The organism is Agromyces sp. H17E-10 (genome assembly GCF_022919715.1).
Lineage (GTDB): Bacteria > Actinomycetota > Actinomycetes > Actinomycetales > Microbacteriaceae > Agromyces.
This window is the reverse complement of sequence record NZ_CP095042.1, coordinates 1,315,175-1,372,233: the sequence shown is the minus strand read 5'-3', so window position 1 is coordinate 1,372,233 and position 57,059 is coordinate 1,315,175. Positions and strand designations below refer to the sequence as shown.

The 57,059-nt window shown below is 72.3% G+C and carries 49 protein-coding genes (2 of these 49 running past the window's edge); 18 read left to right on the top strand and 31 right to left on the bottom strand.

Going from position 1 to position 57,059, the window contains the following annotated elements:
- Positions 1-693, top strand: partial view of a DmpA family aminopeptidase gene (locus MUN74_RS06215; RefSeq protein ID WP_244855555.1) — the 3' portion only. Its footprint begins 468 nt before the window's first position; 693 of the gene's 1,161 nt are visible here — the last part of the coding sequence; its start codon lies beyond the left edge, outside the window; the stop codon is at positions 691-693.
- Between the two features lie 55 nt (positions 694-748).
- Here the strand turns inward: MUN74_RS06215 and MUN74_RS06210 are convergent, their stop codons facing one another.
- The 9 genes from MUN74_RS06210 to MUN74_RS06170 all read right to left on the bottom strand — a co-directional run bounded on the left by MUN74_RS06210 (position 749) and on the right by MUN74_RS06170 (position 13,353).
- Complete coding sequence (locus MUN74_RS06210) at positions 749-3,160, bottom strand: M14 family metallopeptidase (RefSeq protein ID WP_244855554.1); 2,412 nt, start codon at positions 3,158-3,160, stop codon at positions 749-751.
- Positions 3,161-3,385: 225 nt separating this feature from the next.
- On the bottom strand, positions 3,386-4,816 hold the full coding sequence (locus MUN74_RS06205) for a rhamnulokinase (protein ID WP_244855553.1): 1,431 nt from the start codon (positions 4,814-4,816) through the stop codon (positions 3,386-3,388).
- Between the two features lie 103 nt (positions 4,817-4,919).
- Positions 4,920-6,956, bottom strand: a complete 2,037-nt coding sequence (locus tag MUN74_RS06200; RefSeq protein ID WP_244856365.1) for a bifunctional aldolase/short-chain dehydrogenase — start codon at positions 6,954-6,956, stop codon at positions 4,920-4,922.
- 2 nt (positions 6,957-6,958) lie between these two features.
- Entirely contained in the window at positions 6,959-8,125 is a 1,167-nt protein-coding gene (gene rhaI / locus MUN74_RS06195) for an L-rhamnose isomerase (protein ID WP_244855552.1), read from the bottom strand.
- A gap of 51 nt (positions 8,126-8,176) precedes the next feature.
- Positions 8,177-8,566, bottom strand: coding sequence for an L-rhamnose mutarotase (locus MUN74_RS06190; protein WP_244855551.1), 390 nt, complete (start codon positions 8,564-8,566; stop codon positions 8,177-8,179).
- 119 nt (positions 8,567-8,685) lie between these two features.
- Positions 8,686-9,726, bottom strand: a complete 1,041-nt coding sequence (gene rhaS / locus MUN74_RS06185; RefSeq protein WP_244855550.1) for a rhamnose ABC transporter substrate-binding protein — start codon at positions 9,724-9,726, stop codon at positions 8,686-8,688.
- A gap of 65 nt (positions 9,727-9,791) precedes the next feature.
- Complete coding sequence (locus MUN74_RS06180) at positions 9,792-10,850, bottom strand: ABC transporter permease (RefSeq protein ID WP_244855549.1); 1,059 nt, start codon at positions 10,848-10,850, stop codon at positions 9,792-9,794.
- Positions 10,847-11,869 (bottom strand): ABC transporter permease, encoded by a 1,023-nt coding sequence (locus MUN74_RS06175; RefSeq protein WP_244855548.1) that lies wholly within the window; start codon positions 11,867-11,869, stop codon positions 10,847-10,849. Before MUN74_RS06175 ends, MUN74_RS06180 begins: the two co-directional genes overlap by 4 nt.
- A complete protein-coding gene (locus MUN74_RS06170) occupies positions 11,866-13,353 on the bottom strand; it encodes a sugar ABC transporter ATP-binding protein (RefSeq protein WP_244856364.1) in 1,488 nt (495 codons plus the stop codon). Before MUN74_RS06170 ends, MUN74_RS06175 begins: the two co-directional genes overlap by 4 nt.
- A gap of 281 nt (positions 13,354-13,634) precedes the next feature.
- Here MUN74_RS06170 and MUN74_RS06165 point away from each other — a divergent pair, with 281 nt between their 5' ends.
- Complete coding sequence (locus MUN74_RS06165) at positions 13,635-14,642, top strand: LacI family DNA-binding transcriptional regulator (RefSeq protein ID WP_244855547.1); 1,008 nt, start codon at positions 13,635-13,637, stop codon at positions 14,640-14,642.
- A gap of 36 nt (positions 14,643-14,678) precedes the next feature.
- Here the strand turns inward: MUN74_RS06165 and MUN74_RS06160 are convergent, their stop codons facing one another.
- The 4 genes from MUN74_RS06160 to MUN74_RS06145 all read right to left on the bottom strand — a co-directional run bounded on the left by MUN74_RS06160 (position 14,679) and on the right by MUN74_RS06145 (position 20,184).
- On the bottom strand, positions 14,679-15,746 hold the full coding sequence (locus MUN74_RS06160) for a LacI family DNA-binding transcriptional regulator (protein ID WP_244855546.1): 1,068 nt from the start codon (positions 15,744-15,746) through the stop codon (positions 14,679-14,681).
- The gene (locus MUN74_RS06155) at positions 15,743-16,807 is read right to left on the bottom strand and encodes a DUF2804 domain-containing protein (protein WP_244855545.1); all 1,065 of its coding nucleotides are present in this window, start codon (positions 16,805-16,807) and stop codon (positions 15,743-15,745) included. The genes MUN74_RS06160 and MUN74_RS06155 overlap by 4 nt, the downstream gene beginning before the upstream one ends.
- Positions 16,808-16,885: 78 nt before the next feature.
- Positions 16,886-18,850, bottom strand: a complete 1,965-nt coding sequence (locus MUN74_RS06150) for a glycoside hydrolase family 2 protein (RefSeq protein ID WP_244855544.1) — start codon at positions 18,848-18,850, stop codon at positions 16,886-16,888.
- On the bottom strand, positions 18,847-20,184 hold the full coding sequence (locus MUN74_RS06145) for an MFS transporter (protein WP_244855543.1): 1,338 nt from the start codon (positions 20,182-20,184) through the stop codon (positions 18,847-18,849). The genes MUN74_RS06150 and MUN74_RS06145 overlap by 4 nt, the downstream gene beginning before the upstream one ends.
- Positions 20,185-20,289: 105 nt before the next feature.
- Here MUN74_RS06145 and MUN74_RS06140 point away from each other — a divergent pair, with 105 nt between their 5' ends.
- The 3 genes from MUN74_RS06140 (at position 20,290) to MUN74_RS06130 (ending at position 23,635) form a co-directional block, all read left to right on the top strand.
- Positions 20,290-20,721 carry a hypothetical protein gene (locus tag MUN74_RS06140; protein ID WP_244855542.1) on the top strand — a complete coding sequence of 144 codons (432 nt, stop codon included), beginning with the start codon at positions 20,290-20,292 and terminating at the stop codon, positions 20,719-20,721.
- 82 nt (positions 20,722-20,803) lie between these two features.
- Positions 20,804-21,466, top strand: coding sequence for a hypothetical protein (locus MUN74_RS06135; protein WP_244855541.1), 663 nt, complete (start codon positions 20,804-20,806; stop codon positions 21,464-21,466).
- 123 nt (positions 21,467-21,589) lie between these two features.
- Entirely contained in the window at positions 21,590-23,635 is a 2,046-nt protein-coding gene (locus tag MUN74_RS06130; RefSeq protein ID WP_244855540.1) for a DEAD/DEAH box helicase, read from the top strand.
- Positions 23,636-23,818: 183 nt separating this feature from the next.
- On the opposite strand, the gene MUN74_RS06125 is transcribed toward MUN74_RS06130, so the two are convergent.
- Positions 23,819-24,895 carry an alpha/beta hydrolase gene (locus MUN74_RS06125; RefSeq protein WP_244855539.1) on the bottom strand — a complete coding sequence of 359 codons (1,077 nt, stop codon included), beginning with the start codon at positions 24,893-24,895 and terminating at the stop codon, positions 23,819-23,821.
- A gap of 212 nt (positions 24,896-25,107) precedes the next feature.
- On the opposite strand from MUN74_RS06125, the gene MUN74_RS06120 reads away from it, so the two are divergent.
- From MUN74_RS06120 to MUN74_RS06100, 5 genes are all read left to right on the top strand, one after another.
- Positions 25,108-26,151, top strand: a complete 1,044-nt coding sequence (locus MUN74_RS06120) for a putative FMN-dependent luciferase-like monooxygenase (RefSeq protein ID WP_244855538.1) — start codon at positions 25,108-25,110, stop codon at positions 26,149-26,151.
- Between the two features lie 454 nt (positions 26,152-26,605).
- On the top strand, positions 26,606-26,947 hold the full coding sequence (locus MUN74_RS19295) for a GNAT family N-acetyltransferase (RefSeq protein ID WP_370647349.1): 342 nt from the start codon (positions 26,606-26,608) through the stop codon (positions 26,945-26,947).
- Positions 26,944-28,086, top strand: coding sequence for an amino acid ABC transporter permease (locus MUN74_RS06110; RefSeq protein ID WP_244855537.1), 1,143 nt, complete (start codon positions 26,944-26,946; stop codon positions 28,084-28,086). Before MUN74_RS19295 ends, MUN74_RS06110 begins: the two co-directional genes overlap by 4 nt.
- Positions 28,083-29,000, top strand: a complete 918-nt coding sequence (locus MUN74_RS06105) for an amino acid ABC transporter ATP-binding protein (RefSeq protein WP_244855536.1) — start codon at positions 28,083-28,085, stop codon at positions 28,998-29,000. The genes MUN74_RS06110 and MUN74_RS06105 overlap by 4 nt, the downstream gene beginning before the upstream one ends.
- Before the next feature lie 111 nt (positions 29,001-29,111).
- On the top strand, positions 29,112-30,125 hold the full coding sequence (locus MUN74_RS06100; RefSeq protein ID WP_244855535.1) for an ABC transporter substrate-binding protein: 1,014 nt from the start codon (positions 29,112-29,114) through the stop codon (positions 30,123-30,125).
- Between the two features lie 85 nt (positions 30,126-30,210).
- Here the strand turns inward: MUN74_RS06100 and MUN74_RS06095 are convergent, their stop codons facing one another.
- Genes MUN74_RS06095 through MUN74_RS06075 form a run of 5 tightly spaced genes read right to left on the bottom strand, consistent with a single transcriptional unit; the run spans position 30,211 to position 36,162 of the window.
- A complete protein-coding gene (locus tag MUN74_RS06095) occupies positions 30,211-31,431 on the bottom strand; it encodes an LLM class flavin-dependent oxidoreductase (RefSeq protein ID WP_244855534.1) in 1,221 nt (406 codons plus the stop codon).
- A gap of 3 nt (positions 31,432-31,434) precedes the next feature.
- Positions 31,435-32,283, bottom strand: coding sequence for a DUF1684 domain-containing protein (locus MUN74_RS06090; protein WP_244855533.1), 849 nt, complete (start codon positions 32,281-32,283; stop codon positions 31,435-31,437).
- A 9-nt stretch (positions 32,284-32,292) separates the two neighbouring features.
- On the bottom strand, positions 32,293-33,570 hold the full coding sequence (locus MUN74_RS06085; protein ID WP_244855532.1) for an LLM class flavin-dependent oxidoreductase: 1,278 nt from the start codon (positions 33,568-33,570) through the stop codon (positions 32,293-32,295).
- Positions 33,560-34,954, bottom strand: a complete 1,395-nt coding sequence (locus MUN74_RS06080) for an NtaA/DmoA family FMN-dependent monooxygenase (RefSeq protein ID WP_244855531.1) — start codon at positions 34,952-34,954, stop codon at positions 33,560-33,562. Before MUN74_RS06080 ends, MUN74_RS06085 begins: the two co-directional genes overlap by 11 nt.
- Positions 34,954-36,162, bottom strand: a complete 1,209-nt coding sequence (locus MUN74_RS06075) for an LLM class flavin-dependent oxidoreductase (RefSeq protein WP_244855530.1) — start codon at positions 36,160-36,162, stop codon at positions 34,954-34,956. Before MUN74_RS06075 ends, MUN74_RS06080 begins: the two co-directional genes overlap by 1 nt.
- A 223-nt stretch (positions 36,163-36,385) precedes the next feature.
- Here MUN74_RS06075 and MUN74_RS06070 point away from each other — a divergent pair, with 223 nt between their 5' ends.
- From MUN74_RS06070 to MUN74_RS06045, 6 genes are all read left to right on the top strand, one after another.
- Complete coding sequence (locus MUN74_RS06070; RefSeq protein WP_244855529.1) at positions 36,386-37,804, top strand: M20/M25/M40 family metallo-hydrolase; 1,419 nt, start codon at positions 36,386-36,388, stop codon at positions 37,802-37,804.
- A gap of 119 nt (positions 37,805-37,923) precedes the next feature.
- The gene (gene msuE, locus MUN74_RS06065; protein WP_244855528.1) at positions 37,924-38,517 is read left to right on the top strand and encodes an FMN reductase; all 594 of its coding nucleotides are present in this window, start codon (positions 37,924-37,926) and stop codon (positions 38,515-38,517) included.
- A gap of 116 nt (positions 38,518-38,633) precedes the next feature.
- Entirely contained in the window at positions 38,634-40,058 is a 1,425-nt protein-coding gene (locus MUN74_RS06060) for an NtaA/DmoA family FMN-dependent monooxygenase (protein ID WP_244855527.1), read from the top strand.
- Positions 40,059-40,167: 109 nt separating this feature from the next.
- On the top strand, positions 40,168-41,532 hold the full coding sequence (locus tag MUN74_RS06055) for an aminotransferase class V-fold PLP-dependent enzyme (RefSeq protein WP_244855526.1): 1,365 nt from the start codon (positions 40,168-40,170) through the stop codon (positions 41,530-41,532).
- 91 nt (positions 41,533-41,623) lie between these two features.
- Positions 41,624-42,484, top strand: a complete 861-nt coding sequence (locus tag MUN74_RS06050) for a hypothetical protein (RefSeq protein WP_244855525.1) — start codon at positions 41,624-41,626, stop codon at positions 42,482-42,484.
- 84 nt (positions 42,485-42,568) lie between these two features.
- The gene (locus MUN74_RS06045; RefSeq protein ID WP_244855524.1) at positions 42,569-43,063 is read left to right on the top strand and encodes an FBP domain-containing protein; all 495 of its coding nucleotides are present in this window, start codon (positions 42,569-42,571) and stop codon (positions 43,061-43,063) included.
- Between the two features lie 216 nt (positions 43,064-43,279).
- Here the strand turns inward: MUN74_RS06045 and MUN74_RS06040 are convergent, their stop codons facing one another.
- Together MUN74_RS06040 and MUN74_RS06035 are read right to left on the bottom strand one after the other, a co-directional pair.
- Positions 43,280-44,041, bottom strand: coding sequence for an SGNH/GDSL hydrolase family protein (locus MUN74_RS06040; RefSeq protein WP_244855523.1), 762 nt, complete (start codon positions 44,039-44,041; stop codon positions 43,280-43,282).
- A gap of 80 nt (positions 44,042-44,121) precedes the next feature.
- Positions 44,122-44,310, bottom strand: coding sequence for a DUF1918 domain-containing protein (locus MUN74_RS06035; RefSeq protein WP_244855522.1), 189 nt, complete (start codon positions 44,308-44,310; stop codon positions 44,122-44,124).
- A gap of 145 nt (positions 44,311-44,455) precedes the next feature.
- Here MUN74_RS06035 and MUN74_RS06030 point away from each other — a divergent pair, with 145 nt between their 5' ends.
- Positions 44,456-45,865 carry a GH1 family beta-glucosidase gene (locus MUN74_RS06030; protein ID WP_244855521.1) on the top strand — a complete coding sequence of 470 codons (1,410 nt, stop codon included), beginning with the start codon at positions 44,456-44,458 and terminating at the stop codon, positions 45,863-45,865.
- Between the two features lie 180 nt (positions 45,866-46,045).
- On the opposite strand, the gene MUN74_RS06025 is transcribed toward MUN74_RS06030, so the two are convergent.
- The 10 genes from MUN74_RS06025 to MUN74_RS05980 form a co-directional block, all read right to left on the bottom strand.
- Positions 46,046-47,605 carry a PucR family transcriptional regulator gene (locus MUN74_RS06025; protein WP_244855520.1) on the bottom strand — a complete coding sequence of 520 codons (1,560 nt, stop codon included), beginning with the start codon at positions 47,603-47,605 and terminating at the stop codon, positions 46,046-46,048.
- 326 nt (positions 47,606-47,931) lie between these two features.
- Positions 47,932-49,341, bottom strand: coding sequence for a kynureninase (gene kynU / locus MUN74_RS06020; protein ID WP_244855519.1), 1,410 nt, complete (start codon positions 49,339-49,341; stop codon positions 47,932-47,934).
- Between the two features lie 84 nt (positions 49,342-49,425).
- Positions 49,426-50,418 carry an amidohydrolase family protein gene (locus MUN74_RS06015; RefSeq protein WP_244855518.1) on the bottom strand — a complete coding sequence of 331 codons (993 nt, stop codon included), beginning with the start codon at positions 50,416-50,418 and terminating at the stop codon, positions 49,426-49,428.
- 5 nt (positions 50,419-50,423) lie between these two features.
- A complete protein-coding gene (locus tag MUN74_RS06010) occupies positions 50,424-50,948 on the bottom strand; it encodes a 3-hydroxyanthranilate 3,4-dioxygenase (RefSeq protein WP_244855517.1) in 525 nt (174 codons plus the stop codon).
- Entirely contained in the window at positions 50,945-51,457 is a 513-nt protein-coding gene (locus MUN74_RS06005) for a RidA family protein (protein ID WP_244855516.1), read from the bottom strand. Before MUN74_RS06005 ends, MUN74_RS06010 begins: the two co-directional genes overlap by 4 nt.
- A complete protein-coding gene (locus tag MUN74_RS06000; RefSeq protein ID WP_244855515.1) occupies positions 51,454-52,314 on the bottom strand; it encodes a 2-keto-4-pentenoate hydratase in 861 nt (286 codons plus the stop codon). The genes MUN74_RS06005 and MUN74_RS06000 overlap by 4 nt, the downstream gene beginning before the upstream one ends.
- Positions 52,311-53,423, bottom strand: coding sequence for a 4-hydroxy-2-oxovalerate aldolase (gene dmpG / locus MUN74_RS05995; protein ID WP_244855514.1), 1,113 nt, complete (start codon positions 53,421-53,423; stop codon positions 52,311-52,313). The genes MUN74_RS06000 and dmpG overlap by 4 nt, the downstream gene beginning before the upstream one ends.
- Entirely contained in the window at positions 53,420-54,391 is a 972-nt protein-coding gene (locus MUN74_RS05990) for an acetaldehyde dehydrogenase (acetylating) (RefSeq protein WP_244855513.1), read from the bottom strand. The genes dmpG and MUN74_RS05990 overlap by 4 nt, the downstream gene beginning before the upstream one ends.
- A complete protein-coding gene (locus MUN74_RS05985) occupies positions 54,388-55,341 on the bottom strand; it encodes a 2-keto-4-pentenoate hydratase (protein ID WP_305038267.1) in 954 nt (317 codons plus the stop codon). Before MUN74_RS05985 ends, MUN74_RS05990 begins: the two co-directional genes overlap by 4 nt.
- Positions 55,338-56,846 carry a 2-hydroxymuconic semialdehyde dehydrogenase gene (locus MUN74_RS05980; RefSeq protein WP_244855512.1) on the bottom strand — a complete coding sequence of 503 codons (1,509 nt, stop codon included), beginning with the start codon at positions 56,844-56,846 and terminating at the stop codon, positions 55,338-55,340. Before MUN74_RS05980 ends, MUN74_RS05985 begins: the two co-directional genes overlap by 4 nt.
- 83 nt (positions 56,847-56,929) lie before the next feature.
- On the opposite strand from MUN74_RS05980, the gene MUN74_RS05975 reads away from it, so the two are divergent.
- On the top strand, positions 56,930-57,059 hold the beginning of the coding sequence (locus MUN74_RS05975; protein WP_244855511.1) for a LysR substrate-binding domain-containing protein. The gene runs 824 nt beyond the window's last position; only the first 130 of its 954 coding nucleotides appear in the window; its start codon is at positions 56,930-56,932; its stop codon lies beyond the right edge, outside the window.

Genomic DNA, 57,059 nt, shown 5'->3' with positions numbered 1-57,059 from the left:
CTGGATGCCGCGGCCAGGGGCCCGATCGCGGAGGGGAACGTCGGCGGCGGCACCGGCATGAACTGCTACGGCTTCAAGGGCGGGACTGGCACGGCATCGCGAGTCGTGCGCTCGGGCGAACGCAGTTGGACGGTGGGCGTGCTCCTGCAGGCGAACTTCGGCTCGCGCAAGGAACTGCGCGTCGCCGGGCGCACGCTCGGTCGTGAATCGCACGCGCCGAACCCGATGGAGACGACCGACTGGTTCGAGCACGACCTCGCGGGCGCAGCCGGGGACGGCCGTGGTGACGCTGCGGCATCGCGCGCCGTGCCCGGGGCGGGCAGCGTCATCGTGATCGTCGCGACCGACGCCCCGCTCCTGCCCGACCAGTGCCGCGCGCTCGCGCGCCGAGTCCCGCTCGGGCTCGCCCGCACCGGCACCACCGGCAGCCATTTCTCCGGCGACATCTTCCTCGCCTTCTCGACCGCGAACGAGGGGGCGCTCGCGTCGCGCATGGGCCGCGGCGAGATCGCGGTCGAACAGCTCGAGCACGTCGCGTGGGGCAGCATCGACCCGTTCTACGAGGCCGTCGTCGAGGCGACGGAGGAGGCGGTGGTCAACGCACTCGTCGCCGCGCGCGACACGGTCGGGCGAGAGGGCCACGTCAGTTACGCATTGCCCCACGACGAGGTGCGCGCCGCCTTCGCCGATTGACGACGACGGCGGCCGCGGCATCCGGGATGCCGCGGCCGCCGTGTCGCCGAGGCGACTAGTTCACGGTCGTCCTGTTGTAGTTCGATCCGTTGTTGCCGTCGGGCTGGTAGTTCTTCTCGACGTTGCCCGCCGCGTCGACCGAGAACCAGTTGATGCGCGTGCCGCTGGGCACGGTCAGGGTCTCGGCGCCCTCGCGCACGCCGGCGCTCGCGTACATCGTCGACGAGAGCGTCGGCTTCGAGCCGTCGAGCGTGTAGAACACCGCTGCCGTCTCGTCGATCTCGAACACGACGTCGACCATGCCGGGCTGCGCGCTCGGCGAGGTCTTCACCGTGCTCGTGGGCCGCTGGTGGTCCTTGTCGTGGTCGACCGCGATCTGGAGGAGTTCGACGAGCCCGTTGGCGAACTCCTGCGACTCGGCGTGCGCCGACCCGCCGGTCGGGTCCTCGTTCTCGAACGGCGGCTGGAACGACGTGCCGACCTCGAAGTCCCACGCGTTGATGCCGTACTTGTACCAGAGCATGTCGCCCGAGTTGCCGGCCGCCGAGTAGAGCACGTCGGCGACGGGGCCGGTGCGCGCCGGGGTGACCGACATGCCGCGGTACTTCTTGATCTCGGTGAGGATGCGCGACGAGGCGCCCCAGAAGAACGTCTCCTGCGCGAGCGTCGGGCGCGGCGCGGTGAGGCGGTCGCTCGCCCGGTAGGCGCCGGGCGACCACATGAAATAGTTGCCCGAGCTGTGCAGGTTCATCGAGAACCCGATGTTGGGGTTGGTCGCCGCGATCCAGTCGATGTTGCGGCTCTCGGGCTCGGTCAGTTCGCCCGGTCCCGAGAAGGTGCCGCTCGTGCACGACGTGCTGCCGCCGCTGTAGCCGTCGAACTCGCTGTACTCGTCGTAGTTGCGGTTGACGTCGACGCCCCAGCTGTTTCGCCCGAGGACGTCGGCGTTGCCGGTGAGCGGGCAGTAGTTGGTCAGGTTCTTGCGCTGCGACGCGAAGTCGTAGAACGAGTACGTGCCGCCGTCGGGGTTCGTCGTCGGCACGATCCAGATGTCGAGGTTGTTCACGAGCTTCTTCGTGTCGGGGTCGGACGCGTAATTGCGCAGCAGCCGCTCCGCCGTCTCGATCGTGACGAGCGGGGGCACCCACTCGCGTGCGTGCTCCTGCGCGTAGGCGAGCACGCCCGGCTTCGAGCCGTCGCGGACCTTGCCGATGCGGATCGCGTAGACCGACTGCGGTCCGCGCGCCACGCTCTCGGGTGCGTTGAGCCCGTCGTCGAGCTGCGCCGTCGCGGGCGCGACCACGCCCGTGCCCGCGTTGCCGCGGTAGGTGTAGGCGACGACGAGGGCGGATGCCGCGGGGCTGGCGTTGATCGCGGCCACGACCTGGGCCGCGGTGCTCGTCGCGGTGCCGGCCGCGTCGGTGGCGAGCGCGACCGTGATGGCCGAGCCGGCGACGCTCACCGTGAGCGGTGCGTTCGCGACGCCGGGCGATGTCAGCGCGACGGTGATGTCGTTGCCGCCGTCCTGGCCCCAGGCCCTCGAGTCCACGCCGACGCGGTTCTGGTTGGCGTTGCCGAACAGAGCCTGGGCGTGACGCTGGTAACCCGCCGTCTTGTTCGGCAGCTCGACGAGCTCCGAGATCGCGGGGAACTCGGCGGCGAGGTCCGTGATGCGCTGGGTGAGCTCCTGCGGTGTCAGGTACGAGGTGATGAAGTCGCGCTGGTAGTCGGGCCGCGGCGTCTCCTCGCCGTCGATCGGCAGCCAGTCGGTCACCGTCGCCGTGGCGACGTCGCCGCTCGGGCTCGTGATCTGCACCGTGTCGGGCCGGGTCGTGACCTGCGCGGCTCCACGGTGGTAGAGGTACACGCCGGCGTCGACGAAGCGCGTGATGTTCTGCGAACCGCCCGAGCCCGGGGCGGTGCCGGGGCCGCTGTCGCGCAGTACCGTGAGCGCGGCGGGGTTCGTCTGCCCGTCGGCGAACTTCGCCTCGACCGACAGGTACCCCACGCCGAACGACGTGTAGTAGTCGGCGCGGATGATCTTGACGTCGGCGGCGTCGCCGGCGTCGGCCGCCTCGGCGAACGACGCGTTGGCGCGTTCGGCGGCGGCGATGGCGGCGTCGCGCTCGCCGAGCACGGCTTCGGTGTCGCCCTCGTCGTGCACCGTGGCGCCGACGTCGAAGCCCCGGGCGCGCAGCGCGTCGGCCTCGGCGTCGCTGATGATCGCCTGCGCGGTGAGCGTGCCGTCGTCGTTGCGCCGCACGCCGTGATCGAGGTCGACGCCCGTGTCGACGAGTCGATCGAGTTCGGTGCGGTCGGGCACGGTGACCTCGACGACCCCGACCGCGTCGTCGGCGTCGTGGGCGAGCTCGGGCAGGGCTTCGGTCCCGGCCGCCGCGCCGAGCGGTGCGAGCGTCGTGAGTGCGAGTCCCGCGAGTGCGGCGAACACCGTCGTTCCCCTGAGCACCCTGGTTCGTCTCGATGTAGACATCAGATGGTTCCCTCCTCGTTGCAGTGCGCTGTCGTGCAGTCGAGCCGAAGCGGTGCGAGGGGAGGGGGAACGGCGTTCGGAACGTCGTTGCTCCGGCGGCGCCCATCCGGCATTTGGGATGCGCCGGTCGAGCGTTACCGCCCTGTCTATCGGGAGATGCGTGCGCCGGTCAACACATCCGACGAATCAGCGGCGGTCGGCTCAGCGTCGCGGCTCGTATCGCACGGGCTCGAACGCGCGGGCGACGAGGTCGCGCAGCGCCTCGAGCTCGCCCGTCGCGAAGCCCTGCGCGCGTGCCTGCACGAGCACGTTGCCGATGGCGGTCGCCTCGACGGGGCCGGCCAGCACGGGGATGCCGGCCCGGTCGGCGGTGCGCCGGCAGAGCAGCTCGTTGAGGGCGCCGCCGCCGACGATGTGGATCGTCTCGACGTCGACGCCCGAGAGCACGGACGCGCTGCGCACGGCGTCGGCGAACGCCTGGGCGAGGCTCTCGATGATCGACCGGGCGAACTCGGCGCGGGTCTGCGGTGCGGCGACGCCGACCTCGGCGCACCACTCGACGATGCGGCCGGGCAGGTCGCCGGGTGCCATGAACCGGGGGTCGTTCGCGTCGAACAGCGCGACCGGTCGGTCGACGGCGGCAGCGGCATCCAGCAGCTCGGAGAGGACCACCCGCGAGCCGTCGCGTTCCCACCAGCGCACCGATTCGCTGAGCAGCCACAACCCCATGACGTTGTGCAGGAACCGCACGCGGCCGTCGACGCCGCCCTCGTTGGTGAAGTTGGCGGCGCGGGCCGCGTCGCTCGTGACGGGTGCCTCGAGCTCGACGCCCACGAGCCCCCACGTGCCGCACGAGATGTAGGCGGCCGACTCGGCCCGCATCGGCACGGCGACGACGGCCGAGGCGGTGTCGTGCGAACCGACGGCGATGACGTCGACCCCGTCGGGCGCACCGAGCTCGGCGGCGACGGCCGGACGCAGCGGCCCGATGAGGGCGCCGGGCGAGACCAGATCGGGCAGCAGGGATGCCTCGAGCCCGAGCCGTTCGACGAGCTCGGCGTCCCATTCGCCGGTGGTGACGCCGACGAGTCCCGTCGTCGAGGCGTTCGTGCGCTCGGCGACCTGCTCGCCCGTCAGCTGGAAGGCGACGAGGTCGGGAATGAGCAGCATGGCGTCGGCGAGATCGAGCCAACCCCGGTCGCGCTCGGCTGCGAGCTGGTACACGGTGTTGAACGGCAGGAACTGCAGGCCGTTGCGGCGGTACAGCTCGGCGAACGGCACTCGGGCGTGCACCCCGTCGACCGCGTCGGCGTTGCGTTCGTCGCGGTAGTGGAACGGCTCGCCGAGGAGGCGCCCGCCCCGCAGCAGGCCGTAGTCGACCGCCCACGAGTCGATGCCGATCGAGCTCACGTCGGGCTCGCGGCGGAAGGCCTCGGCGAGGCCCTGCGACAGGTCGCGGTAGAGGCCCGTGAAGTCCCAGTGCAGCCCCGAGGCGAGGCGCACGGGCCCGTTCGGGAAGCGGGCGACCTGCTCGAGGTCGAGGCGCCCGGACGACTGGTCGACGTGGCCGACGACGACGCGTCCGCTCGTCGCGCCGAGGTCGACCGCCGCGACGGCGCCCGCCCGGGTCATGGCCGGCCCCCGTCGGTCGAGTAGGCGCGCAGCGCCGTATCGAGGCCACGGAGGGTGGTCTCGATACGCTCCTTCGTCGCTACTCGACCGACGAGTGTCGACGTCATCGCAGGAACGCGGCGGCGACGCCGGAGTCGACCGGGATGTGGAGGCCCGTGGTGCGGCTGAGCTCGGGGCCCGTGAGCACGTACACCGCGTCGGCGACGTTCTCGGGCACGACCTCGCGCTTGAGGATCGTGCGGTTCGCGTAGAACTGGCCCAGGTCCTCCTCGTTCACGCCGTAGGTCGCGGCGCGGTTCGCGCCCCATCCCGACGCGAAGATGCCGGAGCCGCGCACGACGCCGTCGGGGTTGATGCCGTTGACGCGCACGCCGTGCTCGCCGAGCTCGACCGCGAGCAGGCGCACCTGGTGGGCCTGGTCGGCCTTCGTCGCCGAGTACGCGATGTTGTTGGGGCCGGCGAACACCGAGTTCTTCGAGGAGATGTAGATGACGTCGCCGCCCAGCTTCTGGTCGATGAGCACGCGCGCGGCGGCCTTCGACACGAGGAACGAGCCCTTCGCCATGACGTCGTGCTGCAGGTTCCAGTCGGCCTCGGTCGTCTCGAGCAGCGGCTTCGAGAGCGAGAGGCCGGCGTTGTTCACGACGAGGTCGACGCCGCCGAACGCGAGCACCGCCTCGTTCAGGGCGGCCTGCACGGCCGCGGCGTCGGCGACGTTCGCCGCGACCCCGATCGCGACGTCGGCCGAGCCGAGCTCGGCCGCGGCGGCCTGCGCCTTCTCGAGGTCGAGGTCGGCGACGACGACGCACGCGCCCTCGGCGGCGAGGCGGGTGGCGATCGCCTTGCCGATGCCCGACGCGGCGCCCGTGACGAAGGCGATGCGGCCCTGGTGGGTCTTGGGCTTCGGCATCCGCTGGAGCTTCGCCTCCTCGAGCGCCCAGTACTCGATGCGGAACTTCTCGGCGTCGGAGATCGGCGAGTACGTCGAGACCGACTCGGCCCCGCGCATGACGTTGATCGCGTTGACGTAGAACTCGCCCGCGACGCGCGCGGTCTGCTTGTTCGCGCCGTACGAGAACATGCCGACGCCCGGCACGAGCACGATGAGCGGGTCGGCGCCGCGGATCGCGGGGCTCTCGGGCGTGGCGTGGGCGCCGTAGTACGCCTGGTAGTCGGCCCGGTACGCCTCGTGCAGCTCGTGCAGGCGGGCGATCTGCTCCTCGGCCGTCGCCGTCGCCGGCAGGTCGAGGATGAGGGGCTTCACCTTCGTGCGCAGGAAGTGGTCGGGGCAGCTCGTGCCGAGCGCCGCGAGCGCGGGCGCCTTCTCGGAGGCGAGGAAGTCGAGCACGACGTCGGCATCGGTGAAGTGGCCGACCATCGGCTTGTCGTGCGACGCGATGCCGCGGATCGTCGGTGCGAGCGCGGCGGCGCGTTCCCGGCGCTCGCCCGACGGCAGCGCCTCGAAGCCGGCGCGCACGCCGCCGAACGGCTGCGCGGACCCGTGCGACGCGAGGTACTCGGCGGCGGTGTCGATGATCCAGAGCGAATTGCGCTCCGCGGCATCCGAGGAGTCGCCCCACGCCGTGATGCCGTGCCCGCCGAGGATGCAGCCGATCGCGGCGGGGTTGGCGGCCTTGATCTCGGCGATGTCGAGCCCGAGCTGGAAGCCGGGCCGGCGCCACGGCACCCACACGACCTGGTCGCCGAAGATCTTCGCGGTCAGCGCCTCGCCGTCGGCGGCCGTCGCGATCGCGATGCCCGAGTCGGGGTGCAGGTGGTCGACGTGCGCCGCGTCGACGAGGCCGTGCATGGCCGTGTCGATCGATGGTGCCGCACCGCCCTTGCCGTGCAGGCAGTAGTCGAACGCCGCGACCATCTCGTCCTCGCGCTCGACGCCCGGGTAGACGCCCTTCAGCGCCTGCAGCCGGTCGAGCCGCAGCACCGCGAGCCCCTGCTCGGTGAGGGTGCCGAGGTCGCCGCCCGAGCCCTTCACCCACAGCAGCTCGACGGGCTCGCCCGTGACGGGGTCGGTCTCGGTGCCCTTCACCGACGTGTTGCCGCCGGCGTAGTTCGTGTTCTTCGGGTCGGCGCCGAGGCGGTTCGACCGTGCGATGAGCTCTGCCGCTGCCGGGTTCGTCATCATCACGCCCCCCATCCGGCCTGCACGCCGCCCACGCGGTCGGCCGCGATCTGCTGCAGGTAGCCCGACTCGGCGAACGCGCGCATCGGGTCGGCGGGCAGGCCCCGCGATTCGCGCCACTCGGCGAGGGCGGGGCGCACGTCGGTGTAGAACGCGTCCATGAAGATGCGGTTGGCCTCGAGCACGTCGCCCGAGACCTGGGTGGCGGCGAGCGCGTCGCGGTCGACGAGCAGCGCCCGCGCGGTCATCTCCTGCACGTTGAGCACGCTGCGGATCTGGCCGGGAACCTTGTCCTCCACGTTGTGGCACTGATCGAGCATGAACGCGACGTCGGGGCTGTTGAAGCCGCCGCCGCGGATCACCTCGAAGATGATGCGGAACAACTGGAACGGGTCGGCCGCCCCGACGATGAGGTCGTCGTCGGCGTAGAACCGCGAGTTGAAGTCGAACGAGCCGAGCTTGCCGAGCCGCAGCAGCTGCATGACGATGAACTCGATGTTCGTGCCGGGCGCGTGGTGGCCCGTGTCGAGGCACACCATCGCCTTCTCGCCGAGCGCCGCCACCTGGGCGTAGCTCGTGCCCCAGTCGGGAACGTCGGTGTGGTAGAACGCCGGCTCGAAGAACTTGTACTCGAGCACGAGGCGCTGCTCGTCGCCGAGGCGCGCGTAGATCTCCTGCAGCGACTCGTGCAGGCGGTCCTGCCGGCCGCGCAGGTCGGCCTGGCCCGGGTAGTTCGAGCCCTCGGCGAGCCAGATCTTGAGGTCGCGGCTGCCGGTCGCGTGCATGATGTCGATGCACTCGAAGTGGTGGTCGATGGCCTTGCGGCGCACGGCGGCGTCTTCGTGGGTGAGGGCGCCGAACTTGTAGTCGTCGTCCTGGAAGGTGTTCGAGTTGATCGTGCCGAGGGCGACGCCGAGGTCTTCGGCGTGGCGCCCCAGCGCTGCGTAGTCGTCGACGCGGTCCCACGGGATGTGCAGGGCCACGGTCGGCGCGAGCGCCGTGTACCGGTGCACCTGCGCGGCATCCGCGATCTTCTCGAAGGGGTCGCGCGGCGTGCCGGGCGTCGCGAACACCTTGAAGCGCGTGCCCGAGTTGCCGAACGCCCAGCTCGGCAGCTCGATGGCCTGCGCGGCCAGCTGCGCCTGGATGTCGTCGGTGAGGATGCTCACTGTGGTCCTGCTTTCGTGAGGGTGGTCGGATGCCGCGTCAGCGGTCCGTCGTCAGCGGTTCGTCGAGCTCGGAGCGTCGGCGTCGAGCCGGGCGAGCTGGTCTTCGAGGTGGAACACCTCGGGGAGTCTGGGGGCGTCCTGGTCGGGACGTGCGCCGTCGAGGGCGATGAAGAAGGGGGCCATCTCGGCCTCCCAGGCCGCGGTGCGCGGGTCGGCGGCGAGGGCCGCCTGGGATGCCTCGTCGTCATCGGTCTCGTAGACGCCGATGAGGAGGCCGTCGGCGCGCAGGAACAGCGAGTAGTCGCGCCGGCCCGAGGCCTCGATGGCGCGGAGCATGTCGGGGGCGACCGCGGCGTGCCGTTCGCGGTACTCGTCGAGGCGCGCGGGGTCGACCTGCAGCTGGAAGCAGATGCGCTCGGGGCGCGATGCGGGCTCGGTCATCGTGCGCTCCATTCCTCGGTCTAGTCGTGGTGGTCGGTGCTCGGAGGTGGGGGAGAGGAGGCGCAGGCCGGGCCGGGAGCCCGGCCTGCGGCATCCTCATCGGTTCAGCGGTCTTCGACTCAGAAGTCGAAGTCGCCGATGTTCTCGGCGTCGAACACGTACGGGTCGCCGAGCAGCACGACGCCGTCCTCGCCGACCTCGTACTCGCCGAGCTTGCCGGCCTCGAACGAGTCGCCGACCTCACCGGTGATGTCGCCCTCGATGAGCGCCTTCGACGCGAACGCGGCGAGGTAGCCGAGGTCGGCCGGGTTCCACAGCGCGAACGAGGTGACGGTGCCGTCCTCGACGTACTCGCGCATCTGGTTCGGCGTGCCGAGACCGGTCAGCGCGACCTTGCCCTTGTACTCCGAGGTGGAGAGGTAGCGGGCGGCGGCGGCGATGCCGACCGTCGTGGGCGAGACGATGCCCTTGAGGTTGGGGTGCGTCTGCAGCAGCGCCGCGGTCTTGTCGAACGACGTCTGGTCGTCGTCGTCGCCGTAGACGACGTCGACGAGCTTCACGTTCGGGTGGTTCGCCTCGAGCTCGGCCTTCATGAGGTCGATCCAGGCGTTCTGGTTCGTCGCGTTGGCCGACGCCGACAGGATCGCGATCTCGCCCTCGTCGCCGATCTGCTTCGTGATCTCGTCGACCTGCACCTTGGCGATGCCCTCGGCGGTGGCCTGGTTGATGAACAGGTCGCGGCAGTCGGGGTTGGTGTCGGAGTCGAACGTGACGACCTTGATTCCCGCGTCGCGGGCCTCGTTGAGGGCGTCGCAGATCGCCTCGGGGTCGTTCGCCGAGACGGCGATCGCGCCGACGCCCTGCTGGGTGAGCGTGTTGATGTAGCTCACCTGCGCGTCGGGCGTGGCCTCGGCGGGGCCGACCTCGGCGAACGTGCCGTCGAACTCGCCGATGGCCTCCTTCGCGCCCGCCGACGAGGTGTCGAAGTACGGGTTGCCGAGGTTCTTCGGCAGGAACGTGATCGACAGGTTGTCGCTGCCGGCGCCGTCGGTGGACTCGCCGCCGCCGGAGCCGCTGTCGACCGCGCAGCCCGTCAGCACCAGTGCTGCGGCCGCGGTGAGCGCGACGAGCGCACCGGCGCGGGTCTTCTTCTGAAACATCGTTGTTCTTCCCTTCATCGGAATGAGGTCGACGAGTGATCGCCTCGACGGTTCGCGCGGCCCGGTCACCCTGCTGTGGAGGCCTCGACGCGCGGTGTTCCCCCTGGTGCCCTCCGGCGCTTGCGCAGCCAGGCCAGGAAGCTGGTGGTCACCACCGAGAGCACGAGCAGCGCTCCGGTGATGATGTTGATGACGTCGCTCGTGACGTTCGCGAGCCGCAGCGCGCTCGACAGCACGCCGATCAGCAGCACGCCCGCGATGACGCCGTGGATCGCGCCGCGGCCGCCGAAGACGGAGACCCCGCCGAGCACGACCGCCGCGATGACCTGCAGTTCGAGGCCCGTCGCGTTGTCGCCGCGGGCGCTGCCGAAGCGCAGCGTGTAGAAGATGCCCGCGAGCGCCGAGATCACGCCGGCGAGCACGAACAGCACGAACTTCGTGCGCTCGACGTGCACGCCCGAGAACCGGGCGGCCGCCTTCGACAGGCCGATCGCGTAGATGCCCCGGCCGAACGGCGTGAAGTGCAGCAGTACGACGAAGACCGCGAGCAGCACGAGGAACACGAACAGCACGACGGGCACGTTGCTGCCCCCGACGCGGGCCTTCGCGAGCGACGTCCAGAACTCGGGGAAGTCGGTGATCGCGGTCGTGCCCAGGAGCCCGACGGCGAGGCCGCGGAAGAGCGCGAGCGTGCCGATCGTGACGGCGAGCGACGGCAGCCCGACGACCGTGACGAGGAAGCCGTTGATCGCCCCGCAGACGGCGCCGGCGACGAGCGCGACCACGGCCGCGACCTCGAACGGCAGGCCGCCCGCGGTGAGCACGCCGGTCAGCACGCTCGAGAGGCCCACGATGCTCGCGACCGAGAGGTCGATCTCGCCCGTGATCATGATGAGCGTCATCGGCAGCGCGATGAGCAGGATCGGCATGACGTCGAGCAGCAGGTAGGTGACGGTGATCGGCTGGCCGAAGCCGCGCACGGTCGCGGCGGCGACCACGGCGACGACGAGCACGAGGGCGACGATCGCCATCTCGCGAGTGAGCAGCACGCGCTGCCAGAGGGGACGGTCGTAGTCGCGGTACGTGCGCGCGATGGCGGCGGCCGCGGTGGTGGTGGCGGTCATCGGTCGTCCTCCCTCGCCTCGAGGAGCTTGCGTTTCTGTCGGACGGCGAGCACGCGGTCGAGCACGATGGCGCCGATGATGAGCACGCCGACGACGGCGCGCTGCCAGAAGTCGGGGATGCCGAGGATCGGCAGCGCCCGGTTGATGGTGAGCAGCAGCCAGGCGCCGATCGCGGCACCCCAGACCGACCCGACGCCGCCCGTGATGGCGACGCCGCCGATGACGGCCGCGCCCACCGCGTCGAGCTCCCAGCCCGAGCCGGCCTGCGAGTTGATCGTGCCGTAGCGCGCGGCGTACAGCACGCCCGCGAGGCCCGCGAGCGCACCCGAGGTCGCGAACGCGATGAGCAGGCGCCGGGTCACCCGCAGGCCGTAGAGCTCGGCCGCGGCCGGGTCGGAGCCGATCGCGTAGAACTCGCGACCGCCACGGGTGTTCTTCATGATCCAGCCGGTGACGGCGAGCACGACGACGGCGATGATCGTGAGGATCGGGATCCACAGGATCTGCCCGGTGCCGAGGGCGAGGAAGTCCTTCGGCAGGTCGGAGGCGTTGATGCGGTCGCTGCCGGTCCACAGCACGTTGATGCCGCGGTAGGCGTACAGCGTGCCGAGCGTGATGACCATGGCCGGCACCTTCGCGAACGCCACGAGCGCGCCGTTGACGAGGCCGAGGAGCCCGCCGAAGACGACGGCGATCACGAAGACCGCGACGATCGGGATGCCCTGCAGGTCGATGAACAGGCGCCCCGTGAGGTAGGCCGACAGGCCGAGGATCGACCCGACGGAGAGGTCGACGTTGCGGGTGATGATGACGATCGCCTGCCCGATCGCGACGAGCACGAGGATCGCGGGCGTCAGCAGCAGGTCGCGCCAGCCGTCGGCGCTGAACAGGAAGTTGGGGTTGGCGATCGTCGCCGCGAGCACGACGAGCGCGAGCGCGATCAGGATGCCGAACTCGCGCACGGCGCCGATGGCGTGCAGCCGCTTCGTGACGGCGGTCTTCTCGATGGTCGCGGTCACTGGTGGGCTCCCTCGGCGTGGGTCGCGGCGAACATGACGTTCTCGCTCGTCGCGTCGGCGCGGTCGATCTCGGCGGTGATGCGGCCCTCGCGCATGACGAGCACGCGGTCGGCCATGCCGAGCACCTCGGGCAGTTCGCTGGAGATCATGAGGATGCCCATGCCGCGCCCCGCGAGCTCGGAGAGAAGACGGTGCACCTCGGACTTCGTGCCGATGTCGATGCCGCGGGTCGGTTCGTCGATGATGAGCACGCGCGGCTCGGTGGCGAGCCACTTGCCGAGCACGACCTTCTGCTGGTTGCCGCCCGACAGGGTTCCGGCGACGGTCGAGAGGGCGTTCGTCTTGACCTCGAGCCGGCTCGCCCACTCCTTCGCGGCGCGGTTCTCCATGCCCGAGGTGATGAGGCCGGCCTTCGCGATCGTCTCGCGGATCGCGAGCGTGACGTTGCGGGCGACGGAGGAGTCGAGCACGAGTCCCTGCTTGCGGCGGTCCTCGGGCACGAGCGCGAGGCCGGCCTTCATCGCGGCATCCGGCCGGCTCTTCGGCACGGGCCGCCCGCCCAGGGTGACCGAGCCGGCGTCGTAGGAGTCGACGCCGAAGACGGCGCGCGCGACCTCGCTGCGACCGGCGCCGACGAGGCCCGCGAGTCCGACGATCTCGCCAGCCCGCACCGTGAACGAGATGTCGTGGAAGAGCGGGCTCGAGAGGCCGTCGACCTCGAGCAGCGGCTCGCCGATATCGGCCTCGAGCTTGGGGAAGAGCTCGGTGACGTCGCGGCCGACCATCTGGCGCACGAGGTCGTCGACCGTGGTCTCGCCGATCGGGGTCGTCGCGATGTACGAGCCGTCGCGCATGACGGTGACGGTGTCGCAGAGCGCGAACACCTCGTCGAACCGGTGCGAGATGAAGAGGAGCGCACGGCCCTCGTCGCGCAGGCTGCGGGCGATCTGGAAGAGGCGGTCGACCTCGACGCCCGAGAGGGCGGCGGTCGGCTCGTCCATGATGAGCACGCGGGCGTCGAGCGAGACGGCCTTCGCGATCTCGATGACCTGCTGGTCGGCGATCGAGAGGCCCTCGGCCGGACGGTCGGGGTCGATGCCGACGCCGAGGCGGGCGAAGAGCTGTTCGACCTCGTGCCGCATGGCCTTGCGGTCGATGCGGCCCCAGCGGCTCACCGGCTGGCGGCCCATGAAGACGTTCTCGGTGACCGTGAGGTCGGGGAAGAGCGTCGGCTCCTGGTAGATGACCGCGATGCCCGCGGCCTTCGACTGCGCCGTCGAGCCGAAGTCGACCGACTCGCCGTTCAGGCGGAAGTCGCCGGCGTCGCGGCGGTAGAGCCCGGCGACGATCTTCACGAGCGTCGACTTGCCGGCGCCGTTCTCGCCGATGAGCGCGTGGATCGATCCGCGCTCGAGTCGCAGGCTGCCCGATCGCAGCGCGACCACGGCGCCGAAGGACTTCGCGACGTTCTCGAGCTCGAGCATCGGCGGAGTCGCCGCGGGCGTGGGCGGGGTGTCCGTCACGGGGCCTCCTCGTTGAGGTGAGCGGGGGAACGCTCGGCTTGGGGGTTGCTATGAATCGATTCAATCTCGACCCATCGCTACTGTAGGGTCGCGTCGGGGGTATGGTCAAGTCACAATATTGAAACGACTCAATCCGGGCGCGTCGGCACCGCCGCGGTTCGATGCCATGATCGAATCGGCTCGACGCCGATCGCCCGGGGCGAACGGCGCGAGCGGGTCGGCGCAGACAGGGAGGGACGACGATGGCGGTCAGTGTTCGTGAGGTCGCGGCTGCCGCGTCGGTGTCGGTGGGCACCGTCTCGAACGTGCTCAACCGGCCTGACAAGGTCGCCCCCGCAACCGTCGAGCGCGTGCTCGCGGCGATCGAGGAGCTCGGGTTCGTGCGCAACGACGCCGCCCGCCAACTCCGAGCCGGGCGCAGTCGCTCGATCGGCTTCGTCGTGCTCGACGTGCGCAACCCGTTCTTCACCGAGGTCGCCCGCGGCGCAGAGACTCGCGCAGCCGACGCCGGGCTCACCGTGCTGCTCGGCACGAGTGACGAGAGCATCGAGCGCGAACGCGTCTACGTCGACCTGTTCGAGGAGCAGCGCGTGCACGGCGTGCTCATCTCGCCGCTCGCCGACGACCTGCCGCGGCTGCAGCGCCTGCGCGATCGCGGCACGCCGGTGGTGCTCGTCGACCGGCAGGTGCACGACCGCAGCTTCTCGTCGGTCTCGGTCGACGACGTCGCGGGCGGCAGGCTCGCCGCCGAGCACCTGCTCGGCCTCGGTCGACGCCGCATCGCGTTCGTCGGCGGCCCCGCCGGCCTCCGCCAGATCGACGACCGCATCGAGGGTGCCCGCCGAGCGGTCGCCGAGGTGCCGGATGCCGCGCTCGAGGTCGTGCCGACCGAGAACCTCACCGTGCTGCAGGGCCGGGCGGCGGGCGAGGCGATCCGCGCGCGGCCGGAGGCCGAGCGGCCCGACGCGGTGTTCGCCGCGAACGACCTGCTCGCGATGGGCGTGCTGCAGGCGCTCGTGATGCGCGGCGACGCGCGGGTGCCCGACGACATCGCGCTCATCGGCTACGACGACATCGATTTCGCCGCAGCGGCGGTCGTACCGCTGTCGTCCATCCGCCAGCCGGCGGCGCTCATCGGCCACACGGCGGTCGACCTGCTGCTGCGCGAGGCCGACGCCGACGAGGAGTTCGCGCCCGAGCAGGTGGTCTTCCAGCCCGAGCTCGTGGTGCGGGCGTCGACCGCGGGGTGACGGGAGGGGAGCACCCGCCGCTCGGCCGGCGATGACCTACGGCGCCGACTCGCGCACGACGAGCCGGTAGGGCGCCTGCTCGACGCGCGGGGGCGAGTGCGGGTCGTCGACGAGGCGCAGCACCGACGCCACCGCGAGGCGCGCGATCTCGCCGAGGTCGGGCGCGATGCTCGTGAGCGACGGCGCGGCGAACGCCGACTCGGGGGAATCGTCCCAGCCGACGACGGCGACCTGCCCCGGCACGTCGATGCCCGCCTCCCGGAACGCGCGCAGCGCGCCGATCGCGAGCAGGTCGTTCGCGCAGACGAGCCCGTCGAGCCCGTCGAGCCCCGCGTCGCCGCGTCCGCCCGTGAGCAGTGCGCGCACGCGTGCGTAGCCCTCCTCCCGCGAGTAGTCGCCGTCGGGCGAGGCCGGGTTCCACGCCGACACCTCGAGCACGTGCCGTGGGTCGGCCTCGAGCCCCGCCGCGCGGAGGGCCGAGCGGAACCCCTCGTGACGCAGGTCGGCGGCCGCAGCTCCCGACGAGGCATCCGGAACCGTGCCGAGGAACCCGAGCGTGCGCCGCCCCGACCCGATCAGGTGCGCCGTCGCGTCGCGCGACGAGACGACGCTGTCGACGACGACCCGGTCGACGCGGGCGCCGCGGATGCGCTCGCCCAGCACGACGAGCGGCGTGGTGCCGCGTGCCGCGTCGAGCTGGGCGTCGCTCAGGGTCATGGGGCTCAGCACGATGCCGTCGGTGAGCATCGTGCCGAACCCGCGCGCGGCGCGCAGCTCGCGCTCGGGATCGCCGTGGGTCTCGTCGACGACGACGTCGTAGCCGACCCGCTCGGCGGCGCCGACGACGGCGTGCGCGAGCTGGGCGAAGTACGGCAGCGAGAGGAACGGCACCGAGAGCGTGAGCAGGTTCGAGCGCCCCATCCGCAACTGCCGCGCGGCGAGCTGCGGACGGTACCCGACCTCGGCGATCGCGGTCTCGACCCGCTCCCTCGTCGACGCGCTCACGGGCGCGCGCCCGTTGATGACGTTCGACACCGTGCGGTACGAGACGCCCGCGATCGCCGCGACGTCCTTGAGGGTCGGGCCGGCCGAGCGCCGGTTCACCACCGGTTCCTCACGTCCTCGGCCCAGCCGAGCAGCCCGTCGACCGCGATCCGCTCGGAGCCCGCGTCGACCCAACCCGAGTAGTGCCCGAAGCACTGGTGGCCGTGCGAGCCGAAGACGACGAGCTCGGTCGCGCTCACCCGGTCCCAGAACGGCGTGAACCACAGGTCGGCGTGGGTGCCGCGGATGCGCCAGGGCGCGAGCCAGTCGTGGATGTCGTAGTCCCAGTCGAGCTCCTCGCTGAGCTTGTGGAGGCGCCCGTCGACGACGACCGCGTTCTCGGTCGAACCGGTGCCGTCGGTCCACTTGCCGCCGAGCTGCAGTCCGATCGTGCGGCCGCCGACGACGCCCGACGCGGCACCCCAATTCCAGACCATGCGGTAGGGCCAGCGACCGCGGCCGTGGTCGAGCACGGCCCAGCTCTCGCCCTCGGGCAGCTCGATGCGTTCGGAGGGCTCGCCGCCCTCACCGCCCTTGCCGCTGTCGCCAGGCTTGCTGCTCCCGATCTCGAGCCAGCCGGTCGCCGGCCGTGCGACGTCCTTGACGGTGTACTGGAACCGCCGGTCCGACCACGGCACCACGACGCCGAGGCTCTCGTGCCCGGCAGGCCGATGCGCGACGATCTCGAAGCGCACGCCGGCCGCCGAGCCGCGGAGCGTCGTGCCCGAGCCGTCGGCGAGCTCCTCGACGTCGATCTCGATCGACTTCGTGCGAGCGCGCGCCGGGCCGTCGCCGAGCGATGCCGGCAGCGTCGCGCTCGAGCCGAGCGGCGCGATCGCCGAGCGGTCGATCGTCGTCCCGTCGCGCCGATCGTGCACGAGGATCGCGTGCACCGCCGCGTAGTCGATCGACGACACGGTGAGCGCGACGATGTGCGTCGGCGTCGTCACCGCCCAGTACTCCCACCGCTTGTTGCGGCCCCAGACCCGGCGGCCGTCGATGCCCGACGTGTCGTGCATCGGCGTGCGCGTCCAGCCGACGGCGTCGCGGTTGAGGCGCCCGTCGGGCCCGCACAGGGCGACGGGGGCGGTGAGCTCGCGCTCGACGATCGTTCTGGCCATGGGGTTCCGTTCTCGGGTTCGAAGGGGAGGAGGGGCTGGGCAACGCAGGGGTGCGGGTGGGCGGAGGGGCGTCGCGATTCAGCGCGGTCGGGTCGGCTGCGCCGCCATCGGCGGGGATGCCGCGGCCAGCGGGGATGCCGCCATCGACGGGGATCCCGCGACGGACGGGGATGCCGCGACCTGCGTCGTCACCGCGGCGAACTCTGCGAACAGCTCGCCGACGACCTCGCGCACCCGGTCGGTGTCGACCTTCACGACGGTGCGGTCGGCGGTGATGAGCCCGTTGAGCTCGTCCTCGACGTCGGAGAGCTGCGTGTAGACGATGCCCGACAGTCCGGCCGTGATCGCGGGCAGCACCTCGCGGCGGTGCAGCTCGACGAACCCGTCGGTGAGCGCCTCGATGCTGCGATACCGGCGGTAGCCGAACTCCTTGCGGCTGAACTCGTGGCCCGGAAGCCGCAGGCTGTACCCGCCGTACTCCGAGACGACGACCGCACGACCGTCGCGGCCCCAGTCGCGGCCGGGCTTCAGCCTGCGGAAGTACACGTGCAGGCTCAGGAGGTCGCCGCCGCCCTGGTCGTGCCAGCCGCTCGCGTGGTCGATCACGCGGTCGGGGTCGAGGGCGCGCACCCGTTCGACGGCGTCGAGCGCGTCGAACTGACCCCACCCCTCGTTGAACGGCACCCACACGACGACGCTCGGCGAGTTCTGCAGCAGGCGCACGGTCGCCTCGAGCTCACGCGTGAACTCCGCCCGCCCCGCGGCATCCTGTCGGCCGAAGAGCCGGTGCCGGCGGTCGTCGAACCGCACCGGCAGCTTCACCGGCGCGGTGATGACCGCGGGGTTGTAGCGCCGGCCGCCGTTGACCAGGTCCTGCCAGACGAGCAGGCCCAGCCGGTCGCAGTGGTGGTACCAGCGCAGCGGCTCGATCTTGATGTGCTTGCGCACGGCGTTGAAACCGAGCGCCTTCATCGCGAGCAGGTCGCTCACCATCGCCTCGTCGGACGGGGGCGTGTAGAGCCCGTCTGGCCAGTACCCCTGGTCGAGCACGGCCGCATGGAACACCGGCTCGCCGTTGAGCATGAGCCGCGGCCGGCCGAACGCGTCGGGCGCGACCCCGACCGAGCGCATGCCGACGTAGCTCCGCACGACATCGTCGCCGAGGCGCACCTCGAGGTCGTAGAGGAACGGGTCGTCGGGCGTCCACCGCCTGGGGTCGGGTACGGGCAGCGTGAGCGTCGTGCTCGCCGGTCCCTCGGCGCGCGCGATCTCGCGGCCGTCGTCGAAGAGCACGACGGTCGCGAGCGGGGCGGCCTCCGCAGTCGTGCCGGGTGCGCCGGCGTCGCGTCGTGTCGGCGATACGTCGCGCACGATCGGGCCGGATGCCTCGACGACGACCTCGACCGCCTCGTCGGCGAGTCTCGGGCGCAGGTCGAGGCGCTGCACGTGCAGGTCGGGCACCGACTCGATCCAGACGGGCTGCCAGATGCCGGATTGGGCGGTGTACCAGATGCCGCCGCGGTGCAGCGACTGCTTGCCCCGCGAGTGGAAGGAGGTGTCGCTCGGGTCGACGACGTCGACGACGAGCTCGTGCTCGGCGCCGTCGGCGAGCCGATCCGTCACGTCGATCGAGAACGGGAGGTAGCCGCCCTCGTGCTCGCCGACCGGTTCGCCGTCGACGAAGACCCGGCAGCGCTGGTCGACCGCGCCGAACTGCAGGATGACGCGATCGACGAGGAATCCCTCGGGCAGGCGCACGGTACGCCGGTACCAGAGGTGCTCGCCGGGTTGCAGCTGGCGGCCGACGCCCGAGCGCTCGGCCTCGGGGGAGTAGGGAACGAGGATGCGGCCGTCCCATGCGGCGGGGCGGGCGTCGTCGCCCGTGAACGCGTACTCCCAGTGGCCGTTGAGGCTGAGGTGGCTGTCGCGCGCGAGCTGGGGGCGCGGGTACTCGGCGAGTGGGTGGGTTGAGGAGGGAGCGGAGCGACCGTCTCGTGGGTGGGTTGAGGAGGAAGCGGAGCGACCGTCTCGAAACCCGTTCATGCGCGACCACCGGCCTCGCCGAGCACCCGCCGCCGCAGCATGGCGAGCACCGGTACGAGCACGAGCACCGCCGCCGCCACGGGGAAGATCTCGGCCCCGGGCACCGGCTGCTCACGACCGAGCTCGACGTACGTGTGCGCCGCGCCCGAGATGATCGCGGCCCCGATCGCCGGACCGATCACCATCGGCAGCATGACCGCCATGATCATGCGGGCACCCTGCACGCCGCCGGCGCGGTCGGCGGGCGTCTGGTCGCGGGTCATCGCCGAGACCGCGGCGATCGAGCTCATCATGCCGGCCATCATGAGTGTCGCCGCGACGATCACCCACGCGAAGTCGCGGGCGAACCACATCGCCACGAGTCCCGTCGCGAAGATCGCCACGACCGGCAGCAGGTAGCGCTCCTTGCCGACGCGATCCATGATGCGGCCGCCGACGATGCTCAGCACCGATGCGAGCACGAGCACGATGCCGAGCACGATCGCCGAGTTCTCGAGCTGCAGCGAGTACCGCAGGTAGATGAGCACGAAGGGGATGAACACCTGCGAGCTCACCCCGATGACGCACCAGATCGCGAGGGTCAGGAACAGCGCAGGCTCGCGGCGCACGGTCGCGGGGCGCAGGCCGTCGACGACCGACCGCCAGACCCCCGACCGCCGTGGCGCGACGCCCCGGTCGCGCACGAGGAACCACGACGCGATGCCCGTCGCCGCCGTCACGCCGCCCACGAGTGCGAAGAACGCGCCCCATTGCCCGTCCTGCGTCATGGGGTCGAGCAGGCCGAACACGAGCAGCATCGCGACGAGCGGCATCGTGGCGAGCCAGCCGTCGACCCGCCCGCGGTTCGCGGGCACCGTCGAGTCGGTCACCCAGGCGGCGAACGCCGCGTCGTTCGCTCCCGAGCCGATGAAGCTCATGATGCAGTCGAGCGCGATGATCGCGACGACCGCCGCGATCACGGTCGGTGCGGCTTCGGATGCGGCATCCGGTGCCCCGACGAGGCCGAAGGCCGCGGTCACCGCACCCCACGCGACGTACCCGGCCGCGACGAGTTCGCGCCGGCGGCCGAGCCGGTCGGACCAGGCGCCCACGACGAGCGTCGCGACGGTCGCGGCGACGGCGCTCGTCGCGACCATGACGGCGAGCACCGCGGGGTCGGTCGAGATCGTGTCGTAGACGAACACGTTGAGGTACATGTTCTCGATCACCCACGCGAGCTGGCCGACGAGCCCGACGAGGATGACGGCGGTCCAGGTGCGCGCGCCGAGCGGGTGGTGGTCGGTGCGCGCCGAGCGTGCGGGGCGGGCCGAGCTGGAGTCGGTTCGGGTCGTCATCGTCCTCGGGTCTCTCGCGGAGTTTCAACGTTGAAACTCGGTGGAAGACTAGCAGGATCGCAGCACTTCCGGGAGTGCGGCCGACCCGCCCGATAGGGTGGCCGCATGACCAGCCAGGAACCGCCCGCAGCACCCGCTCCCGGCTCCGCCCAGCCGGCCGCCTACGCCCAGCCGGCCGCGTATGCTCCGGCGGCCGCCTCATCGCCGCGCAAGCCGCCCGCCGACACCCGGCGCAGCGAGCCGGTCGGCGTCGTCGCCCTGGTCTTCGGCATCGTCATCATCGTGTTCGACCTCGCGATGATCGTCGTCAACGCATCGATCATCCGGTCGGGCGACTTCACCACCTACTCGACCGTCGCGCTCATCGCGGCGGCGATCTCCGTGGTGCTCGCGCTCGTCGCGATCACGATCGGCATCGTCGCCTTCGTGCGCGGCGGCGCGACCCGCGTCTACGGCGCGATCGCGGCGACGATCGGTGCGATGGCGCTCGTCCAGCAGTTCGGCGCACTCATCTACGGGCTCATCGTCGGCGCCTGATCCGGCGGGGATGCGGCGGCGACGACCACCGCCTATCCTCGTTGGGAGCGTCCCCCGTTCGCGGGTGGTCTCGTCCTGATCGATGATCGGCAGGGCGAACCGCCGGCGCCGTCCCACCCGAGCATCCCCCGAGGCATCCGTGACCGACGAACACCACGACGACGAGCCGTTGCGCCGTCCGCGCGGTCGTCGGGCGGCACCGCCGAAGCGGTCGCCGTGGGCGGCGGCCTTCGCGCCGCTCCTCGCCGTCGCCACCTCGTTCTGGGCGCGGATCGCCGCGCTGCCCGCCCGGGTTCCGGGGATCGGTCGCGGCATGACCCGGCTGCGCGACCTGCTCGCGCCCGCCGCGCTGTGGGTGCGTGGGCATCGACAGGCGTCGGTCATCACGGGGGCGGGGCTCGTGGCGGTCGCGATGCTCGGCGGCGCCGTCGCCCTCATCGGGTCGACCGCGGGCGGGCAGGTCGACGAGGCCGCACCCTCGGTGCAGTCGCCGCGGCCGACGCCGAGCACGCCGCCGACGTCGCGCGCATACCCGCCGATCCTGCCGACGGCGACACCGCCGGCCGCACCCTCGCCGTCGATCGTGCCCGACGATCCCACCGTCGAGCCGACCGACGACCCGGGCGTCGAGCCCTCGGCGGAGCCGTCGGCCGAACCCGATCCGACCGTCGAGCCGACCCAGCCGCCCGTCGACGAGGGCGACCACCCGGGCCGCGGCAAGGGACCGAAGAAGCCGAGGGGCTGAGTCGAGGTCCGCGAGACGAACGCGGTGCGACGCGGCGCGGTGCGACGGTCGGGCGGACGCCGGCCGGCGGCATCCCCGAGCCCGACTCAGGTACCGCGCAGGGGCCGGGCGGTACCCTGAAGGGTGACCACAGGCGATGCCCCCGTCGAGGCCGCGGCTCCGGAGGAGCCCGCCACGACCACGTTCGCGGACCTCGGGCTCGGCGACGCCGTGCTCCGCGCACTCGACGACGTCGGGTACGAGACCCCTTCGGCGATCCAGGCCGCGACCATTCCGACCCTGCTCTCGGGGCGCGACGTCGTCGGCCTCGCGCAGACCGGAACCGGCAAGACGGCGGCGTTCGCGCTGCCCGTGCTCGACCGGCTCGACGTCGACCAGAAGACGCCGCAGGCGCTCGTGCTCGCCCCCACGCGCGAGCTCGCCCTGCAGGTCTGCGAGGCGTTCGAGAAGTACGCGGCGCACCTGCGCGGCGTGCACATCCTGCCCGTCTACGGCGGCCAGGGCTACGGCGTGCAGCTCTCGGCGCTGCGTCGCGGCGTGCACATCGTCGTCGGCACGCCGGGTCGCATCATGGACCACCTCGACAAGGGCACCCTCGACCTCTCTGAGCTCAAGTACCTCGTGCTCGACGAGGCCGACGAGATGCTCAAGATGGGTTTCGCCGAAGACGTCGAGACCATCCTCGCCGACACCCCCGACGACAAGCAGGTCGCCCTCTTCTCGGCGACCATGCCCGCCGCGATCCGCCGCATGTCGAAGCAGTACCTGCACGACCCCGAAGAGATCACGGTCAAGACCAAGACCCAGACCTCGGCGAACATCACCCAGCGCTACCTGCTCGTCGCGCACGCGCAGAAGATCGATGCGCTCACCCGCATCCTCGAGGTCGAGAACTTCGAGGGCATGATCATCTTCGTCCGCACGAAGAACGCCACTGAAGAGGTCGCCGAGAAGCTGCGCGCCCGCGGCTACTCGGCCGCCGCCATCAACGGCGACGTCGCGCAGGCCCAGCGCGAGCGCACCGTCGACCAGTTGAAGAGCGGCAAGCTCGACATCCTGGTGGCCACGGATGTCGCGGCGCGAGGCCTCGACGTCGAGCGGATCTCGCACGTGGTGAACTACGACATCCCGACCGACCCCGAGCCGTACGTGCACCGCATCGGTCGCACCGGCCGCGCCGGCCGTTCGGGCGACGCGATCAGCTTCGTCACGCCGCGCGAGCGCGGGCTGCTCAACCGCATCGAGAAGACGACGAAGCAGCCGCTCACCCAGATGCAGCTGCCGAGCGTCGAGGACATCAACGTCACCCGCCTCGCGCGCTTCGACGACCGCATCACGGCCGCCCTCGGCGAGGCCGAGCGCATCGAGGGCTTCCGCGACATCATCGCCCACTACGTGCGCCACCACGACGTGCCCGAGACCGACGTGGCCGCTGCGCTCGCCGTCGTCGCGCAGGGCGAGTCACCGCTGCTCATGGAGCCCGAGCCCGAGCGGCCGTCGCGGTTCGACCGGGATCGGGATCGCGGCGGGCGTGACTCGCGCGGCGACCGAGGTGACCGTTACGACCGGGACCGCGGCGATCGCGGCGACCGTTACGACCGGGGCGACCGGGGCCGCGACCGATACGAGCGCGACGGCTCGGATCGCCGCCACTCGCACCCTCCGTTCAAGAACTACCGCATCTCGGTCGGTCGCCGTCAGCACGTCGACCCCCGGCAGATCGTGGGCGCGCTCGCGAACGAGGGCGGGCTTCGGCGCGAGGAGTTCGGCAAGATCCAGATCCGCGGCGACTTCTCGCTCGTCGAGCTGCCCGCCGACCTGCCCCGCGACGTGTTCGATCGGCTGGCCGGCACGCGCATCTCGGGCGAGCTCATCGACCTGCGCGTCGACAAGGGCGGGTCGTCGCGCGGAGGATACGACCGAGACCGTGGCGGATACGACCGCGGTGGGCGCGACGGCGGGCGCGGGTACGACCGAGACCGCGGTGACCGCGGCGGTCGGGGATACGATCGCGACGGCGGCCGCGGGTACGACAAGCCCCGTCGCGACTACGACGACAAACCCCGTCGCGACTCTGACGACAACCCGCGTTACGACAACGACGACAAGCCGCGTTACGACGACGACAAGCCGGCGCGCAAGCCCCGGCACGGTTCGTCGCGCGACTGACGCCCGCGACATCCCACCGGTTACAGGATGAGCCGCCCGGCAGGCCCGCATGCGCGGGTGCCGGGCGGCTCATCCTGTAAGTCCCTGCGAATCGGTGGTCGCCGGCGGAGGGCCCGAGCCCGAGACCGGTCGACCGTCCGGCACTTCGGTGATGCGACGATCAACCGCAGCCGCGGGCCCGCTTCAGCGTGTGACGCCCTGCAGGAACTCGAGCGTCTCGACGAGCGCCGCCTGCGCGTCCTCGCCGTCGAGGTGGAACTGGTATTCGTGCCCGAGGGCCGGCTCGTGGTCGGCCGGCCAGAACAGCTCGGTGACGTCGACCCCCTGATCGACGAGCCGGTCGCGCATCGGCAGCGACTGCAGCCAGGTCAGTCCGTCGGCGTTGCCGCCCGAGATGTACGTCGGCGGGAACTCCTCGGTGACGAAGTCGATGGTCGACATCGTGCTGCCCGCGGCCCCTTGCGACCAGTCCTTCTTGCCCGTGTACGCCCAGAGCGCCACCCGGAAGCCCCAGGCAGGCAGGCCCGTGAGCTCCGACATCGCGTCGAGGTCGTAGACCCCGCAGTTGAGCACGACGCCGACGAGCTGCGAGGCGTCGAGCGCCGGGTCGATGCCGAGCAACTGCGCGTAGCGGGGATTCGTGGTGAGCGCCGCGAGTTGGCTCGCGAGCTGTGCGCCGGCGGAGTCGCCCGCGAGCACGATGCGGTCGCGGTCGATGCGCAGGTCATCGGCACGCGCCTCGAGCTCGAGCAGGGCGTCGTTGAGCTGGTGCACCGCGGTCGGGTACGTCTCCTCGGGCCCAAGCGAGTAGTTCAGCCCGACGGTCGTGTAGCCCTCTGCGGCGAGGATCCGCAGGTACGGGTCGACGTCGGTCGACGAGCCCGAGATCCACGCGCCGCCGTGCACCCACACGATCGTCGGCAGCGGCTCGTCGCCGTCGGCGGGGGAGAAGACGTCGTACCGCGACGGGTCGCCCGCCGTCGAGTCGTCCTCGTCGCCGCCGACGTGCTGGTCGAGCAGCACGTCGAGCGGCACGTCCGGCACGTGCTTCTGCATCTCGGCCGCCGTCTCGGCGCCGCCCCGCTCGAAGAGCGACCGGATCGCCATCGCAGACGGCCCGGGGGTGAGCGACAACAGCCAGCCGACGAGGCCGACGACGACCGTGACGGTCGTCACCGTGCCGATGAAGCGCCGTTGGCCGCGCGTCAGCCACAACTCGTTGCCCCACGACGGCAGGCTGTTCCTCTGCTTCGATGACACCGGGTCCCCTCCCGTACTCCGTGCTCGACATCCTGTCGGAGATCGCCTCGCCCGCCCGCCCGGCGCACCGCACATCGGCCGGGATGCCGCACCGCACATCGGCCGGACGCGCAACGACGGTGACCCCATGTGACACCCGGTTCGCCTGTGTGACACGTCGGGTCGCGGCATCCGGACGCCTTGCCTAATCTCGGGTGCCGGGAGGGCTGAACATGACCGAGCATGAGGGCGGCCGCGTGACCCGCATCGGATTCTTCACCCGCCTGCTCGACGACACGGGCGCGGCGGAACGGTACCGCATCGCGATCGAACAGATCGTCGCAGCCGAGCGGCAGGGGTTCGACTCGGCGTGGGTCGCGCAGCACCACTTCCACGCCGCCGAGGGCGGCATGCCGTCGCCATTCGTGCTCCTCGCGCACGTAGCGGCGCAGACCTCGCGCATCCGGCTCGGCACGGGAGTCGTGACCCTCCCGCTCGAAGACCCCGTGCGCGTCGCCGAAGATGCCGTCGTGCTCGACCTGCTCTCGGGAGGCCGTGTCGAGCTCGGGCTCGGCTCCGGGTCGACGCCGGCCTCGTTCCTCGCGTTCGGGGCGAACCCCGACGAACGTGCGCGCATCTTCGACGAGAAGGTCGACGCGCTCGTCGCCGCGCTCGCGGGCGGCGCCCTCGGCGACGACGCGAACCGCCTGCAGCCGCCGGGCAGGGGCCTGCTCGGCAGGGTCTGGCAGGCGACCTTCTCGCCCTCGGGCGGCACGCGCGCCGGGCGGGCCGGGCACGGTCTCATGCTCTCCCGCACTCAGCCGAGATCGGCGGATGCTCCGCGCGCGAGCCTCTCGCACGTGCAACAGCCGATCGTGGACGCGTACCGCGCGGCGCTGCCGCACGGGGTGCCGCCTCGGATCGTCGCCTCCCGCACCGTGTTCGTCGCCGACTCGCGCGCGGAGGCCCGCCGCTACGCGGAGATCGGTCTGCGCCGCGCCGTCGTCGGGTTCGCCCGTGCCGGACAGATGCCGCTCGGGGACCGGCTCGACGACCTCATCGCCGCCTACGACACCCACGTCGGCACGGTCGACGACGTCATCGAGTCGCTCGCCCGTGACGATGTCGCCGCGCAGGCGACCGAGGTGGCGTTCCAGGTGCACTCGGTCGACCCGCCGCACGAGCTCGTGCTGCGCTCGATCGAGCTCATCGCCCGCGAGGTCGCGCCCGCGCTCGGGTGGGGTGCGACCGTGCCCGCACGGACCTCCGCCGCCTGATCCCCGCACGGCGACGGACGCGCGCCCGGCGACGGACCGCGCGCACGGCGACGCACTGCGCGCATTGCGTCGCATGACACGTGTCGCGTGACTCCCCGCGACGTCGCCGTCGCCGGGCGTGACGGCCGGTGACGGTATCGGTCACCCCGTGAACCGGGCGATTGCACGGGTCTCCGTCGCCTCCATACCGTCGAGGTCACGCGCCGGGAACGACCCGGCCGAACGATTTCCGGGAGGCCACGATGGGCGACACGACCGTGCGGTTCATCGCCGCAGACGATCGGTTGGCGAAGCCGCTCTTCGCCGACCTCGAGCGCGAATACGACACGCGCTACGGCGACTTCTTCGGCGAAGCGGCGAGCACCGAGCTGAGCCGCTACCCGCTCGCGGAGTTCGCACCGCCGCACGGTGCGTTCCTCGTGCTCACCGAGCCGGGGCGGGCGGCGAAGAGGCGGTGTCGGGCGACGAAGAGGCGGTGGCGGGCGGCGAAGAGGCGGTGTCCGGCGGCGCCTTCCGGCGGTACGACGAGCGCACCGCCGAGCTCAAGCGCATTTGGACCCGGCCGGACCGCCGCGGTCGCGGACTCGCGCGTCGCGTCGTCGCCGAGCTCGAGGCCGAGGCCCGTCGGCGCGGGTACGAGCAGATCTTCCTCACGACGGGGCCGCGCCAGCCCGAGGCCGTCGCGCTCTACCTCGCGAGCGGATACGAGCCGCAGTTCGACCCGTCGCTGCCGGCCTCCGAGATCGGCGTCCACGCATTCCGCAAGTCGCTCGCCCGTGAGGAGGCCGTCGCATGACCACCATCGCGAAGGACTTCGAGCAGCCGACCACGGGATCGGCGCAGGCCGCCCACGGCCTGACCGTCGTCGCCGTCAAGCACCGGGGGCGCTGGATCGCCTCCGCCGTCGTCGCGTTCCTCGTCCTCCAGTTCCTCTGGTCGCTGGCCTCCAACCCGAAGTGGCAATGGGACGTCTTCGCCGAGTACTTCTTCTCGCCGGCCGTCGTGCAGGGGCTCCTGCTCACGCTCCAGCTGACCGTGATCTCGGGCCTCATCGGGTTCGTGCTCGGCGCGGTGCTCGCCGTGTTCCGGCTCTCGAAGTCGCCGCTGCTCAGTGCGGCCGCGTGGTGGTACATCTGGTTCTTCCGGTCCGTGCCGCTCGTCGTGCAGATCCTCGTCTGGTACAACCTCGGGTATCTCTACCCCACGCTCGGGCTGGGCACTCCGTTCACGACCGACTTCTGGCTCGCCGAGTTCCAGACGACGACGCTCGTCAGCAACTTCGCGGCGGCGACCATCGGGCTCTCGCTGCACCAGGCCGCGTACTCCGCCGAGATCATCCGCGGCGGCATCCTCTCCGTCGACCAGGGCCAGCTCGAAGCGGCTGCCGCGCTCGGCCTGCCCCGACGGGTGCGGTTCTTCCGCATCATCCTCCCGCAGGCCGCGCGGGCGATCGTGCCGAACGCGTTCAACGAGGTGATCGGACTCGTCAAGGGCACGTCGGTCGTGTTCGTCGTCGCACTGCCCGAGCTCTTCTACAACGTGCAGGTCATCTACAACCGCACCCAACTCGTGATCCCGCTGCTGCTCGTCGCGGTCGTCTGGTACGCGCTCGTCACGACCGTGCTCTCGATCGCGCAGTACTACGTCGAGCGCCGTTACGCGCGGGGCGCGGTGCGCGAGCTGCCGCCGACCCCGATCCAGCGCGGCCGCCGTTGGGCGGCCGAGCAATGGGCGCGGCTCGGCGACGCGCCGGCAGGTCCGAATACGGATGCCTCGGCGGCAGGGGTGGTGGCGAGCGCCGGCGACGATCGGCGCTCCACCGACGAACGGGTGGAGCCCGGGGCATCCGCCCCCGAGAAGGACACCGTGCCCGCGCTCGCCGCGGCCGGCCACGGCGGCGCGACCGCCCCGACCCGCACCGGAGGTGCCCGATGAGCCAGCCCGCCACGACCGGCCAGCCCGCCCCGACCAGGCAGCCCGCCACGACCAGCCGGCCTGACACGACCGATCCGGATGCTGTCGCCCGCAGCGGCATCGTCCTCGCGCCGTCGTTCGACGAGCAGTGGCTGCCGTCGCGAACGGTCGCGACCCTCGGCCGGATCGAGATCGACGAGGTCTCGAAGTCGTACGGTTCGCACCAGGTGCTGCGCGACGTGTCGCTCACGATCGAGCCGGGCGAGGTGATCGCGCTGATCGGGCCGTCGGGCTCGGGCAAGTCGACGCTGCTGCGCACCATCAACCATCTCGAAACGGTCGACCGCGGTTCGATCACGCTCGACGGACAGTACATCGGCTACGAGCGCAAGGGCGACCGGCTCTACGAGCTGCGCGAGGCCGAGATCCTGCGGCGGCGCACCCAGTTCGGGCTCGTCTTCCAGAACTTCAACCTGTTCCCGCACCTCACGGCGATCGAGAACGTCATCGAGGCGCCCGTCGCGCTCCGCCGACAGTCGAAGCGCGAGGCGCGCGAGCTCGCGAAGGCGCTGCTCGCCCGGGTCGGCCTCGCCGACAAGGCCGATCACTACCCCCGTCAGCTCTCGGGCGGTCAGCAGCAGCGCGTCGCGATCGCCCGGGCGCTCGCGCTCTCGCCGAAGGTGCTGCTCTTCGACGAGCCGACGAGCGCGCTCGACCCCGAGCTCGTCGGCGAGGTGCTCGACGTCATCCGCGGGCTCGCCCGCGACGGCACGACGCTCGTGGTCGTCACCCACGAGATCGGCTTCGCCCGCGAGGTCGCCGACCGCGTCGTCTTCCTCGACGGGGGCGAGATCGTCGAGCAGGGGCCACCGGCGCAGGTGCTGCGCACACCGCGGCATCAGCGCACCAGAGACTTCCTCGCGAAGGTGCTCTAGCACCGGCCCTCGCGAGGGGAACGAGGCCCGGTGCGGCATAGCCGTGCCGCACCGGGCGAACCGAGAAACCGTCCGGTCATCGGAACAGCACAACCCTAGGAGAGTCCTCTCATGGCGATCAACAAGAAGCAGGCGGGGGTGATCGTCGCGGGCGTCGCGGCGGTCGCGCTCATCGGCGGCGGAATCTGGTGGGCCGTCGGCTCGAACGACTCATCGGCCGAAGCCGCCGGCACGACCGAGGAGCAGGTCGAGGCGGCGACGACGTTCGACCTGACCTCGCAGAACGCGAAGGACCGGCCGCACATCGACCCGGTCGACGAGGCGGTGGCGGCGCTCGAGGAGAGCGGGTTCGAGCCCATCGAGCCCGGCAAGCTCACGGTGGCGATCTCGCCCTGGGCGGCCCCGCTCGGCGTGCTCGCGAGCGACGACAACACGACGGTGATCGGCACCGAGGCGGACTTCGGGTCGCTCATCGCCGACGGGCTGGGCCTCGAGTACCACCCGGTCGCGGTCGACTGGGCCGACTGGCCGCTCGGCGTGCAGTCGGGCAAGTACGACCTCGTCGCCTCGAACGTGACGGTCACCGAGGAGCGCAAGGAGCTCTTCGACTTCGCGAGCTACCGGCAGGACCTGCTCGGCTTCTACGTGCAGGCCGACAGCGACATCGACGAGATCTCCGAGCCCGCCGACGTCGCCGGCCTGAAGATCGTCGTCGGATCGGGCACGAACCAGGAGAAGATCCTGCTCGCCTGGAACGAGGAGCTCGAGGCCGACGGCGAGAAGCCGGCCGAGCTGGTCTACTACGACGACCAGGCCGCCGCCGATCTCGCGCTCTCGTCGGGTCGCGTCGACGCGACGCTCGGCCCGAACGCGACCGCCGCCTACCGTGCGGCGGCGACGGGGGAGTCGAAGCTCGTCGGCACCCTCGACGGCGGATGGCCCGAGACGGCGCCGATCGCGGCCGGCACGGCGAAGGGCAACGGGCTCGTCGAGCCGGTGCAGCTCGTGCTGCAGTCGATCATCGACGACGGCACGTACGACGAGGTGCTCGAGCGCTGGGCGCTCACGTCCGAGGGTGTCGACGCGTCGGAGGTCAACCCGCCGGGACTGCCGAAGGCCGAATAGGCGCACCACGACGAAGGATGCCGCGCGGCGAGGCCGCGCGGCATCCTTCGTTTCTCCTGCGTGGTCGCTGTGCCGCGCCGACCGGCTATCGGCTCGACGACGGCACGCCCGCCAGGCGACCGACGGTCTCCGCGAGCTCGTCGCGGCCGCCGCGGTCGCGCCGGTCTCCGCGGTCGCCGCGGTCGCCGCTCGTCGACTCGACGGCGGACGCCGCGTCGGGTTCGGCGGCCCCGGCGAACGCCGGTCGTGCAGCGTAGGGATCGCCGACACCCCACAGGGTCGTCGGGAACTCACGGCGCAGCACCGGAAACACCTCGCTCGCCAGCCGCTCGAGCTGCTCGTGCTGCTGCTCGACGGGCAGCGTCGTCGGCAGGCTCACCGACTGCAGGTCGTGCCCGAAGCGCTCGTGGAACCGGCCGATCTTGTCGATCACCTGCTGCGGGCTGCCGACGAGCGCCGGGCCCTCGGCGATCGCATGGTCGATGTCGCGGAAGGGGGTGTTGTTGCCCGGCACGTTCGTCGCCCGGACGAGCGCGTCGTAGACGGGGCCGTAGAGCTCCCGGGCCTGCTGCGCAGTGTCGGCGATGTAGAGCGCGCCCGACCCGGCGCCCACGTACGCGTAGCGCGGGTCGTGCCCGTGCCGTGCGTACTCGTCGCGGTAGTGCCGCACGAGCACGGCGTAGTTCTCGAGCGGCTGGATCGCGTTCGCCGTGAACAGCGGGTCGCCCCACTTCGCGGCGAGGGCGGCGGACGCGAGCGTCGTCGCCGACCCGTGCCAGACGCGCGGGGCGCCGGCGAACGGGCGTGGGAGCGTCGTCGTCGCCCGCTGCGCACGCGTGTACGCGGTGGCCCCGTGGTCGACGTCGGTCTCACGCCAGAGCCGGCGCAGCAGCGCGTACTTGTCGGCGAGCAGCTCCCACTGGTCGTCGATCTCGAGCCCGAACAGCGGGAACTGGGCGACCTCGTTGCCCTTGCCGATCGTGAGCTCGAGCCGGCCGCGCGAGAGCTGGTCGACGGTTGCGTAGTCCTCGGCGACGCGCACCGGGTCGAGCACCGACAGCACGGTGACGCCCGTGTGCAGGCGGATGCGCGAGGTCGACGCTGCGATCGCGCCGAGCAGCACCGACGGCGACGACGAGAGGAAGGTCCCCGCGTGTCGCTCGCCCACCGAGAACGCGTCGAACCCGAGACGCTCGGCGCGGCGGGCCGCGTCGACGGTCTGCTCGAGGCGCTCGGCGGGGCTCACGAGTCGCCCGGTGACCGGGTTCTCGACGTACGGGACGATGTCGAGCAGCTGGAACCGCATCGCTCAGGCCGCCTGGCGCGCGAGCGGCGTCTTCTCGCCCGCCTCGATGCCGATGGGCAGCCGGTTCTCGGCCGGCGGCAGCGGGCAGGTCGCGAAGTCGGTGTAGGCGCAGGGCAGGTTCACGGCACGGTTGAAGTCGACGAGAATGCCGCCGTCGGGGCCGGGCGCGTCGATCGACAGGCTGCGGTTCGCCGCGTACGTGGTGAGGCCGCTCGTCGCGTCGGTGAACAGCACGAACAGGCTTCCGGGTGCCGAGCCGTTGAACGCGGTGAGCCGGAACGTCTCGCCGCGCAGCTCGAACTCGATCTCGCCCGGGGCCTCGTAGACGTGCTGCAGCCCCTCGACGGCGGCGCCGACCGTGACCACCCGCGCCTCGGCGAACGGCACGAATCGGCCGTGGGCGAGCCAACGGGGGTTCGGCAGGTACGTGGGCGTGCCGGCGTAGGTGGCACGGAACGGGAACGCCGGGTCGCGCGGTCGCAGGATGTCGCTGCCGCCGCGGCGGGCGAGCTCGATCGCGAGGTCGCCCGAGCGCAGGGTGACGCCGTCGCGCTCGGCGATCGGGCCGAACTCGTGGCGCCCTTCGAGGGCGACGCCGTCGAGCTCGAGCAGCTCGCCCGGCTCGAGCTCGACGACGGGGCCCGCTTCGCTCGTCGACCACGCGCCGGGGGCGTCGTCGAAGCGCTGCGGCTCAGCGGTCAGCCAGTGCAGGCCGGTCACGGCGAGGAACCCGTGCTCGCCGGCTCGGGCGGCCTCGTGGGCGCGGTGCCACTCCTCCCAGTCGCGGGCGAAATCGGCGCGGTCGATCACGGCGTCGGCGGTGGTGGTCACGGGGTTCAGTGTGTCGGTCATGTCGGCATGCTAGGCACGCGCCGGGCGCCGCTCGGCGGTCGTGACGAGAGATGTCTCGCGGCCGTCATCGGGCGTCACCGTGCGTCGCCACGTGTCGTCTTCCGAGGCCGAGAAGGCCCCTGAATGCCACGCCTCGGCGAGCAATCGGTACGAGTCGACCCGGCGCGCATGGTCGTGCGTGATCGTCGTGACGAGCAGTTCGTCGGCGCCGGTCGCGCGCTGCAGCGTCTCGAGCTGCGCAACGACGGTGGCGGGTGAGCCGACGAACCGGGTGTCGAGGCGGTCCTGAACTGCGGCGGCCTGCTCGGGGGCGAGCGCCTCGATCGGGGTCGCCCGCTCCGGAGCGGGATAGGGCACCGCGCCCTGCCCCTCGCGGATCGACAGCACCCACTCGGCGTATCCGGCGGCGAGTCGCCGCGCCTCGGCGTCGGTCGCCGCGACCACGACGTCGACCGAGACGATGACGTGCGGGCGGGCGAGCTCGGCCGACGGGGTGAAGTGCGCCCGGTACTCCTCGACGGCGGCGAGCACCCCGCTCGGCGCGACATGGTAGTTCGCGCCGAACCGCAGGCCGAGCCGGCCCGCGAGCCGTGCGCTCTCACCCGCGCTCGAGCCGTGCACCCAGACCTCCACGCCGCTGCCGGGCGCAGGCTGGGCGAGGACGCGCACCCCGTCGGCGAACTCGACCGGTCCGGCGAGGAATCCGCGCAGGGCGTCGACGTCGTCGGCGAATCGCGCCGCGTCGCCGGGCACCCGGCCGAGCAGGCGCGCCTGCACCGCGAACCTCGCGCGGTCGAATCGGAACGGCCGGTCGGCCGGCACCACGAGGCCGTCGACGATCGCGTTCGCGCCCGGTGCTGCGGCCGGCGCGGCCGCAGCGGCCGGTGCCGTGGATGGCCCGTCCGACGCCTCACCGCCGGCGACGGGCACCGGCGGGACTCCCGACCGCCCGAGACCGAGGTCGACGCGGCCCGGCCACAGTGCGGCGACCGTGCCGAGGGCCTCGGCGACCTGTAACGGCTCGTAGTTGCCGAGTATGGTGGCCGCCGTACCGACGCGGATGCGCTCGGTCGAGGCGGCGAGCACACCGACGAAGGTGTGCGGCGCCGCACCGGCGACACCGGGGTTGAGGTGGTGCTCGGCCAGCCAGTAGCGGGCGTAGCCGAAGCGCTCTGCAGCGCGGGCGAGGTCAATCGACCGGTGCAGCGCCTCGCCGGCGGTCGATCCTTCGGCGATCGGCACGAGGTCGAGCACCGAGAGGGGCACGCGGGTGGGCTCAGCCGACACGACGCACCTCCTCGTCTCCGGCCGATCGGGCCGGTTCGGGCAGCCCGAGGTTCTGCCGCAGGGTCGCCCCCGGCTCGTACTCGGTGCGGTACACGCCGCGCTCCTGCAGCTCGGGAACCACGCGATCGGTGAACTCGTCGAGGCCGTGCGGCGAGGTGGTGCCGACCACGACGAACCCGTCGACAGCGCGCTCCTGCACGTACCGGTCGAGCTCGGCGGCGATGCGCCCCGGTGTGCCGACGAACGACTGCCGACCCGTGACGGCGATCACGAGCTCGCGGATGGTGAGCCCCTCGGCCTCCGACCGCGCACGCCAGGCTCGCGCGATCTGCACGGCGTTCGGGTACCGCGGCGCCCAGCCCTTCGTGAGCGTGCCGGCCACCGTGTCGGCGGGGCCCTCGCCCGGGTCGAACGCCGGCAGCGGACCGTCGGCGTCGTAGCCCGAGAGGTCGGTTCCCCACAGCTGCTCGAGCACGGTGATCGCATTGCGCGGGGTGACCTGCGCGAGCGACACCTCGCGGGCGACCTCGTCGGCCTCGGCCTGCGTGTCGCCGATCGCGAACGTCACCGCGGGCAGGATCTTCAGCGAGTCCTCGGTCCGTCCCCAGCCGGCGAGCCGTCCCTTCACGTCGTCGTAGAACGTGCGTGCCTCGTCGAAGGCGCTGTGCCGCGAGAAGATGACCTCGGCGTGCTCGGAGGCGAAGTCGCGTCCGTCGGCCGAGTCGCCGGCCTGCACGATGACGGGGTAGCGCTGCGGGCTGCGTGGCGTCGTGAATCGCCCGCGCACGTCGAACTGGGGGCCGTGGTGGGCGAACTCGCCGGCGGAGCCGTCGGCGAGGAACCGGCCCTGTGCGCGGTCGGCGACGATCGCGCCGTCGGCCCAGCTGTCCCAGAGTTGCTTCGCGAGACGCACGAACTCGTTCGCCCGGGTGTAGCGGTCGGCGTGGTCGAGGTACCCGCCGCGGCGGAAGTTCGCGCCGTGGAACGCGTCGGAGCTCGTCACCACGTTCCAGCCGGCCCGCCCGCCCGAGAGGTGGTCGAGCGTCGCGAGCTGGCGGGCGAGCTCGTAGGGCTCGTTGAAGGTGGCGCTGAGCGTGCCCACCAGGCCCACGTGCTCGGTGACCGCCGCGAGTGCCGCGAGCACGGCGAGCGTGTTCGGCCGGCCGACGACGTCGAGCTCGTGCAGTTCACCCTTGTGCTCGCGCAGCCGCAGGCCCTCGGCGAGGAACACGTAGTCGAACCGGCCGCGCTCGGCGGTACGGGCGAAGTGCTCGAACGCGGTGAAGTCGATCTGGCTCCTGTGGAGCGGGTCGGCCCAGAGCGTCGTGCTGTTCACGCCCGGGAAGTGGGCGGCCAGGTGCACCTGGCGTTTCGTCGTCGCCATCAGGCGGCCTCCTCGTTCGTGCGGGCGGCGTCCCGCGCCACGGTGTACCGGTTCACAGCCGGCGCGAGGCCGAGCCGTTCGCGCAGGGTGTCGGCGGGGGCGGCGCGCCGTCCGAGCGCGGGCAGCACCCAGTCGGCGAGCTGCTCGAGGTCGCGCGGCAGCCTGGCCGGGCGCAGGCGCACGCCCGCGTACCCGGCGGCGCCGAGCGCGTCGAGGCGCTCGACGAGCCCGGCCGGGGTGCCGGCGTACACGAGCGCGTCCGACGTGAGCGGCGCGCCGTGCTGCTCGTCGAGGTGGGCGAGCGCGGCGCGCGCGGCCGCTTCCGTCGACTCGAGCACGACGACGAGGTCGGCGAGCACCGCCAGCGGTGCGCCGTCGCGCGAGACGTGGGCCTCGGCATCGCGCACCTCGCCGAGGATCGTGGCGGCCTGCGTCTCGTCGTGCGGCGTGACGAAGGCCAGGTCGGCGCTCGTGGCGGCGAATTCGTAGGGGATGGCGGCGTGCGCGAGGGCGGCCACGACCGGCTGCCCCTGGGGCGATCGGGGCACGATCGATGCGCCCTTCACGCTGAACCAGGCGCCCTCGAACTCGGCGCCGTGGATCTTCCCGCGGTCGATGAACCGCCCGCTCGCGGCATCCCGGATAACGGCGTCGTCCTCCCAGCTGTCCCAGAGCCGGCGCACCACCTCGACCACGTCGCGCGCCTCGTCGAAGGCGGGGCGGATCTGCTCGGAGTCGCCCCGCTGGAGGGCGGCGAGGTCGACCGGCGGCAGGCTGCGCCGCCCGAAGTGCGCGGCCTCGTGAGGTGCGCCCGAGACCTGCGGGCGCCAGCCGGCGCGGCCGCGGCTCGCGAAGTCGAGCGTCTGCAGTCCCGTCGCGACGTGGAACGGCTCGGTGTGCGTCGTCGTCACGGTCGGCACGAGGCCGATGCGGCTCGTCACCGGCGCGACGAACGAGGCGATGAGCAGCGCATCGAGCCGGCCGCGCGCCTCGTCGGTGCGTTCGTCCGGCGTCCACAGCGCGCTCGACTGCAGCCCGAGGGCGTCTTCGATCGTCACGAGGTCGACGTCGGCGCGCTCCGCGAACTGCACGAGGTCGCGCCAGTAGCGGGCGGAGAACAGTTCGGCCGGGCGGGCCGATGGGTCGCGCCAGGCGGCGGGGTGCCAACCGGCCCCGTCGAGCGCGACGGCGATGATGGGTCGAGTCATGCGATCACCTTCGGCGGGCTCCGGCAGTGCGCGCAAGGGTCGCCGTCACGCGGGGCCGCCCTGGGTCACACGGCTTCACGGGATGCCTCGGCGCCCCGTCACACGCGGTCATCGTGCCGTTCGCGGAGGTCATCCGGCGACGCGCGAGGCAACGTCGCTACCCCGGTCGCCACGGTTCGCGTTCCCGCTTGCCGGGCGGCCGGCGGTTCGGGACAGTGGTCGCATGAGCGCCCGATCGACCCGTGACGAACCACCCGCCCGCCCCGGCTCAGCCGTCCCTGCCGACTCGGTCGACTCCGCCGGGTCGGCCGAGCCGGCGCGACGGCGGCTCCTCGAGGAGGAGGCGCTGCGGTTCACCCGCGAGCTCATCCGCATCGACAGCGTCAACACGGGCGACCCGTCGACGATCGGCGACGGCGAGACGCGCGCCGCCCGTCTCGTGCAGGCCGCGCTCGCCGAGGTCGGCATCGTCGGCGAGCTCGTCGAATCGCGGCCGGGTCGTGGCAGCTTCGTCGCCCGACTCGGGGGCGCCGACCCCGCACGCGGGGCGCTCGTCGTGCACGCGCACCTCGACGTCGTGCCCGTCGCCGGGCAGGAGTGGACGCACCCGCCGTTCGGCGCCGAGATCCACGACGGACTGCTCTACGGCCGCGGCGCCGTCGACATGAAGAACTTCGCCGGCGTGCTCCTCGCCGTCGCGCGGGCGTTCGCCCGCGACGGCGTCGTGCCGGGCCGCGACCTCGTGTTCGCGTTCTTCGCCGATGAGGAGGCGGGCGGCACCTGGGGCGCGAAGTGGCTCGTCGAGCACCGCCCCGACCTCTTCGCGGGGGCGACCGAGGCGCTGAGCGAGGTCGGCGGGTTCTCGGTGCCGCTCGGTGACGGTCGCCGCGCCTACCTCGCCGCGACCGCTGAGAAGGGCGTCTCATGGGCGCGCCTCACCGCCCGCGGGCGACCGGGGCACGGCTCCCGACCCACCGACGACAACGCGGTTGTGCGGCTCGCCCGGGCGGTCGCCGCGATCGGCGAGCACCGGTTCCCCGTCGAGGCGACGCCCGCGCTCGAGGGGTTCCTCCGGCGATTCGGCGAGGCGAGCGGGCGTGCGTTCCCGGATGCCTCGGACCCGGCCGAGCTCGAGCGCGCGCTCGCCGATCTCGGATTCACGGGTTCGATCATCGGGGCCGGCCTGCGCGACACCGCTTCGCCCACCGTGCTCACCGCCGGATCGAAGACGAACGTCATCCCGGGCGTGGCCACGGCCGACGTCGACCTGCGGGTGCTGCCCGGGCACGAGTCATCCGTCGTCGCCGAACTCGAGCGCCTCGCGGGCGAAGGCGTCGACGTCGAGATCGTCAGGTCGATCGCGCCCATCGCGGCGCCCGTCGACGCGCCGATCCTGGGCGGGATGCAGCGCGCCGTCGAGGCCGACGATCCTGGCGGCGTCGTCGTGCCCTACCTGCTGCCCGCGTCGACCGACAACAAGCACCTGGCCGCGCTCGGCATCGCCGGGTACGGCTTCGTGCCGCTGCGCGTGCCCGACGGATTCGACGTGTTCGGGCAGTTCCACACCGCCGACGAGCACGTGCCCGTCGACGCGCTGCACTTCTCGGCACGCGTCACGGAGCGACTCCTGAGGTCGTTGTGACGGCCTCCGGCCGCCCCCGTCATGTCGCCGCGCGGCGCCGTGTGGCGGCAGGTTGCGCGGGCTTACCGTGCGCGACGGGGCCGGTCGCGGCATCGCCCTCGCAGTTCTAGCTTCGTGCCATGTCGAACATCTCACTCGTCGCCGTGTCGGGCAGCCTGCACGCCCCCTCGAAGACCACCGCGCTCAGCCGCGAACTCCTCGAACGCTTCGCGGAAGCGCTCGCGGGGTCGCCCGGCGGGCACGAGGTCGACACCCGCCTCATCGAGCTCTCGGAGATCGGGCGCGAGTTCTCGGGCGCGCTCACCCGGGACGAGCTCGGCCCGGTCGCCGAGGAGGCGGTCAGGGCGATCGAGCAGTCGACCCTGCTCATCGTCGCGAGTCCCGTGTACCGGGCGAGCTTCACGGGGCTGTTCAAGCACGTGTTCGACTTCGTGGGGCAGTACGCGCTGATCGACAAGCCCGTGCAACTCGCGGCGACCGGCGGCAGCAACCGGCACGCGCTCATCATCGAGCACCAGTTCCGGCCGCTGTTCTCGTTCTTCCAGGCGCTCACGCTGCCGATCGGGGTCTACGCGAGCGACGGCGACTTCGTCGACTACCGGGTGGCGTCGGAGCAGCTCCACGAGCGCATCGGCCAAGCCGTGCAGCGGGGCGCTCCCGTCGTACGCGGCACGCTGCCCGACCGGGTGTCGGAGTACGTGTCGAACTGGTGACCGCGGGCGCTGCGCTCGCGAAAGCGTCCGAGTGTGACCTTCCGTGCCCCCGTGTGACGGGGCACGGTCGCGGCGCTCGCGACCGTTCCCTACCGTCGGTTTTCGGAGGTCGACACATGACACGTCTCATCATCGGCGCGATGGTCCGGGCGATCGGCGCCTACCCGTCGGGCTGGCGCTATCCCGGCGCGCACCGCGACCCGCGGGGCGATGCCGCCGTGCTGCGCCGCGCCGCCGAGGTCGCCGAACGGGCTCGGCTCGACTACCTCTTCTTCGGCGACTGGCTCGCGACGGGGCACGACCTCGAATACCGCGACCCCTACCTGGTGGCACGCGTCGACCCGCTCTCGGCGGTCACCTACCTCGCGGGCGTCACCGAGCGCATCGGCCTCATCGCGACGGCGAACACGAGCTACTCCGACCCGTACACGCTCGCGCGCACGACCGCGTCGCTCGACCTGCTGAGCGGCGGCCGTGCGGGTCTCAACCTCGTCACCGCGGCCGAGCCGCGGGCCGCCGCGAACCACGGGCGCGACTTCCACACGGCGAGCGAGTCGCGCTACGACCGCGCGGTCGAGTTCGAGCACGTGCTGCGCCGGCTGTGGGACTCGTTCGAGGACGACGCCATCGTCGCGGATGCCTCGTCCGGCATGTTCCTCGACCCGGCCAAGCTGCACGCGACCGACTTCACCGGACACCACCTGAGCGTCAGCGGCCCGCTCAATGTCACCCGCCCCGTGCAGGGGCACCTGCCGATCGTGCATGCCGGGACGTCGCCCCGCTCGCAATTGTTCGCGGCCCAGAACGCCGACGTCGCGCTCGTCGCCGTGGGCGACCTCGGTCATGCCGTGCGGGTTCGGGAGGAACTGCGTGCGCTCGCGTTCGAGTCGGGTCGCGACGACCGCACGCTCAAGGTCATCGCGCCCGTGCTGCCCATCGTCGGCGAGACGCGCGAGCACGCGCAGACGATCGCCGACGAGCTGAGCGAGCTCGTGCAGATCGCCGAGGACTGGCCCGACGGCCCGCCCCCGGCCTTTCCCGCGAACCGGTCGCTCGCGCAACTGTCGACGTTGCTCGGCGTCGACGTGGCGGGACTCTCGCCAGATCGCGGCGTCACCCCCTTGCTGGTGGCCGAGTTCAGCGAACTCGGACAGGAGCTCGTCGAGATCGTCGCCGAGCGCACCGGTCGCAGCCCCTCGGGAGAGCGCCCGCCGACGCTCAGGCACCTCGTCGTGGCAGCGTCGGTGAACGCGTCGATGATCGTGGGCACGGCCGACGACATCGCGACCGAGTTCGAGGCATGGGGCGACGCCGGAGCGGTCGACGGGTTCAACGTCCTCTCGGCGATCCAGCCGGCGCAGTTCGAGGCGTTCGCACTCGGCGTCGTGCCCGAGCTGCAGCGTCGCGGGGCGTTCCCGACCGAGTACGAGGGGACGACGCTGCGGGAGCACCTCGGGCTCGACCGGCCCGAGAACGTGCACCTCTCCGGTGCGCCGCGCCTCGAGTATCCGGTCGATTCCTCCTACGCCTGGATGATCTGACCGAGGGATGTGTCCGAATGTTGCGCGCCGTGACGGCCCGCGACGTCGAGGGTTGAGGCGGTCCCGGGCGGCTCGTAGCCTCGACCCACCATCGACCGAGGAGTCTCCAGTGATCGCCACCGACCAGGCCGCCGTCCGCCCCGTGCGCACGTCGGAGGCGGCGAGCATGATGTCCGGCTCCGCGTCTCCGGTTCCCGCCGGATCCGTGCCGCTCGCCCGGCTCGTCGACGCGGAGCTCGAGGTGCCGGTGCTCGGCGGCCGAGCCGTGCGGCACGTCAACCTCGACGTGGCCGCCTCGGCGCCGGCGTTCACCGTCGTCGCCGAACAGGTCGCCCGGGTGCTGCCCTACTACGCGAGCGTGCACCGCGGCACCGGCTATCCGTCGCAGCAGACCACCGCGCTCGTCGAAGGAGCACGCGCGACCGTAGCCCGCCACGTCGGCGCCCGCGACGACGACCTCGTCGTCTTCACGCGCAACACGACCGACGCGCTCAACCTGCTCGCGAGCGCGGTGCCCGGCGACACCGTGGTGCTCGATCTCGAGCACCACGCCAACCTGCTGCCCTGGCGCGACGGGGCCCGTCGCGTCGTCGTGGCCCAGCCGACGATCGCCGAGACGCTCGATGCGCTCGACGCAGAGCTCGCCCGATGTCCGGCCGCGCTGCTGACCGTCACGGGGGCGTCGAACGTGACCGGCGAGGTGCTGCCGATCGACCGGCTCGCCCGCCTCGCGCACGCGCACGGCGCACGCATCGCCGTCGACGCCGCGCAACTGCTGCCCCACCGTCGGGTCTCGCTCGAGGCATCCGACCTCGACTACCTCGCCTTCTCGGGCCACAAGGCCTACGCGCCGTTCGGCGCGGGCGCCTTCGTCGGCCGCGCCGACTGGCTCGACGCCGCGCCCGCCCATCTCGCGGGCGGCGGTGCCGTCGAGACCGTTCGGCTCGACCGCGTCGAGTGGAAGCACGGTGCAGCACGCCACGAGGCGGGCACGCCCAACGTCGTCGGCATCGTCGCGATCGCCCGGGCGCTCGCCGAGTTCGAGCGCCTCGGCGAGGCTGCCCGCGACTCGCACGAACAGGCGCTGACCGACCGGCTCCACGCGGGACTCGGAGCCCAGCGCGGCATCCGCGTCGTGCACGGATTCGAGGACGCCGACGACCGGCTCGGCATCGCGACGATCGAGCTCGAACGCGGGTCGGTGGGCCTCCTCGCCGCCGCACTCGGCGCGGAGCACGGCATCTCGGTGCGGGCCGGCCGGTTCTGCGCCCACCCGTTCTTCGACCGCGTGGCCGGCCGGGCGAACGGACTGCGGGCGAGCCTCGGCGCCGGATCGACGACCGATGACGTCGACCGGTTCCTCACCGCGCTCGCGAAGCTCGTCTCCGACGGCCCGGCCCACGCCTACGACCGCGGTCCCGAGGGCTGGCACCCGCTCGTCGACGACCGCCCGCGCCCCGAGTTCGCCTTCTGACCCGTCCTGAACGGGGCACCGCCCGAGCCGCCCGTCAACGGGGGCTGGCCGCGTCGACCGGTGCGGGCTAGCGTCGGCGGTGGAGGCTCCCGTGACGGGCGACGATGCTGAACTCGAGGCGCGTGCCGACGCGCTCAGGCGCGTCGTCTACGGCACGCCCGACGGCTACGAGACGGATGCCGCGACCGAACTCGAACGCGTCGAGGCGGAGCTCGCCCGCCGCGCGGAGGAGCGTCGGGATGCGGCATCCCGATCGCTTGCGCTCGACGGTGGCGCCGCCGCCGCGTCAGCGTCCTCCGGCGCGGCGTCGGTGTCGAACTCAGGAGATCCGCGCGACACGCCGTTCGGCGACGACGCGGACCCGGCGCGTCGGCTCGAGCATCCTGAATCGCACACGGCCGCGGCGCAGGCCGGGGCGCAGGCGAGTCGGACCCCGAAGCGCCGGTGGCCGACCGTGCTCGCGATCGCCGGGGTCGCCGTCGCGTTCGCGGCCGCTGGCGCGGTCGCGATCGCATCGCTCGTCGCCCCGCCGCGCGGGCTCGCCGTGTTCGACCGTCCGCAGCAACCCGAGGACGAGAGCCTCGTCGTCGCGCTCGGCGCGCAGGCCGACACCGTACGCAAGCTCGACGAGCTGTTCGGCCGCGGATTCTGGGGCTACCTCAACGGCGCCGACCAGGTGTGCCTGTCGGTCGTGCCGATCGGCGGCCCCAACATCGTCGAGCGCGGCGAGTGCGCGTCGCGCGACCGGTTCGCCGAGCACGGCATCGCGGTGCAGTACGTCGTCGCCGAGCTCGGCGCGTTCCGGCCGCGGGGCGCCGGTGATCGCGACGTGCTGATCGTCTCCTGGCTGCCCGACCACGAGGACCTCGACTGGGAGCTCGTGATGATCGACCCGCCGCCCGGCGACCGCCAGACGTACGAGGAGTGGTCGAGCGCCCACGACGCCGGTTGACGGCCCGCGGGGCGCGTATGACGGCCGCGGATGCCGCGCCCGGAGGCCCTTCGTAGACTGGGGGAGTCGCACGAGGGGAGACCGATGCAGCCACTGGTCGAGTCCGACGTCAAGGCAGCGCTCGGCAACGCGAGCGAGGGTGAGCTCGCCCAGCTGTCGCTGCCGGTGAAGTTCTTCGTGACCGAGTGGGCGCACCTCGACGCGTTCGCGTGGCGCGACCCGCGCATCGCCTCGCGCGGCTACCTCGTGACCGAGCTCGACGGCGGCGTCGCCGGCATCGTGCTGCGCGCCGCGGAGCACACCGGCTCGCGCCACCGAGCAGCCGTCTGCAACCTCTGCCACACGCACCAGCCCGGCGACCAGGTCGCACTCTTCTCGGCCCGTCGCGCGGGCGAGGCGGGCGAACGCGGCGACAGCGTCGGCACCTACATCTGCAGCGACCTCGCGTGCCAGGAGACGGTGCGGCTCGGCCGCCCGCCGGCACCGTCGGAGGTGCTGCCGAGCGCGCACGAGCTCGAGCGCATCGAGGGTCTCGCCCGGCGCACCAAGGCGTTCGTCGCCGACGTGCTCGGCGCCTGAGGTCGGCTTCGGGAGGAGCATCCGGCACAGAGGCCGCCATGCGGCCCCGATTGTCGGATGCTCCGGCTCAAGGCGTGGCGGATGCGCAGGCATGGCCGGGCTCGGCCGGGTCGCGCCCGGTCACACCGGGTCCCACCCGGTCACACCGTGTCGCGCCCGCCGCACCACCAGACGCCGCGAGCGCCTGGCCGTGCCGGACTCTGGCGGACTCGGCGCTCAGCTCGGCGTGATCGCCTCGAGCGTCGCGCGCTTGGCGACCCGTCCGTCGCCCGACGAGCGACCGGTGAGCCGGCGCCCGATCCAGGGCAGCACGAACTCGCGGTAGTACGCGGCGGTGTTGCGGCTGCGGGGCCCGGGCGGCGCGGCCGCGACCTCCTCGACGCCCCACTCGGGCGGCACGGGCACGTCGAGCGCGGTGAGCACGTTCGAGGCGACGCGGGCGTGGCCGAGCGCGTTGAGGTGCAGCTTGTCGGGCGACCAGTACCGGATGTCGCGCAGGCCGCGGTCGTTGAAGTTGTCGACGAAGGTGACGCCCTCGAGCGATCCGAGGTCGACGAGGGCAGCGGTGAGCCGAGCGCCGCGGGCGTCGAAGACCTTGCCCATCGGCAGGTGCTCGGTCGGGTTCGCCCCGCTCAGCATGAGCACGTGGATGCCCGCGTCGCGGATGCGGTTGATCGCGTCGCGGAACCGCGTCGCCGTCACCTGCTCGTCCATGCGGGGGCGCAGCATGTCGTTGCCGCCGCCGTTGAAGCTCAGCAGTTCTGGCTGCAGGGCGATCGCGGCGTCCAGCTGCTCGTCGATGATCGGTCCGAGCTTGCGCCCGCGGATGGCGAGGTTCGCGTAGCCGATCGGCTCGCGCGCGTGCATCGCGAGGCCGAGCGCCACGAAGTCGGCCCAGCCCCGCACGCTGCCGTCGGGCAGTTCGTCGCCGACGCCCTCCGTGAAGCTGTCGCCGATCGCCGCATACGAATGGAACATGCCGTCAACGCTAGCGCGGCGCGGGCGCGAGGCATCCCGCTCGCCCTGCATCGATGCGAACCGGATGCCTCGGCCGAGGCCTACTCGGCGGCGTGTTCGACCTCGCAGTCGGCGCCCGGGTAGAGCAGCGTCTCGTGCCCGTCGTCGAAGCGCACGAGGTACGGCGGCCCGCCGTCCTCGCCGCGCACCTCGAGGATCTCGCCGTGCCGGCCGGGCTGGCCGACCTGCTTTCCGTGGATGACGAGGCGTTCGCCCACCGTGGCCTGCATCGCAACCCCCTCCGACGGTTACAGCGTACGCCGGGCGGTGCGGGCCGGAAAGTGCTTCCTGCGCAGCGGACCGACGGGTAGGGTGGCAGAACTGGGTCAAACGTCCCACTTCTGCCCGACGGCACAGAGAACAGCGAGGTTCACGATGGATGCTTCGAGCGCGCGTGCGGCGGATCTGCCGCGCTTCCCGCGGGGATTCCGGTGGGGTGCGGCGACCGCGGCCTTCCAGATCGAGGGGTCGACGACCGCCGACGGGCGCGGGCCGAGCATCTGGGACACGTTCACGGCCGAGCCGGGGCGCGTCGTCGACGGGTCGAACGCCCTCGTGGCGGCCGACAGCTATCGCCGGTATCGCGACGACATCGCGGAGCTCGTCGACCTCGGCGCGACCGACTATCGGTTCTCCATCTCGTGGCCGCGCGTGCAGCCGGGCGGCACCGGGCCGGCCAACGCCGCGGGCCTCGACCACTACGAGCGGTTCGTCGACGCACTGGCCGAGGCCGGCATCGCGCCGCTCGTGACGCTCTACCACTGGGACCTGCCGCAGCCGCTCGAGGACGCGGGCGGCTGGCTCGCACGCGACACCGCCGCGCGGTACGCCGAGTACGTGGGGCTCGTGCTCGACCGGCTCGGCGACCGCGTCGGGCGATGGATCACGCTCAACGAACCGGCCATGACCACGCTCGAGGGTTACGCCCTCGGCACGCAGGCGCCCGGGCGGCAGCTCATGCTCGGTGCGCTGCCGACGGTGCACCACCAGCTGCTCGGGCACGGGCTCGCGGTCGCGGCGATCCGCGCCGCGGGGTCGGGTTCGGGTTCGGGTTCGGTCGAGGTCGGCATCACGAACAACCACACCCTCGTCGTGCCCGCTTCGAGCGACCCCGCCGACCTCATGGCCGCGGGCGCGTTCGACCTCGTCTACAACCGCACCTTCATCGACCCCGTGCTGACGGGCGCCTACCCCGACCTGTCGGCGTTCGGGCTCGAGGTGTTCCCGGGGCTCGAAGACGGCGACCTCGAGGTGATCTCCGCGCCGCTCGACTTCTACGGCGTGAACTCGTACAACCCGACGTACGTCGCCGCGCCCGCCGAGGGGTCGGAGTTCGCGCTCGCCGGGTTGCCGTTCGAGCCGGCGGAGCCGCCCGCGGGAACCCCCGTGACCGGCTTCGACTGGCCCGTCGTGCCCGCCGCGTTCGGCGAGCTGCTCGTGAGCCTGCATCGCGACTACGGCGACGCACTGCCGCCGGTCGTCATCACTGAGAACGGCGCCTCGTATCCCGACCAGGTCGTCACGGGTGCTGAGGGCAGCCGCGCCGTGCACGACGTCGAGCGCATCGCCTACCTCGACGGGCACCTCCGGGCCGTCGCCGATGCGATCGAGCAGGGCGTCGACGTGCGCGGCTACTTCGTGTGGTCGCTCATGGACAACTTCGAGTGGGCGCAGGGCTACACGCAGCGGTTCGGACTCGTGCACGTCGACTTCGAGACGGGCGAGCGCACCCGCAAGGACTCGTTCGCCTGGTACCGCGACCTCGTGGCGGCGCAGGAGCGATAGCGCGCGTCATCCGCGCCACGAATTCGGCGATCGCCATGGAATCGGACCGATCCTCCCGAACCGGTCCGAGGCAGTGGCGATCGCCGAGATCGTGGCGCGCGGTCGAGTGGGGGCGCGGGTGCGCGGGCGCGGGCGAGCACGCGAGCGGGCGTGGCACAGCTTCAGGTACCGTGATCCGCCTTACTCGACCGCGAGCAGCGCCGCCCACAGGTCGGCGCGCGCGTGGAACCCCGAGAGGTCGCGCCCGAGCAGCCGCTCGGCGAGCGCGATGCGGCTGCGCACGGTGTGCCGGTGCACGCCGAGCTCCTGCGCCGTGGCGTCGAACTGGCCGCCGTGCTCGAGCCACGTGCGGGTCGTCTCGACGAGGGTCGTGCCGTTCGCGGCGTCGTGCGCGGTGAGCGGGGCGAGCGTCGCGAATGCGACGGCCCGTGCGTCGGTGCGGGCGAGGAACGCGAGCACCCCCTGCCGGCTGATCTCGTCGAAGTTGACGACGCCGGCACCGCTCTCACGGGCTCGGTCGAGGGCTCGCAGCGCCTGTTCGTGCGCCTGCGGAACCCCGGCGTCGGCCACGGGGTCGGAGACGCCGACGGGCAGCTCGAACTCGGCCGCGAGCTCGTCGGCGACCGGCGCGTCGGCCTCCTCGACGATGAGCACGAAACGCTCGTCGTCGCGGCCGAAGAACAGGCGGCCCCCGCGCTCCTCGACCCGCAGTTCGAGCAACTCGGTCATGCGGTCGACCTGGGCAGGGGCATCCGTCACGATGACGCGCACCGGCGCCTCGGGAAGGGGGCCCCACATCTCGGCCGAGACGCGCTCGGCGAGGGCGGTGTCGCCGTCGAGGATGCCGCGCAGGAGGCCCGACCGCAGGTGGCCACGTGCGCGGTCGAGGTCGCGGTTCTGCTCGAGGGCGAGGCCGGCGAGGGCGATGACCGAGTTCACGACCTCGCGACCGGCGGCGTCGAGCTCGGCCGAGTCGCCGATCGCGAGCACGCCGCGAAGCGATCCGCCGCCGCCGAGAGTCTGCAGGGTCATGCGCTGCGGCGAATCGGTCGACTCGGCGGCGAGCAGCGTGCGGCTCGCGCGCTGGCCACGGCGCAGCATCGAACGCGCCTCGCCGACGACCTCGCCGAGGGCGGGCTGGGGGAGTCCGTCGGCCGGGGCCTCGCGGTCGAGGGTGCCGGTCGCGTCGATGAGGCCGACCCAGGCGCCGAGTCGATGCGAGAGCTCGGCGAGCGTCGCCGAGAGGCCGTCGGGGCGCAGCGCGGCGAGCGAGATCGCACGCTGGGCGGCGAGCGCCCACGCCTGGCGGGCGTACGCGTCTTCGGCGATGAGGTCGGCGACGGTGCGCGCGATCGCGATGAACGGCACCCGGTACGGAACCTCGAAGAGTGGCAGTCCCTGCGCCGTGCAGGCGGCGACGAGCGCGTCGGGCGTGCCGGCGCGGATCACCTCGGTGCCGAAGCCGAGCGCGGCGATGCCCTTCTCGCGCAGGCGCGCGACGTACGAGTCGGCGAACCCCGCGTCGCCGGAATCGTCGCCCACGACGCCCTCGGCGAACTGCGTGCCGGTCGTGAGCAGCACGTGTCCCGCGTCGAGGAACGGCGTCGGATCGGCGAGGTCGGAGCTGTGCGCCCACACGACCGTCGCCTCGAGCGCGCCGTCGGGGAGGGAGTCGGCCGGAGTGAGGAGGCCGAGGCCGAGCTCGGGGTGGGACAGCAGGGTCTGCACGGTGGGCTTCATGCGGCACGCCTCGGGATCGGTGGGTTACCCGACCGGCGCGCTGTACACGCCGGCGAACATCATGCCCTGAGTGTACACATCGGCGCGAGGCATCCGTCTCATGTTTCAGCCCGCCCGCGTAAGCGGCGTCGGCGCGCTCGGTTCACCCATGTTTCTCGGCGTCGAGCGTGCACTCATCGTCCGCTTTCGGGCGGGAAGTGCGCTTTCGACGTGTGGGCTTGGTCGCTCGAGCAGGATGCGGCTGTGGGGGTGCATCGAGAGTGCACTCATCGCCCGCTTTCGGGCGGGAAGTGCACTTTCGAGGGGCCGTTCAGAAAGTTGGGCGGTCAGGTGACGGCGCCGCGGCGGGCGAAGCGCTCGTCGCGCCACGACTCGGTCGCGAGCACGTCCTCGAGCACGGCGACCGCGTCCCAGACGTCGGTGTGCGTGACGTAGAGCGGGGTGAAGCCGAATCGCATGAGGTCGGGCGCGCGGAAGTCGCCGATGACGCCCCGCTCGATGATGGCCTGCATGACCGCGTAGCCGTCGGCGGTCTCGGGCAGGACGCTGGGGGTGGTCGCGGCGGCAACGCCGGTGTCGTCCGAGGCGCCGGCCGAGGTGCCGGCCGAGGTGCCGGCCGAGCTGCCGGCCGAGCTGCCGGCCGAGCCGCCAGTGCGTGCCGCCCCCGCGAACCGCAGCGAGACCTGGCTCCCGCGGCGCGCCGACTGCCGGGGCGTGACGACCTCGACGCCGAAGCGACCGAGGCGCGCGTCGACGAGCGAGATGAAGAGCTCGGTGAGGCGCAGGCTCTTCTCGCGGAGGGCCTCCAGGTCGACGTCGTCCCACACGTCGAGGCTCGCCTCGAGTCCCGCGACCGAGAGCAGCTGGGGCGTGCCGACGCGGAACCGGGTGATGCCCTCGGCGGGGGCGTAGTCGATGCCGAAGTCGAAGGGGCGTGCGTGCCCGTGCCAGCCGGTGAGTGCCGGGCGAGCGTCGGCCTGGTGGCGCTCGGCGACCCAGATGAACGACGGCGAGCCCGGTCCGCCGTTGAGGTATTTGTAGGTGCAGCCGATCGCGAAGTCGGCGCCCGCCCCGTTGAGGTCGACCGGCACCGCGCCGACCGAGTGGCAGAGGTCCCACACCATGAGCGCGCCCGCCTCGTGCACGCGACGCGTCACCTCGGCCAGGTCGTACATGCGCCCGGTGCGGTAGTTGACGTGGGTGAGCACGACGACCGCGACGTCGTCGCCGAGCACCGCGTCGAGGTCGTCCTCGCCGTCGATGAGCCGGCGCTCGAGCGGGGCGCCGGCCGCGCCGGCGAGTTCCTGCACGCTCTCGAGGATGTACAGGTCGGTCGGGAAGCTGCCGCGCTCCGACACGATCACCCGCCGGCCGGGTCGGAGTCGCGCCGCCGCCATCGCGACCTGGAAGAGGCTCGCCGAGGTCGAGTCGCCGAGCACGACCTCGCCGGCCGCGGCTCCGATGAGCGGCGCGATGCGGTCGCCGAGCGTGCGCGGCTTGTCGAACCAGCCCGCGTCGTTCCAGCTGCGGATGAGTCCGGTGCCCCACTCCTCGCGGATCACCCGCTCGACGTGCGCCGCCGTCGTGCGCGGCAGTGCGCCGAGCGAGTTGCCGTCGAGGTAGACGACGCTCTCGGGCAGGTCGAACCGCTCGCGGAGCGCGGCGAGCGGGTCGGCCGCGTCGAGGTCGGCGCACGTCGCGCGGTCGATCGTGTGCGGGGTGGTCGCGAGGGTCATGCGTAGCTCCGGTCAGGTCGGGACGAGAGGGTGGGTCGGTCGGAGGCGGGGCGGATCAGGGATGCATCGAACGCGGCATCCCGCTCACCGCCCGAGGAATCGCAGCGCGTTGCCGCGCCGGATCGCCTCGGCCTGGTCGGCGGTCAGGAAGCCGGCACGGTCGACGACCGACCCGACGGGGCGTTCACCGAGCGGGTAGGGGTAGTCGCTGCCCACCATCACCTGCGACGCGCCGAGCGTGTCGACGAGCAGCCGCAGCGCGGCGGGGTCGAACACGACCGAGTCGACGCTGAACCGGTCGAGGTAGGCCGACGGCGGCCGCTCGCTGACACCGATGAGGTCGCGCCGCTGATGCCAGGCGTTCTCGAACCGGCCGAGCCAGAACGCGAACGACCCGCCGCCGTGGGCGAAGGCGATGCGCAGCGACGGCGGTACCCGGTCGAACACGCCCCCGAGGATCATGGCGATGATCGACAGGTGCGTCTCGGCGGGCATTCCGGCGAGCCAGCGGGCCATCCAGCGGTCGAGGCGGGGCGAGCCCGGCATGTCCCACGGGTGCACGAACACGGGGATGCCCTCGCTCGCGCAGTGCTGCAGGAACGTGACGATGCCCTCGTCGTCGAGGTCGCGGTCGCCGACGTGGTTGCCGATCTCGACGCCCGCGTGCCCCGAGGCGATCGCACGCGACGCCTCGGCGCAGGCCGCGTCGGTGTCCTGCAGCGGCACCTGGGCGAACGGCACGAACCGGTCGGGGGCGGGGGCGCTGACCTCGAGCGCGAGGTCGTTGAAGATGCGGGCGACTCGCGCAGCGGCATCCCCCGACGCGTCGTACGAGAAGAAGACCGGGGTCGGCGAGATGACCTGCAGTTCGACGCCGTCGGCGTCCATGTCGGCCAGTCGCGCCTCGGCGTCCCAGCAGCGATCATCGATGCGACGGAACTCGGTCGAACCGAGCATGATCATCGCCTCGCGCTCGGAGTCCACGCGCAGCGTCGGCCAGACGCCGGGCCCGGCCTCGGTGGCGAGGTCGGGCCAGGCGTTCGGCACGAAGTGCGTGTGGACGTCGATCGTGCCCAACGGGTTCAGCCCTTGCCGGGGTGGACGGTGCCGCAGTTCGGGCACGTCCGACCCTCTTCGCTCTCGTAGAACTCGCGGAAGACGGGCGGCAGGTCCTCGACGATGTCACGCACCTGCAGCTCGACCTCGTGCACCTTGGTGTTGCAGTTCGGGCAGAACCAGGCGAACTTCTCGAGCGTGCCCTCCTCGCGGATGCGCTCGATGACGATGCCGATCGAGCCCGCCTCGGGCCGCTGCGGCGAGTGGTACACGTTGCCGGGCAGGAGCCACATCTCGCCCTCGCGGATGTCGATGCGCTGGGGCCCGTCCTCCGTCTGGATGTTCACGTGCATGTTGCCGCGGTACTGGTAGAACCACTCCTCGTACGGGTCGAAGTGGAAGTCGGTGCGCTGGTTCGGCCCGCCGACGACCTGCACGATGAAGTCGTTCATCGGGATGAACGCCTGCTTGTTGTTGACCGGCGGCTTGAGCAGGTGCTCGTGCTCCTTGATCCAGGCCGGGAAATCGATCACGGGTGGGATGGTGGTCATTGCTTCTCCTCCTCGAGAGTGGTGGTGCTGGGTACGGTTCGGGTGCCGGATGCCGCGGGCGAATCGGATGCCGCGGGCGAATCGGATGCTCCGGCGGGACGCCGCGCGATCGCCTGGATCTCGATGCGCAGGTGCGGATGCGGCAGCTGGTGCACGGCCACAGTCGTGCGGGCGGGCCCGCCCTCGTCGAAGTACTCGGCCCACACGGCGTTGTACCCGGCGAAGTCGTTCATGTCGACGAGGTAGCTCGTCGCCTGCACGAGGTCGGCGAGCGTGCACCCCGCCTCGGCCAGGATCGCCCGGATGTTCTCGATGACGGCGCGGGTCTGCACGGCGATGTCGAGCCGCGTCGCGCCGAACTCGTCGGCGTCGGCGCCCGCGATCGTGTTGTCGGGGCGGCGGCTCGACGTGCCCGAGACGAACACGAGGTCGCCCGAGACACGCGCGTGCGGGAACCGTCCGCGCGGCGTCGCCTTGCCGTCGACGAGGATGCCCCGTGCCTCGGTCATCGCGCACCGCCTTCGCCGTTCGCGGCCGACGCGGGCCGGTCAGGGGCGGCGGGCCGGTCGGGGGCAGCGGGCCGGTCGGCCCTTCCGCTCGTGCGGACCGAGACCTCGCCGAGCCCGGCGACGTGCGCCGTGACGACGCCGCGGGCGGGCAGGGGCACCGCGACCGTCGCGGCCCCGGCGAGCAGCACCATTCCGGCGCGCAGCGCGAAGCCGTGCCGCCGGGCGAGCCGGAGCGCCGCGTCGAGCGCCCGCACGGGGTCGCCGAGGATCGCGGCGGTCGAGCCGGCCTGCGAGAGCCGTCCGTCGATCTCGAGGCGGACGGCGCGGTTGTCGAGCGGGCCGACCTCCTCGGGCGAGCGCCACGGCCCGATCGTGAACGCCGCGGCCGAGGCGTTGTCGGCCACGACGTCGTCGAGGCTGAACGTGAAGTCGCGGTAGCGCGAGTCGATGATCTCGAGCGCGGGCGCGACGCCGGCGACGGCGCCGAGCGCGTCGGACGCGGGTCGCGTCGGGTCGTCGAGGTCGTCGCCCAGGAGGAACGCGACCTCGGGTTCGATGCGCGGGTGGATCGCCGTCGACACGTCGAACACCCCGCCGTCGGCGAGGCGCATGGCGTCGGTGACGGTGCCGATGATGACGTCGTCGACGCCCATCTGCTGCGCCTTCGCGCGCGACGTGAAGCCGAGCTTCAGGCCGGCGATGCGCTCGCCGCGGGCGACCCTGCGGGCGAGGAGCGCGTGCTGGGTGGCGTAGGCGGCGTCGAGACCGATCGCCGCGTCGGCGGCGAGCTGCGTGGTCGGAGAGGCCGTGCGCTGGGCGCGGTCGAGCGCCGCCGCGAACGCCGAGGCGGCGGTCATGCCGCACCTCCGGCACCGGCCGCGGCTGCGGCGCCCGCAGCGTCGGCGCCCGCACCGGCGAGCTGCGCGGCACGCGCCTCGACGAGGTCGAGCGCGACGTCGACGATCATGTCCTCCTGGCCGCCGACCATGCGGCGGTCGCCGAGCTCGACGAGGATGTCGCGGGCGTCGAGCCCGTGCCGGGCGGCAGCCCGTTCGGCGTGCAGCAGGAAGCTCGAGTACACGCCCGCGTATCCGAGGGTGAGGGTCTCGCGGTCGACCCGGACGGGCCGGCGCTGGAGGGGTCGGACGAGTTCCTCCGCGGCATCCTGCAGCGTGAAGAGGTCGCAGCCGTGCTCGAAGCCGCTGAGGTCGGCGACGGCGACGAACGCCTCGATCGGGCAGTTGCCGGCGCCCGCGCCCTGCCCCGCGAGCGACGCGTCGACGCGGAACGCGCCGTGCTCGACGGCGGTCACGCTGTTCGCGACGCTCAGCGAGAGGTTCTCGTGCGCGTGGATGCCGATCTGCGTCTCGAGCGCGAGCACCTCGCGGTAGGCGTCGACGCGGTCGGCGACGCCCTGCATCGTGAGCCGGCCGCCGGAGTCGGTGACGTAGACGCAGTGGGCGCCGTACGACTCCATGAGCCTCGCCTGCTCGGCGAGGCCGCGCGGGTCGTTCATGTGGCTCATCATGAGGAAGCCCGAGACGTCCATGCCGTGCTCGCGCGCCCACCCGATGTGCTGGGCGGAGACGTCGGCCTCGGTGCAGTGGGTCGCGACGCGCACGCTCGCGACGCCGAGGTCGCGGGCGCGGGCGAGGTCGTCGATCGTGCCGATGCCGGGCAGGATGAGGGTCGTGAGCTTCGCCCGGTCGAGCACCGAGGCGGCCGCCTCGATCCACTGCCAGTCGGTGTGGGCGCCCTGCCCGTACGCGACGCTCGAGCCGCCGAGGCCGTCGCCGTGCGCGACCTCGATCGCGTCGACCCCGGCTGCTTCGAGCGCGCGCGAGATGTCGCGCACCTGGTCGAGCGTGTAGCGGTGCGCCATCGCGTGCATGCCGTCGCGCAGGGTGACGTCCTGCACGTAGATCTTCTTCGAGCCGGATGCTGCGGCCGGGGCGGTCTCGGTCATGCGGTGGCTCCCTGGGGCTCGGCGGTCGCCCGTTCGGCGGTCGCGCGTTCGGCGACGAGTCGCTCGGCGGTGCGCAGCGCCGCGGAGGTCATGATGTCGAGGTTGCCCGCGTATTCGGGCAGGTAGTGCCCGGCGCCCGCGACCTCGAGCAGGACGGTCACGCGCGTGCCGCGGAACGGCCGGTCGAGCGCCGGCACGTACGGCTCGTCGACCGCGTCGAACTGCACCTGCTGCTTGAGCCGGTAGCCGCCGACGTAGCCCTGCACCTCGGCGACCATCGCATCGACCGAGTCGCGCACGGCGGCCTCGTCGAGCGGGGCGTCGCTCTCGTGCTCGACGAGGCAGTAGACCGTGTCGCGCATGATGAGCGGCGGCTCGGCCGGGTTCAGCACGATGATCGCCTTGCCGCGCTCGGCGCCGCCGATCACCTCGAGGGCGCGGGCGGTGGTCTGCGTGAACTCGTCGATGTTCGCCCGGGTGCCGGGGCCCGCCGAGCGCGACGAGATCGACGCGACGATCTCGGCGTACGCGACGGGCGCGACGCGCGAGACCGCGGCCACCATCGGCACGGTCGCCTGGCCGCCGCACGTGACCATGTTGACGTTCGTGGCACCGAGGTGCTCGCCGAGGTTCACGACGGGTACGACGTACGGCCCGATCGCGGCCGGGGTGAGGTCGACCATGACGCGGCCCGCGTCGCGCACCAGTGCGTCGTTGCGGGCGTGCGCGCCCGCGCTCGTGGCGTCGAAGACGATCTCGACGTCCGCGAACTCGGGCATCGCGACGAGCCCGTCGACGCCCTCGTGGGTCGTCGCGACGCCGAGGCGGCGCGCGCGGGCGAGCCCGTCGGAGTCGGGGTCGATGCCCGCCATCGCGACGACGTGCAGGGTCTGCGAGAGCCGCTTGACCTTGATGAGCAGGTCGGTGCCGATGTTGCCGGATCCGATGATGGCGACGCCCGTCGTCATGCTGCGGCTCCTTCCGTGGGGGCGGTCGATGAGGGGACGGTGCCGGTGGCTGCCGGGGCGGCCGCGGTGCGGATGAAGTCGGCGCGCACCTCGCCGAGACCGGCGAGCCGAGCGTGGAAGACGCCCTCGGTCGCCGCGACCATGGGGCCGAGCGCACCCGAGAGGATGACCTCGCCCGCGCGCAGCGGACGGCCGTGCCGGGCGACTGCCCGGGCGAGCCACGCGACCGCGATGACGGGGTTGCCGAGACACGCGGCACCCGACCCGACCGAGACGGGCTCGCCCCGGTGGTCGAGCCGCATGCCGACGTCGGCGAGGTCGAGCCCGTCGAGGCGGTGCGACGTCGTGCCGAGCACGACGGCCCCGCTCGAGGCGTTGTCGGCGATCGTGTCGGTGATGCGGATGTCCCAGCCCGCGATGCGCGAGTCGACGACCTCGATCGCGGGCAGCACGAACTCGGTCGCGCGGATCACGTCGGCGACGTTCGCCGTCTCCGAGTCGAGGTCGTGGCCGAGCACGAACGCGACCTCGGCCTCGACCCGGGGCTGCAGGAACCGCCCGAGGTCGATCGGCTCGCGGTCGGCGAAGACCATGTCGTCGAGCAGCACGCCGTAGTCGGGGGAGTAGACGCCGAACTGCGCCTGCACCGCGGGCGAGGTGAGCCCGATCTTGCGGCCGACGATGCGGCGCCCGTCGGCGAGCAGCCGGTCGATGCCGAGCGACTGCACGGCGTAGGCCGCGTCCTGGTTGGTCTCGCCGATGAGCTCGCGCACGGGGGCGCACGCGACGCCCGTTCGGGCGGCGGCCAGCAGTCGCGCGTCGGCGGCCGACCACGAGGCATCCGTCGCCGCATGGCTCACGCGGGCGGCATCGGCACCCGAGCGGCTCGCGCCCGCGGCATCCGCCGTCGGTTCTTCGCCCGGCCATGCCGGGGCGCTCGGCCCGCTCACAGTTGCACGCACACGTTCGTCGGCTCGGTGTAGAACTCGAGCGAGTGGCGGCCGCCCTCGCGGCCGACGCCCGAGAGCCCGACCCCGCCGAACGGGCTGCGAAGGTCGCGCAGGTACCACGTGTTCACCCACGACATGCCGACCCGCATGCGCTGCGCGACGCGGTGGCCGCGGGTGAGGTCGCTCGTCCAGGTGACGGCGGCGAGCCCGTAGTCCGTGTCGTTCGCGAGCGCGATCGCCTGCTCCTCGGTGTCGAAGGGCACGAGCGACGTGACCGGTCCGAAGACCTCCTCGCGCATCGTGCGGTGCGTGTTGTCGAGCCCGGTCCAGAGGGTGGGCTCGATCCACGATCCGCCGTCGAGGCCGTCGCCGAGGGTGGGCACGCCGCCGCCCGCGAGCACCGTCGCGCCCTCCTCGCGGGCGAGCGCGAAGTAGCCGAGCACCTTGTCGCGGTGCGCCTGCGAGATGAGGGGGCCGGTCGTGGTCGCCGGGTCCTCGGGGCGGCCGAGCCGCAGGCGGCCCGCCTGCTCGGCGAGTCCCGCGGCGACGTCGTCGAAGATCGCGCGTTCGACGTAGATGCGCTCGGTGCAGAGGCACACCTGGCCGGTGTTGAGGTAGCTCGACCGTGCGAGCCCCGCGATCGCGGCGTCGAGGTCGGCGTCGGCGAACACGACCGCCGCGTTCTTGCCGCCGAGCTCGAACGACACGGGTCGCACGCGCGGGGCGACCGCCCGCATGATCGCCGACCCGGTCGACGACTCGCCCGTGAAGGTGACCCCGTCGATGCCCGGATGCGTCGTGAGCAACTCGCCCGCAGACCGGGAACCGAACCCGTGCACGACGTTGACGACGCCCGCCGGCACGCCCGCCTCCATGAGGATCTCGGCGAGCAGGGTCGCCGACGACGGCGTCTCCTCCGAGGGCTTCACGACGACCGTGTTGCCCGCGGCGAGGGCGGGGGCGAGCTTCCAGGTGAGCAGCAGCAGCGGCAGGTTCCACGGCACGATGACCGCGACGACCCCGAGTGGCTTGCGCACCGCGTAGTTGAGGGCGCGACGGCCGTCGGGCATCTCGGTGAGGAACGAGTCGAGGCCGGCCGATGCCACGGTGTCGGCCGCCGCGCGGAAGTTCGCCGACGCCCGGGCGACGTCGAGGTCGCGGGCGAGCGTCTCGGGCTTGCCGGTGTCGCCCACCTCGGCCGCGACGAGCTCGTCGGCGCGGCGGTCGATGACGTCGGCGACCCGGCGCAGCAGGCGCGTGCGCTCGAGCACCGTCATGCGGCCCCACGGACCCTCGAGCGCGGCACGTGCCGCGGCGACCGCACGATCGACCTCGTCGACGCCGGCCTCGTGCACGACCGCGATGAGCGAGCCATCGACGGGGTTCGTCTTGTCGAACCCGCGCACGCCGTCGACGGGCTCGCCCGCGATGAAGTTGCGGAGCCGGGTCGGGGCGGGCGGGGCGGCGGTGGCCGCAACCGCCGACGTCGTCGTCTGCGTTGGCATGGATTCAGGCTAGGAACCCCGAGGGATGCCGACAAATACTCTCTTGCTGCACTGCCATGCCCTTTCGGCTATAGTCCTGCGGCATGGCCACCGATCGACTCCTGGACGGCCGGCTCAAGATCCGGCATCTCGTGCTCGTCACCACCATCGCCGACGAGGGCACGCTCGTGCGCGCCGCCGAGGCGCTGCACATCACCCAGCCCGTCGTCACCC

Bases quoted from the DNA above. Each gene is read 5' to 3' on its own strand.
- MUN74_RS06040 (WP_244855523.1), bottom strand. From the start codon at position 44,041: ATGTTCCATTCGTATGCGGCGATCGGCGACAGCTTCACGGAGGGCGTC.
- MUN74_RS06075 (WP_244855530.1), bottom strand. From the start codon at position 36,162: ATGACTCGACCCATCATCGCCGTCGCGCTCGACGGGGCCGGTTGGCAC.
- MUN74_RS06095 (WP_244855534.1), bottom strand. From the start codon at position 31,431: ATGCGGTTCCAGCTGCTCGACATCGTCCCGTACGTCGAGAACCCGGTC.
- MUN74_RS05980 (WP_244855512.1), bottom strand. From the start codon at position 56,846: ATGCCAACGCAGACGACGACGTCGGCGGTTGCGGCCACCGCCGCCCCG.
- MUN74_RS06105 (WP_244855536.1), top strand. From the start codon at position 28,083: ATGAGCCAGCCCGCCACGACCGGCCAGCCCGCCCCGACCAGGCAGCCC.
- MUN74_RS06100 (WP_244855535.1), top strand. From the start codon at position 29,112: ATGGCGATCAACAAGAAGCAGGCGGGGGTGATCGTCGCGGGCGTCGCG.
- MUN74_RS06060 (WP_244855527.1), top strand. From the start codon at position 38,634: ATGACACGTCTCATCATCGGCGCGATGGTCCGGGCGATCGGCGCCTAC.
- MUN74_RS06135 (WP_244855541.1), top strand. From the start codon at position 20,804: ATGATCGGCAGGGCGAACCGCCGGCGCCGTCCCACCCGAGCATCCCCC.
- MUN74_RS06205 (WP_244855553.1), bottom strand. From the start codon at position 4,816: ATGACCCGGGCGGGCGCCGTCGCGGCGGTCGACCTCGGCGCGACGAGC.
- MUN74_RS05990 (WP_244855513.1), bottom strand. From the start codon at position 54,391: ATGACGACGGGCGTCGCCATCATCGGATCCGGCAACATCGGCACCGAC.
- MUN74_RS06190 (WP_244855551.1), bottom strand. From the start codon at position 8,566: ATGACCGAGCCCGCATCGCGCCCCGAGCGCATCTGCTTCCAGCTGCAG.
- MUN74_RS06150 (WP_244855544.1), bottom strand. From the start codon at position 18,850: ATGAACGGGTTTCGAGACGGTCGCTCCGCTTCCTCCTCAACCCACCCA.
- MUN74_RS06200 (WP_244856365.1), bottom strand. From the start codon at position 6,956: ATGACGAACCCGGCAGCGGCAGAGCTCATCGCACGGTCGAACCGCCTC.
- MUN74_RS06070 (WP_244855529.1), top strand. From the start codon at position 36,386: ATGAGCGCCCGATCGACCCGTGACGAACCACCCGCCCGCCCCGGCTCA.
- MUN74_RS06170 (WP_244856364.1), bottom strand. From the start codon at position 13,353: ATGCTCGAGCTCGAGAACGTCGCGAAGTCCTTCGGCGCCGTGGTCGCG.
- MUN74_RS06035 (WP_244855522.1), bottom strand. From the start codon at position 44,310: ATGCAGGCCACGGTGGGCGAACGCCTCGTCATCCACGGAAAGCAGGTC.
- rhaS (WP_244855550.1), bottom strand. From the start codon at position 9,726: ATGTTTCAGAAGAAGACCCGCGCCGGTGCGCTCGTCGCGCTCACCGCG.
- MUN74_RS06010 (WP_244855517.1), bottom strand. From the start codon at position 50,948: ATGACCACCATCCCACCCGTGATCGATTTCCCGGCCTGGATCAAGGAG.
- kynU (WP_244855519.1), bottom strand. From the start codon at position 49,341: ATGACCCTCGCGACCACCCCGCACACGATCGACCGCGCGACGTGCGCC.
- MUN74_RS06180 (WP_244855549.1), bottom strand. From the start codon at position 10,850: ATGACCGCCACCACCACCGCGGCCGCCGCCATCGCGCGCACGTACCGC.
- dmpG (WP_244855514.1), bottom strand. From the start codon at position 53,423: ATGACCGAGACCGCCCCGGCCGCAGCATCCGGCTCGAAGAAGATCTAC.
- MUN74_RS06080 (WP_244855531.1), bottom strand. From the start codon at position 34,954: ATGGCGACGACGAAACGCCAGGTGCACCTGGCCGCCCACTTCCCGGGC.
- MUN74_RS06145 (WP_244855543.1), bottom strand. From the start codon at position 20,184: ATGACGACCCGAACCGACTCCAGCTCGGCCCGCCCCGCACGCTCGGCG.
- MUN74_RS06120 (WP_244855538.1), top strand. From the start codon at position 25,108: ATGACCGAGCATGAGGGCGGCCGCGTGACCCGCATCGGATTCTTCACC.
- MUN74_RS06025 (WP_244855520.1), bottom strand. From the start codon at position 47,605: ATGAAGCCCACCGTGCAGACCCTGCTGTCCCACCCCGAGCTCGGCCTC.
- MUN74_RS06000 (WP_244855515.1), bottom strand. From the start codon at position 52,314: ATGACCGCCGCCTCGGCGTTCGCGGCGGCGCTCGACCGCGCCCAGCGC.
- MUN74_RS06110 (WP_244855537.1), top strand. From the start codon at position 26,944: ATGACCACCATCGCGAAGGACTTCGAGCAGCCGACCACGGGATCGGCG.
- MUN74_RS06045 (WP_244855524.1), top strand. From the start codon at position 42,569: ATGCAGCCACTGGTCGAGTCCGACGTCAAGGCAGCGCTCGGCAACGCG.
- MUN74_RS06140 (WP_244855542.1), top strand. From the start codon at position 20,290: ATGACCAGCCAGGAACCGCCCGCAGCACCCGCTCCCGGCTCCGCCCAG.
- MUN74_RS06155 (WP_244855545.1), bottom strand. From the start codon at position 16,807: ATGGCCAGAACGATCGTCGAGCGCGAGCTCACCGCCCCCGTCGCCCTG.
- MUN74_RS06165 (WP_244855547.1), top strand. From the start codon at position 13,635: ATGGCGGTCAGTGTTCGTGAGGTCGCGGCTGCCGCGTCGGTGTCGGTG.
- MUN74_RS06030 (WP_244855521.1), top strand. From the start codon at position 44,456: ATGGATGCTTCGAGCGCGCGTGCGGCGGATCTGCCGCGCTTCCCGCGG.
- MUN74_RS06005 (WP_244855516.1), bottom strand. From the start codon at position 51,457: ATGACCGAGGCACGGGGCATCCTCGTCGACGGCAAGGCGACGCCGCGC.
- msuE (WP_244855528.1), top strand. From the start codon at position 37,924: ATGTCGAACATCTCACTCGTCGCCGTGTCGGGCAGCCTGCACGCCCCC.
- MUN74_RS06090 (WP_244855533.1), bottom strand. From the start codon at position 32,283: ATGACCGACACACTGAACCCCGTGACCACCACCGCCGACGCCGTGATC.